The following is a 56350-nucleotide window of genomic DNA, read 5'->3' as shown; positions in this document are numbered from 1 at the left end:
CAGCGCCTCCTACGCCACCACGACCCTGCCGGGCGGCGGTGCGGAGCAGGACCCGGAGGACTGGCTCCGCGCGGCCCGCACCGCGATCGGGCAGGCCACCACCGCCGGCATCGAGGTCGCAGCCCTGTGCCTCACAGGCCAGATGCAGGACCTCATCCTCGAGGGCGAGCACGGCGCCCTGCGCCCCGCCGTGCTCTACACGGACCAGCGCGCCGCCCGCCATGCCCAGCAGCTCCGCGCCGCCCTCGCCCAGGAGGGCACGTACTGGGACGCCGCCACCGGGAATCGTCAGGACCCCAGCAGCTGCGCGGCCATGTTCCGCCGCCTCGCCCACGCGGAGCCGGAGGCCACCGCCCGCGCGCACGGGCTGACCTTCGGGCCCGCCGGCCACCTCGCTGCTCGCCTCGGCGCGGGCTTCTGGTGCGACCTGACGACCGCGTCGACCACGGGCCTGCTCGATGCGACCACGAGGGACTGGCATCCCGGCGTGGCGCGCGCGGCAGGCCTGGACCCGGCACTGCTGCCGCGCCTCACGCGCGGGCACGGCCAGGTGGTGGGCCGCACCGATGCCCGTGCCGGTGACCTGCTGGGGCTCGAGGCGGGCGTGCCGATCGTGCTCGCCCCCGGGGACGCGGGCGCCGCCGCCCTCGGCGTCACCGGAACCGCCACGGGCAAGGACCACGCGTCGCTCGGCACGAGCGGCTGGATCGCGAGCATCCGCCCGCGCGACACCGCCTCGGACCCCGCGCAGTTCACCCCTGCCTCGCACCGCCTCGCCCTCGGGGAGGACGAGCTGCTGATCTCCGCCGTGCTCGCCGGCGGGGCGGCCGCCGCCTGGGCGCGGGACGCGTACCTGGCCGGCATGGACGCACACGCCGCCGACGCACTCCTCGCCGAGCGCGAGCGGATCCACGGCCGCGGGCCGACGGGCCTGCTGGTCCTGCCCTCCCTCGGCGGGGAGCGGTTCCCGGTACGGGACGACGCCCTGCGCGGCGCCGTGCTGGGCCTCCACGCCGGCACCGGACCCGCGGAGCTCTACGCAGGCACGCTCGAGGGCGTCACCCTCGCCCTGTCCCATGCGCTGGATCCCGCGAGCGGGGGCGAGGAGCTCACGGTCGTCGGCGGGGGAGCGGCCTCCGCGCCGTGGAGACGGATCCTCGCGGACGTCACCGGCCGCCCCGTCCGCTCGCTCTCCGCCCCGGGGGCCGACGCGACGCTGCTGGGCACCGCGATCGCGGGCGCCGAGGCGCTGGGACTGGATCACGACATCGCCCCGCTCGCAGAGCGCGACGGCGAGCTCACCGTCCCGGATCCGGCCGCGGCGCAGGCCTACGCGGCGCTGCGACCCGCGCACCGGGCGCTGTACGACGCGGCCGCGCGGATCGGGGATCTCGCCGCCCGATCCTGACGGCGGCGATCAGCCGTCCCGGCATGCGCAGACCCTGCGCGTCATCCCCGCGGCAGGGTCCACGTCGGGGAGGCCCCTCGTTCAGCCGCTCCCCAGACTCGGTCGCTACCTTCGCTCCCGCAGAGGGAGTACTTCACCTCGGCGCGCTCGTCAGTACGGCCTGCTCCTGCGGGCCCGGGCCGTCGGCCCCGGGATCTCGGGGCGAAGGAGACTTTGGCACCCGTCCTTCGACCCCCGGTCCCTGGAGGCCCCTGTGGAGATCACTCCTCTCGTCTGGGCGATCACGATCGCCGTCACCGTCGCGTTCTTCGCGTTCGAGTTCCTCGTGCACGTGCGCACGCCCCATGAGCCCAGCATCGGCGAATCGGCCCGCTGGTCCGCGTTCTACATCGGCCTCGCGCTGCTGTTCGGCGTGGGCATCGGCCTCGTCTCCGGCTGGCAGTTCGGCGGCGAGTACTTCGCCGGCTACCTCACGGAGAAGGCGCTCAGCGTCGACAACCTCTTCGTCTTCCTCATCCTCATGACCGGCTTCGCCGTGCCCCGCATCTATCAGCAGAAGGTGCTGATGATCGGCATCGTCATCGCGCTGGTCATGCGCGGCGCGTTCATCGCCGTGGGTGCGACCCTCATCAGCAACTTCTCGTGGATCTTCTACCTCTTCGGCGCGCTGCTGCTCGTCCTCGCCTGGCGGCAGGCCTTCGGTGACCACGACGGGGATCCGGCCGACGGCCGCTTCATGCGCCTGGTCAAGCGGGTCCTGCCCGTCACGGACGAGTACCACGGCGACCGCCTGAGCGTCCGCAAGGACGGCCGGCGCTTCGCGACCCCGATGCTGCTCGCGATCATCGCGATCGGCTTCATCGACCTGGTCTTCGCGGTCGACTCGATCCCCGCGATCTACGGCCTCACCGACCAGGCCTACATCGTCTTCACCGCGAACGCCTTCGCGCTCATGGGCCTGCGCCAGCTGTACTTCCTGCTCGGCGGGCTGCTGCAGCGCCTGGTCTACCTCGCCCAGGGCCTCGCCGTGATCCTCGCGTTCATCGGCGTGAAGCTTGTGTTCCACGCCCTGCACGTCAACGAGCTGCCCTTCGTCAACGGCGGCGAGCCGCTGCTGTGGGTGCCGGAGATCCCGATCTGGTTCTCGCTGCTGTTCATCGGCGCCACGATCGCGGTCGCGACGGTCGCGAGCCTGCGGGCCACGCGGAAGCGACCGGAGGAGGTCACGGCCGACGCGCCCTGACCCGCCGCCGCCCGCCCGAGGTCAGGCGGCCGGCGGGCCGTCTGTGCGCAGCACCGTCACCGGTCCCTCGTCCGGCCCGGGCGGCTCGAAGTTCTCGTGGTACTGCTCGGCGAGGCCGGGCGGGAGCGCGAAGTCGTCCGCATGGGCGCCCGCGCGCTCGCGGAGCCGGGCGAGCGCCGTGCAGCGGTCGGTGACGACGTGGAGGATCTCGACCGTGGCGCCGGTGGGGGCGAGCAGCGCCCGCCACTCCTCCCGCATCGCCCGCGACCAGAAGGAGAGGTCCACGACCACGTCGCGCCCCGCCGCGACCGCCTCGAGCAGACGTCGCTGCAGGTCCGCGACGATCTCCTGGCTCACGTCATCGGGCAGCGGCATGCGGCGCAGTCCCCGCCCCCAGGCCTCCACGTCCACGGACAGCCGCAGCATGCCGCGGGCCTCGAGGTCCCGGGCCGCGGTGGACTTCCCGGCGCCCGCCGCGCCGCACATCAGCACCACATGGCTCATCGGGCCAGGATAGGAGCCGGGGACCTGGGACACTGGGTGTCCCGATGGGACGGTCCCGTCGCGAGGACGCTCCCCGTCGGGGACGCCCTCGCAGATTCCCAGGAGCTCTCGATGACGATGGTCCGCTGGACCGAGCACGGCACGGAGCGCACCGCGCGCTGGCACTCCGAGAACGGTGCGCCCGCCCCGAAGCGCCTCACCGTCGTGGACGACGCGATCACCGCGAACGCGGCCCTGCGCCGGCTGCGCGCGGGGGAGGGGCTGCTGTGGCGGGGCGACTTCCCTGGTGCCCGGCAGCTGCTGAAGGCCGTGGGCCGGCGCATGGACCACGGCACGGTCCCCGCGCACATCGACCTCGCGAGCCGGTTCCGCGCCCACCGCGAGGACCGGGCGCAGCGCTCGCTCGTGCTCTCCGGGCTCGTGGTGCTCCTGGACGAGGAGCTGCGACTGGACCTGCGCCGCGCCCCGGACACCGCGGAGGCCTGCCGCGAGGCCTACGGGGACCTCGGCGAGCCGAGCCTCGTCGCGCTCAACGAGCTGCAGGGGGTGCTGAGCGCCTGGCAGTGGCATGTCCAGGGCGTGCCGGTCCCCGCGCTGGGCGCCCGCGTGCACCCCCGGCACGGCGTGTTCTCCCCCTCCCGCTCGGAGTACGTGGACCTCGTGGCCCGCGCCCCGCTGCCGCGGGAGGGGGACCTGACCGCCTTCGACCTCGGCACCGGGACCGGCGTGCTCGCCGCGGTGCTCGCCCGCCGGGGCGCCGTCCGCGTGGTCGCGACGGACATCAACCCGCGCGCCGTGGAGTGCGCGAAGGAGAACGTCGAGCACCTCGAGCTCACGGACCGGGTCGAGGTGCTCGAGGCGGATCTCTTCCCCGAGGGGCGGGCGGATCTCGTGGTCTGCAACCCGCCGTGGCTGCCGGGGGAGCCGACCTCCCCGCTCGAGCTGGGCATCTACGACGCCGACTCCGCGATGCTGGGGCGCTTCCTCTCCGGGCTCGGCGACCACCTGAGCCCCGGCGGCGAGGGCTGGCTCGTGCTCTCCGACCTCGCCGAGCACCTGCACCTGCGCGGCCGCGGCGCGCTCGAGCAGATGATCGCCCGGGCGGGTCTGCAGGTCGTGGGCCGGGAGGAGACGGCGCCGCGGCACCCGCGCTCGCAGGACGAGCTGGACCCGCTGCACGCCGCCCGCTCGCGCGAGGTCACCTCGCTGTGGAGGCTCCGCCCCGCCGCCTGATCCGCGGGCCCATGCTCAGCCGCGGTGCCGGTGCCACCACAGCGCCGCCTGCACCCGCGAGTCGAGGCCCAGCTTCCGCATCGCGTGGGTGAGGTGGGACTTCACCGTCGTGATCTCGACGAACAGCTCCTCCGCGATCTGCTGGTTGCTGAGCCCGCGGGCGACGGCCCCGAGCACCTCCTCCTCGCGCGGCGTGAACTGCGGCGGCGGTCCTGCGAGCGCGGGGGCGCCGACGGCGGCCTGCGCGGGGCCCGCGGTCGGCTCGCGCAGCGCGGCGACGACGGCGCGGGTCGCGGCGGGGGAGAGCACCGCGTCGCCCCGGTGCACGGCGCGCACGGCGGCGAGGATCGCGGCGGGCTCCTCCGACTTCACGAGGTAGCCATCGGCCCCGGCGGCGAGCGCGCCGAGCACGAACTCGTCGAGGTCGAACCCGGAGATCACCAGCACGCTCGCCCCGGTCTCCCGCAGCTGCGGGGTCACCTCGATGCCCGTCGCGCCCGGCATCCGCACGTCGGTGAGCACCACGTCGGGCCGCTGCGCGCGGGCGGCCGCGAGGGCGGCGGGACCGTCGGCCGCCTCCGCCACGACCGTGATGTCCGGGGCGCTCGAGAGCAGCGCGACGAGGCCGGAGCGCACGGCCGGATGGTCCTCCGCGACGACGACGCGGATCGGGCCGGCCGCATCGGACACAGGGCGGGGATCGGGCGGGGGGACGGTGCTCATGCGGGGATCCTTCCGGTCGCGGGGAGCCGGGCGCGGACGCTCCAGCGGGTGGGGGCCGACGGGTCCGGCGCGCTGTGGGCCTCGCCGCCCACGGCCCCGGCGCGCGCGGTGATCGCGCCGCGGCCCACGCCATCGGCCCGGGGCGGGGGCGCTCCCGGCGGGATCGCGTTGTCGAGGGCGAGCAGCAGGTCGTCCCCGTCGAGGGTGACGGTGAGGGAGGCCGGTGCGGCCCCGTGCCGCACCGCGTTCGTGACCGCCTCCGCGCCGATCCGCAGCAGCGCGGCCTGCGCGGCGGGCTCGATCCCCGAGGACCCGGGCCCGGCAGGGGCCCCCGGTGCGGCGGCGTCGAGCGCCGGGTCGATCCGGACCTCTGCCCCGGGCAGCCCGCCGCGCAGGCGCTCGCCGAGGGAGCCCCAGGAGAGGGTCGCGGTGGGGGCGGCGCCCTCCTCCGCGGTGAGCACGCCGATCATCGAGCGCAGGTCCCGCAGGGCCGCGCGGGAGGAGTCCCGGGCGGTGCGCAGCGAGCGCTCGCGCGAGGCCGCGTCCGGGAGGTCCGCGGCGAGGGAGGTGTGCAGGGAGACGGCGCTGAGGTGACCGGCGATGACGTCGTGCAGGTCGTGGGCGATGCGACGGCGCTCGGACTCCACGGCGAGGGAGGCGCGCTCGGCGGCGAGCTCGCGCTCGAGGGAGGCGACGGACTCCGCGGTGGCGCGCGCCTCGCGGTGATGGCGCACCTCCCACCCCCACAGCAGCGGCACGAGCACCACCATGGAGAGCACGATCGCGACCCCCAGCAGCGCCTCGAGGTCCCGCACGAGCAGCCCCGCCGCGAGGATCAGCACCCCGCCCACGGCGGCCGCGGCGAGCGTCGTGAGGTGGGCGAGGCGCAGCCGGCCGTGGACGACGGGGCACCACAGCGCCTCGAAGAGCAGCACGTACGCGGACATCTGCCCGCCGCCCAGGAGCTCGGCGACCACGAGCGGCGCGCCCACGGCGAGCGTCACCGCCGGCGTACGCCGCCGCCACAGGGTGCTCGCGGCCGCGACGAGCATGAGCGGCAGCGAGACGCCGAGCGACCAGGGATCGTCGGGCCGCAGGAACGGCTGGTTGACCAGGCCCATCGCCGCGAGCGCGAGCACGGCGACGGTGTAGCCGGCCGCCGCGCGCACGTCGAGCGGCGCGCGCGGTGCCGGGACCGGGTCGCGATCCGCGTCGGGGGAGGAGGGCACGTGTCAAGCCTACGGTCGCGGGGCCGTCGTGAGCAGGGCCACGGCGCTCATCGGCACCTTCGGAGGAGGACCGTCCGCCTCGGCCCGCGCGAGCATCGGGGCATGGACCTCACCTCGGAGACGCTCACCCCGCTGGCCCTCGTGGGGCTCGCGCTGCTGGACGGCACCTCGATCGGCACGCTCGTCGTCCCGCTGATCCTGCTGGTCTCCGGGACCGGCGGTGCTCGGCGCGTGGTGCGCGGGACCCTGCTCTACCTCGGCGTCATCGGCGTCTTCTACCTCGTGCTCGGCGTGGCCCTGCTCGCGGGTCTGCTCCCGCTCGCCCAGGCGCTGCGCGGCCTGCTCGCGGGGACCGTGGGCACGGTGCTGATCGCCGTGGTCGGCGCGGCGCTGCTGTGGGCGTCCTTCCGCACGGACCCCAAGGCTGTGCGCCGCCGCGGCGGGGACCCGGAGGCCTCGGCCCGGAGGTGGACCGAGCGGGCGGGGCGCGCGCTCGGCAGCCCGCGGGCGCTTGTGGGCCTCGCCCTGCTCGCGGGGACGATCGAGGCCGCGTCGATGCTCCCGTACCTCGCGGCGATGGGGATCCTCGCGGAGCAGGAGGTGGGCCTCGGCGTGGGCGCCCTCGTGCTCACCGGGTACTGCCTGCTGATGATCGCCCCGGCGCTCGTGCTGTGCGGGATCCGCCTGCTGCTCGGCTCCCGCGCGGATCGCACCCTGGACCGCGTGCACACGTGGGCGGTGGGCAGCTCCGCGAGCGCGCTCTCCTGGGCGCTCGGCATCATCGGCGTGATCCTGCTGCTGCAGACGGTGGGTCCGATCATCGGGGCCCTCGCCCGGTGATCCCAGCATCGGAGGTCACGATGCGGAGAAGGCCCGGGGCAGGAGCGTGGGGCGCCGTTAGCATCGAGGGTGGGCGCCGGCTGCGGCGGCTTCGGGGGCGACGCCGGGGGTGGGCGAGCATGAGCACGGGGACAGGCTCCGGACGATCGGCGCGGGGGCGCGGCCGCACGACCACCTTGGCGGATGTCGCCCGACGGGCGGGGGTCTCGATCGCCACGGCGTCGTTCGTGCTGTCCGGGCGCGGGGGACTGCGCTCCGCCGGCTCCCCGCGCACGAAGGAGCGGGTGCGCGCCGCCGCGGAGGAGCTCGGCTACGTCCCCAACCGCCACGCGCAGGCGATGCGCACGGGCCGCGGCGGCGGGATCGTGCTCGCGCTGAGCGCCCTCGGGGACCCGTGGGGCGTGAGCCTCACCCGGCAGGTGCGGGCCACCGCGCTCCCGCACGACCTCTCCACCCTCGTCCTCGCGGACGAGCGCTGGTTCGAGTACCTCCAGGGCGCCTCCGCGGACGCCGCGCTCATCACGAGCATCGACCTCACGCCGGACGGCCCCTCGCTCACGCGCCGCCTCGCGGCGGGGACGCAGACCGGCATCGTCGCCTTCACCGCGCAGATGGAGCCGGAGGGGTTCGACGTCATCGCCTCGACCCCCTTCGCGGCGATGCGGGAGGCCTATGCCCTCCTGCGGTCCCGGCACCCGGTGGTGCACCTGCTCGCGCCGCACCCGGTGCCGGTGGGGGACGAGCCGCCCCGACCGCGCCTGGGCTCCTTCCTCGACGCGGCGCGCGAGCACGGCGACGGGCCGCCCGAGCGGCTCGTGCGCACCACGGAGGCGGGCGACCGCGCCACGTACCTCTCCGCGCTCGACTGGCTCGCCGGCCCGGACCGGCCCGCGGCGGTGATCTGCTACACCGGCTACCAGGCGATCGCCCTGCAGCGCGCGGCGGACAGGGTCGGCCTGCGCACCCCCGAGGACCTCGAGATCATCTCGATCGGGGACGTGCCGGAGGAGTCGCTGTACTTCGGCGCGATCAGCTACTTCGGCGTCCAGGACGTCTTCTCCCGGATCGCGGAGGTCGTCGTGGACCGCGCCCGCGACCGCACGGACCGCCCGGGGACCCTCCACACCTTCGACTGGGAGCTCTTCCCCGGGAGCACCAGCCGCGACGGCGCCGGCATCGCCGACGGGGACGCCGACGCCGCGGCCCCCTCCTGACCTGCGGCCTAGGCTGAGGCCATGAGCGCCACCACCTGGTCCCTGCCCGGACTCCACCTGACCGACCTCACCCTCCCCGTCCCGCTGGACCATGCGGACCCGGCCTCGCCGCGCATCGAGCTCTTCGCCCGCATCGTCACCGCCCCCGGCGGGGAGGACCTGCCCTACCTCGTCTACCTCCAGGGCGGCCCCGGCTCGGAGGCCCCGCGCCCGCTCGACGCCTCGACCCCGCCCTGGCTGCCCCGCGCGCTGCGCGAGTTCCGCGTGGTGATGCTGGACCAGCGCGGCACCGGCCGCTCCACCCCGGTGGGCCTCGACTCGCCGCTGCCGGAGGGGGCGGCCGACGGCGCCGCGACCCTGCGCGAGGCGAGCCCGCAGCAGCAGGCGGAGTACCTCACCCACTTCCGGGCCGACGCGATCGCCCGGGACGCGGAGCTTCTGCGCGAGCACCTGGGCGCGGAGCGCTGGAGCCTGCTCGGGCAGTCCTTCGGCGGTTTCACGGCGCTGCGCTACCTGAGCGCGCACGCGAGCTCCGTGGAGACGGCGCTGTTCACGGGCGGGCTGCCGAGCGTGGGCCCGGACATGGAGGCCGCCTACCGCCTCACCTGGGAGGGCATGGCGGTGCGCTCCGAGCGCTACTGGGACCGCTTCCCGGGGGACCGGGACCGCTTCCGCGCGCTCGCGGACCGCGCCGCCGCGGGCACCCTGCGGATCCCCGGCGGGACCGTGGGCGTGGAGCGGCTGCGCCGGCTCGGGCACCTGCTGGGCGCCTCCTCCGGCCAGGAGAGGCTGCACCTGCTGCTGGACCTGGACCCGGACTCGCCGGCCTTCGCGCACGACCTCGCCGCGGCGCTGCCCTTCGGCGGGCGGAACCCGCTGTACGCCGTGATCCACGAGTCCTGCTGGGCCGACGGCACCGCGACCGCGTGGACGGCGGAGCGCACCATGCCCGCGCCGGTGCGGGAGGACCCGACGCTGCTCGCGGGGGAGCACATGCACCACGAGGCGATCACCGAGGATCCCGAGCTCGCGCCCTTCGCGGAGGCGGCCGAGATCCTCGCCGCGCACGCGTGGCCGCGGCTGTACGACGAGCAGGCCCTGCGCGCGGCCGAGGTCCCGGCCGCCGCGGCCGTCTACTTCGAGGACGCCTACGTGCCGCGCGATCTCTCGCTCGCGACGGCGGCCCTGCTGCCGCGGATGCGGACCTGGGTGACCAGCGAGTTCGAGCACAACGGCCTGCGCGCGAGCGGCGAGGGCGTGCTCGACCATCTCCTCGACCTCGCGGCAGGACGCCGCGCCGCCTGACTCGGGCCCCTCCCGCCGCCGCACGGCGTCGCCCCTCCCGGGGCGGCGCCGTGTCTCGTCGACCCCTCGGGGCGCCGTGAGCTCCGTCACTCCGCACTGCGCCGTCGCAGGTCATGGAGGGTTCGTCGGGAGCCCTGCGACAGAAAACCAACCACTGGTCGGTTCGGGATCGACAAATTAGTGATGCGGCACTAATAATCTCCTCCAGGTCGCAGTGAGCGGCTTGCAACGACGCATGTGCGCCACGTGACGAAGGAGTCCTCTCGTGACCTCTCATGACCCCGGCATCGGGTTCGCCCCTGATCCGACGATCGACCTCCAGGGCAGCCCCAACCGCATCGGTCCCAAGCTCCCGATCCCGCACCTCGGCATCGAGCCCGACAAGGTCAAGCCCTGGTGGTTCGTGCTCGGCATCGTGCTGGGGCAGATGGGCATCTTCGTCGGGCTCATGGGACCGGCGACGGTCTCCATCGCCTACAAGGCGCAGACCCTCACCGATGATCCCGCCCAGCAGGCGACGATCACCGCCTTCGCGATCGCACCGGGCGCACTCGCCGCCGTCATCTTCAATGCCGTCGGCGGGCGCATCTCCGACCGCACCACGGGCCGCTTCGGTCGTCGCCGTCCCTGGATCATCGCCGGCATCCTCGGCATGACGCTGAGCCTCCTGCTGATCGCCGTCGCTCCGGGCGCGCCGCTCATGGCGATCGGCTGGTTCCTCGCCCAGGCCACGGCGAACATGGCCTTCGCGGCCTTCACCGCGTCCCTCTCGGATCAGCTGCCCAAGCGGCAGTACGGCAAGGTCTCGGGCTTCGTGAACATCGCCGCGAACGTCGCCGTCATGGTGGCGACGTGGATGGTCCCCGTGTTCAAGGACAACATGGTCATGCTGTTCATGGTGCCGGCGCTGCTCGGCCTCGTGATGGTCGCGGTCTACGCCTTCATGCTCCCGGAACCGGTGCTCACGCAGAACCGGCATCCCTTCAACCTCGTGCAGCTGATCACCACCTTCTGGCGCAACCCGATCCGCTACCCGGACTTCGCCCTCGCCTGGGGTGGTCGGTTCATGATCATCCTGGCCAGCTATATGTTCACGACGTTCCGTCTGCAGTACATGACGAACCATCTGGGGCTCGAGGCCGGCTCGGCCACGACCGCCGTGGCCACAGGCGTCACGATCTACACGGTCGCCGCGATGGTGGCGAGCCTTGGTGGCGGTTGGCTCTCGGACAAGATCGGTCGACGCAAGTCCCTCGTGGCCGTCTCGATCCTCGTGTTCGGCATCGGCACGTACATGCTCCTGCATGCCGATACCGTCTCTGCCTTCTACGTGGTCGAGGCGATCATGGGTCTCGCCTACGGTGTCTACGGCGCGGTGGACCTCGCGCTCGTGCTCGAGGTGCTCCCGAATCGCGAGGAGGTCGGCAAGGATCTCGGCGTCTTCAACATCGCCAACGCCCTGCCGCAGTCTCTCGCTCCTGCCTTCGGCGGCTTCCTGCTCGCGAACCTGGGCAACGGCACGAACTTCACCGCGCTCTTGGTCGCCGCATTGATCGCCTCCGTGATCGGCGCCGTGCTCACGATGTTCATCCGCTCCGTGAAATAGTGAGCCCGTACCAATGAACCGGTGCCGGAGCGGCCTCGCCGCTCCGGCACCGGCGTCCCCGGGGGGTCGATGGCGATCCCTCCCGTGCCGAAGGGTCTCCCATGACTGCTGTCCCGCAACGAGGCAGGACCGCCCGCCGTCGCCCCGGTCGTCCCCGGGGCCAGGACTCCGCCGTGATCAGGGAGAGCGCGCTGCGCGCCGCCGTCGATCTGATCGCGCGCCAGGGCTTCGCGGCGACCTCCATGTCCCAGGTCGCGGAGGCCGCAGGGATCTCCCCCTCGGGCCTCGCCCACCACTTCCCCTCGAAGAAGGCGCTCCTCGGCGCCGTGCTCGCCTACCGCGACGTCATGGACAACGAGGGCGGCCTGCGGCTCGACGACGAAGCGTGGACGTGCTTCGACCAGCTGGTCGACGTTGCCGCCGTGAACTCCACGAGGCACCAGCTCGTTCTCCTCTACACGACGATGGTGGGGGAGGCCGTCACCGAGGACCACCCCGCGCACCCCTGGATGGCGGGCCACTTCCGGGACGTGCTCGCCTCCCTCTCCGCGTGCCTGATCCGGGACCAGGAGCTCGGCCGTGTACGTGCCGACGCCCCCGTCGGCACGATCGCGCGTCAGATGGTCGCGCTGATGGACGGTCTCCAGGTGCAGTGGCTGCTCGACGACTCCGTCGACATGGTCGCGATCCTCCGGCAGTACGTGGACGACCTCAAGGCGACCTGGGGCACCACCCCGAGCGCCTGACGTCCGGAAGGAACTTCCACAGCGACGGCCGGCGGCCGGAACGCGGCGCGCGCCTGCGGTGTCACGGTGACCCTTGTCCGTCGGCGCCGCGCTTGCTAGCGTGACCATCCATCCCGCACATGATCGGCGATGGCGCCGGTCATGCAGGGTTCCCGGTGGTCGGGCAGGCGAGACGGCCGTCGGGGTTCCCGTTCCCCGAGGTTCTCCAGGAGTCCCCGTGGCATCACGCAGTATGGAAGAAAGTTCCGCATCCACCGCGTCCCGCCCCGGTCGTCGCCGGGTCCTCACAAGCCTCTCCGCGCTGCCGGCCGGCGCCGTGCTCGCGACCGCAGGAGGGGCCGCCGCCGCGCCCGCGAAGGGGAAGGGCAAGCGCCGGTTCCGGCTCGGCGTCGAGAACCTCCTCGAGAGCGATCAGCTCTCTCTGCTGAAGGGCGCGAAGGTCGGCCTGGTCACGAACCCCACCGGCACGGACTCCACGCTCACCTCCACGATCGACCTGCTCGTGGACGCGCAGGATGAGGGTGGCTTCGAGCTTGTCGCGCTCTTCGGCCCCGAGCACGGCGTGCGCGGGGCCGAGCCCGCCGGCGGCAGCGTCGAGGACTACGTCGACGAGCGCACAGGCCTGCCCGTGCGCTCCCTCTACGGCGCCACGCAGAAGCCCACACCGGAGATGCTCGCCGATCTCGACGTGCTCGTCTTCGACATCCAGGACATCGGCGCCCGCTTCTACACCTACATCTGGACCCTCTACTACCTGCTCGAGGCCGCCGGCGAGAACGACAGGCGGGTGGTGGTGCTGGACCGGCCGAACCCGCTCGGCACCGACGTCGAGGGCTTCCTGCTGGACCCCGCCCTCTCGAGCTTCGTGGGGCTGAAGGAGATCCCGCAGCGCCACGGTCTCACCGTCGGCGAGCTCGCCACCTACTTCGCGCAGGAGTTCCTGGACGGCGCCGTGCAGCTCGACGTGGTCCCCATGGCCGGCTACGACCCGGTGGATCCCGCCGCCGCGGCGGCGCGGCTGCCCTGGGTGCTGCCCTCGCCGAACGTGCCCACCCGGGAGACGGCGATCGTCTACGCCGGCACCGGCCTCATCGAGGCGATCAACGTCTCCGAGGGCCGCGGCACGACGACCCCCTTCCTCTGGTTCGGCGCGCCGTTCCTCACCGAGGAGCTCGTGGACGCGGTGATCGCCGCGCTCGACGCGGCGGAGCTCCCGGGGGTGCGCTTCCGGCCCATGTTCGCGACGCCGACGACCTCGAAGCACGCCGGCGAGTTCTGCGGCGGCGTGCAGATCCACCTCGTGGACGAGGAGGCCTACGAGCCGGTGCGCACCGGCATCCATGTGCTCTCCGCCCTGCTGCGCGAGGTCGAGGAAGTCGACTGGCGCGAGGGCGAGAAGTGCCGCACCGAGGCGGACGTCTGCTGGATCGACAAGCTCTCCGGCACCACCCGCACCCGGCTCATGCTCGACGCGGGCGAGGACCCGGAGTCGATCGTCCGCGCCTGGCGCGAGGACGTGCGCTCCTTCGAGCGCGCCTCCCGCCGTCACCGCCTCTACTGAGCAGCCCTGTCCCCGCATCTCCCTCCCCACCCCAGGAGTCCCCATGACCAGCTCCCCTCAGCTCACCCGTCGCGGCCTCGGCGCCGCGGCCGTGCTCGGCGCCGCCGCCGTGCCCCTCGCCTCCGTCGCGCCCGCCGTCGCCGCGCCCGCGAAGGGCGGCCACCACGGAGGCGACCTCGACACCCAGGTCGAGGAGCGGCTCGCCGCGATGAGCACCGAGCAGAAGATCGGCCAGCTCTTCATCGCCGTCGGCTACGGCGCGACGGTGGACGAGGCGCGCGAGGAGAACACGACGAGCGCGGGCGTCGCCACCACGGCGGAGATCATCTCCACCCACCACGTCGGCGGGCTCATCGCCTTCGCGTGGTCCGGGAACGTCGACTCGATCGAGGCGGCCGCGGGGTGGACCGCCGGGGCGCAGCGCGCCGCGGCGGAGGCCGGGGAGGTGCCGCTCATGATCGGCATCGACGAGGAGCGCGGCGTGGTCAAGCGCCTGCCCGCCCCCGCGACCGCCCTGCCCGGCGCGATGGCGCTCGGCGCGAGCCGTTCCGAGGTGCATGCCCGCAAGGCCGCCCGCATCACGGCCGACGAGCTCGCCGCCGTCGGCTTCACCCAGAACTACGCCCCCCTCTGCGACGTCAACGTCAACGCGCAGAATCCCGTGATCGGCGTGCGCTCCGTGGGCGCGGATCCGGGGCTCGTCGCGGATCTCGCGAGCGCCCAGCTGCGCGAGGCGCAGAAGCGCGGCATCTCCGCGACCGTGAAGCACTTCCCCGGCCACGGGGACACCGCGACCGACTCGCACGTGGGTCTGCCCGTCATCGACCACAGCCGCGAGGAGCTCGACGAGATCGACCTCCCGCCCTTCCGCCGCGCGGTCGAGGACGGCGTCGACGCGATCATGACCGCGCACATCGTGGTCCCCGCGCTCGACGACTCCGGTGTCCCCGCGACCCTCTCCCATCCGATCCTCACGGGCGTGCTGCGCGAGGAGATCGGCTTCGAGGGCGTCATCGTCACCGACTCCCTCGCCATGGAGGGCGTGCGCACGATGTTCGGCGACGACCGCGTGCCCGTCGAGGCGATCCTCGCGGGTGCGGACCAGATGCTCATGCCGCCGGATCTCGCCGTCGCGATCGGCGGGGTGCGCGCCGCGGTCGAGTCGGGGGAGATCACCGCGGAGCGTCTGGACGACTCCGTGCGCCGCATCCTGCGCCAGAAGGCCCGGCGCGGTCTGCTCGACGGCGCCCCCGAGGTGGACCCGGGGCGGGCGGAGCGGAAGCTCGGCGGCCGCGACGCGCTGCGCGCCGCGGAGAGGATCGCCGGGGACGCCGCGACCCTGCTCGTGGAGGGCTCGGCGCTCCCGCTGCGTCGCGGCGCGCGCGTCGTCGTGCTCGGCGCGGGCAGCGCGGCCGTGCAGGACGCCCTCGTCGCCGCGCTCGAGGACCGGGGGCTCGAGGCCTCCCGCGGCGCCGCGGCCGACGCCGCCGGGGCGGACCTCGCCGTGGCGCTGACCTCCTCGAGCTCCTTCGTCACGCCGGCCGCGCAGGTCACGACCGTGAAGGAGGCCGCGGCGACCGGCACACCGGTGCTCCACGCCGCCCTGCGGAACCCCTACGACGTGGTGCACGTGGGGGAGGTGGACACCTCGATCGCCCTGTACTCCGACGCCCTGTGCTCCCTGCGCGCGCTCGCGGGGATCGTCGTCGGCCGGGTGAGCCCGGCGGGTCGCCTCCCCGTCGCGATCCCGACGGCGGACGGCACGGGGGAGGCCTTCGCGTACGGGGCCGGTCTGGGCTGACCGGTCCCGCGAGGAGCGGGTGGGGGGACCATCGCGCCGAGCGGGTCGGGGGACCTGCCCGGCGCGGCGGCGGCGCGCACCCGCCCGTGCCGCGGCAGGTTCTCGCCCTGCGCTGCCGAGGGCGGCGCGACGACGCCGCTGCGGCCCCGGCTCATCGAGCGGGAGTCCACGGCAGGGCCCCGTCGGTGACGAGCCGCATGCCCGTGTCCCCGCGGGTCGCGGAGGCCTCCCGGGTGGCCCGCGCGGCGATGCCGCAGCCGGTCTCGGAGTCCTCCCGGCCCAGGTAGGAGCCCCCGCGCACCACGCGCGCCCCCGTCGCGGCATCCGCTGCGCACCACTCCCAGACGTTCCCGGTCACCTCGTACAGGCCCAGGTCGTTCGGCGGGAAGGAGCGCACGGGAGCGGTGCCGCGGTAGCCGTCCTCCGCGGTGTCCCGCAGCGGGAAGGAGCCCTGCCACAGGTTCGCCATGTGCTCCCCGTCGGGCACGAGCTCGTCGCCCCAGGGGTAGCGGGTCCCCTCGAGGCCGCCGCGTGCGGCGCGCTCCCACTCCTCCTCAGTGGGCAGGCGCATCCCGCACCAGGCGGCGAAGGCCTCGGCGTCCGCCGCGGCGAGGTGGACGACGGGATGATCCGCGCGGTCGCTGCGGCCGGCGTCGGCGTGCGTCCCGGCGGCGACGTCGGACCCGGGGCCCTCCGGGTGCGCCCAGTCCGCCCCCTCGACGAGCCGCCACCACGGGGCGCCGGGCACGGTGGGGGAGGCGCGGCGCAGGTCGGGGCGCAGCAGCCCGGAGAAGACGGCGGAGGCGCCGGCCCGCTCCGCGACGCTCACGTAGCCGGTCTCCCGGGCGAAGGTCGCGAACTCGGCGACGCTCACGCAGGCCTCGTCGACCCGCAGCCCCTCGAGCTGCTCGGGGTCCACGGGCACGGCGGCGAGGCCGCGGGAGCTGACCTGCCCCACGGGCAGGATCAGGGGAGGGGCGGCGAGCGTCATGACCTCACGGTAGGTCGCTCCGAGAAACCTCCCGGGGGTCTCGCAGGGACGAGACCGTTGGTCACGAACAGGTCACGGCGCTCCTGGGTGGGGGGCCAGGACCCCGCTCCTCCCTACGTTCCAGGAGTCCCCGGCGGAGGTCTGCCCTCCGTCCACCCCCGTGAGGAGCCGTCATGAGTCTCGACACCCGGGCCCCGTCCCCGCAGAGCACACCCTCCGCCTCCTCCGCCACGGCGGACGCCTCCGCCGCGACCGCGGAGAGCCTCGAGGACTACACCCTCCGCTTCGCCCCGCGCTCCTACCGGCGCTGGAGGCCCGCCGTCGTCGCGACGAGCGCGCTGGGCGGCATCGCCTACCTCGCGGACTTCTCCATCGGCGCGAACATCGGCCTCACCCACGGCACGGTCAACGGACTGCTCGGCATCCTCGTCGCCGCGCTCATCATCTTCCTCAGCGGCTTCCCGCTCGCCTACTACGCGGCCCGCTACAACCTCGACCTCGACCTCATCACCCGCGGCAGCGGCTTCGGCTACTACGGCTCGGTGATCACGAACGTCATCTTCGCGTCGTTCACCTTCATCTTCTTCGCGCTCGAGGGCTCGATCATGGCGCAGGGCCTCTACCTGGGCCTCGGGATCCCCCGCTGGATCGGCTACCTGATCTCGACGCTGCTGATCTTCCCGCTGGTCATCTACGGCATGAAGGTGCTCGCGAAGCTCCAGGTCGCGACCACCCCGGTGTGGCTGATCCTCATGGTCATCCCCGTCGCCTACCTCGTCATCTCCCACCCGGACTCCGTGCAGACCTTCCTGACCTGGACCGGCGAGTCCGGCGAGGGCGTGAACTTCGCGTCCGCGATGCTCGCCGCGGGCGTGTGCCTCTCGCTCATCGCGCAGATCGCCGAGCAGATCGACTACCTGCGCTTCATGCCGCCCCGCACCGCGCAGAACCGCCGCTCGTGGTGGGCGGCGACGATCCTGGGCGGCCCGGGCTGGGTGCTCTTCGGCGCGACCAAGCAGATCCTCGGCATGTTCCTCGCCGTCTACCTCGTGGCGAACGTGCCCGGTGCGCGCGAGTTCGCCAACGAGCCGGTCCAGCAGTTCCTCGCGACCTACGAGCAGCTCATGCCGGCCTGGCTCGCGATGACCCTCGCCGTGGTGCTCGTGGTCATCTCGCAGGTGAAGATCAACGTCACCAACGCCTACTCCGGCTCGCTCGCCTGGACGAACTCCTTCACGCGGCTCACCAAGCGCTACCCGGGCCGCCTCGTGTTCCTCGGCGTGAACCTCGCGATCGCGCTCGTGCTCATGGAGGCGAACATGTTCGACTTCCTCAACGGCATCCTGTCCTTCTACGCGAACCTCGCCATGAGCTGGATCTGCGTCGTCGCGGCGGACATCGTCCTGAACAAGCACGTGCTGCGCCTGTCCCCGAAGGTGCCGGAGTTCCGTCGCGGCATGCTCTACGACTGGAACCCGGTGGGCATCGTGTCCCTCGTGCTCTCCGGCGGCATCTCGATCGCGATCTTCTTCGGGGCCTTCGGCGCCGCGGTCCAGCCCTTCTCCCCGCTCTTCGCGGTGGGCATCGCCGTGGTCGCCACGCCGCTCATGGCGATCGCGACCCGGGGCCGCTTCTACCTGCGCCGCACGGACGACGGCATCGACCTGCCGATGTTCGACGCCGACGGCAACCCCTCCGGCGAGACGCTCACCTGCGCCGTCACCGGCCTCGACTTCGAGCGCCCGGACATGATCGCCTCCGCCGTGCCCGGCCCCGAAGGTGAGAAGCTCTACCTCAGCTCGCTCGCCCTCACGACGGACCGCACCGGCGAGCACGTCCTGCCGAAGGAGTGAGTCCGTGCGCTTCACCCCCGCCGATTCCGAGAAGCTGCTGCTGGCGACGGCGGGGATGGTCGCGCGCGACCGCCTCGCCCGCGGCGTGCTGCTGAACCACCCCGAGGCGGTGGCGCTGCTGTCGACCTGGGTGATCGAACGGGCCCGCGAGGGCGCGGCGGTGGAGGAGCTCATGGTCTCCGGCCGCGAGGTGCTCTCCCGCGACCAGGTCATGGACGGCGTCGCGGAGATGCTCGCGGACGTCCAGGTCGAGGCGACCTTCCCCGACGGCCGCAAGCTCGTCACCCTCCACCACCCGATCGCCTGAGGAGCGCCATGAGCGAGAGCGAACTCGTCGGGCCGACGGGCCCGGGCGCGATCCGGGTGCGGCCCGGCACGCGCGAGCTGAACCGTCGCGCGGACCCGTCGGACGTCTGCGAGATCGTCCTGGAGAACACGGGGGACCGGCCCGTCCAGATCGGCTCCCACCTCCACCTGGCGGACGTCAACGGCGCCGTGGCCATGGACCGCGAGGCCGCGCGCGGCTTCCGCCTCGACGTGCCCGCGGGCACCTCGCTGCGCCTCGAGCCCGGCGCCTCCCGGCAGGTGGCGATCGTGCGCCTCGGCGGCCGCGGCCACGTGCCCGGCATCCAGATCCGTGACGGCGGGGCCGACGGTCAGGAGGAGCGCCGATGAGCCGCATCGACGCGGAGCGCTACGCCGCCCTCTACGGCCCCACCACCGGCGACCAGGTGCGGCTCGGGGACACGGACCTCTGGATCGAGATCGAGGAGGACCGCACCGTCGGCGGCGAGGAGGCCGTGTTCGGCGGCGGCAAGTCGATCCGCGAGTCCATGGCCCAGGGCACGACCACCCGCGCCGAGGGCGCCCTGGACACCGTCATCACCAACGCGATCGTGCTCGACCACTGGGGTGTGGTGCGGGCGGACGTCGGCCTCCGCGACGGACGGATCGTCGCGCTCGGCAAGGCGGGGAACCCGGACGTGCAGGACGGGATCCACCCGTCCCTGCACATCGGCCCCTCGACCGACGTCATCGCCGGCGAGGACCGGATCCTCACCGCGGGCGCCTTCGACACGCACGTGCACCTGCTCTCGCCGTCCCAGATCCACGAGGCGCTCGCGACCGGCATCACGACGATCGGCGGCGGCGGCACGGGCCCCTCGGAGGGCTCCCGCGCCACCACGGTCACCCCGGGCGCCTGGCACCTGGGCCGCATGCACCTGGCCCTCGACCAGCTCCCCGTGAACGTGCTGCTGCTCGGCAAGGGCAACACCGTCTCCGCCGAGGGCCTCGCGGAGCAGGCGCTCGCCGGGGCCGCCGGCTACAAGGTCCACGAGGACTGGGGAGCGACGCCCGCGGCGATCGACGCCTCCCTGCGCGCCGCGGAGGAGCACGGCCTGCAGGTGGCGCTGCACTCGGACTCGCTGAACGAGTCGGGGTTCGTGGAGTCGACGATCCGCGCGATCGGCGGCCGCACGATCCATGCCTTCCACATCGAGGGCGCGGGCGGCGGCCATGCCCCGGACATCCTCGAGATCGCCTCGCTGCCGCACGTGCTGCCCGGCTCGACGAACCCGACGCTCCCGCACACGGTGAACACGGTCGCCGAGCACCTGGACATGCTCATGGTGTGCCATCACCTCAAGCCCTCCGTCCCCGAGGACCTCGCCTTCGCCGAGTCCCGCATCCGGGCGACGACGATCGCCGCGGAGGATCTGCTCCACGACATGGGCGCCCTCTCGATCACCTCCTCCGACGCCCAGGCCATGGGCCGGATCGGCGAGGTCATCACGCGCACCTGGCAGGTCGCCCACGTGATGAAGCACCGGGTGGGGGCGCTCGGCGGCGGCCTCCCGGCGGACAACGAGCGCGCCCGCCGCTACGTCGCGAAGTACACGATCAACCCCGCGATCGCGCACGGCGTGGACGCGCACATCGGCTCCGTCGAGCCGGGGAAGCTCGCGGATCTCGTGCTCTGGGACCCGCGCTTCTTCGGCGTGCGGCCGGACCTGGTGATCAAGGGCGGGATGATCGCGTGGGCGGGCCTCGGCGACCCGAACGCCTCGATCCCCACGCCGCAGCCGGTGCTGCAGCGCCCCGCCTTCGGCGACGCGATCGGCGGGCACCTCTCCGTCTCGTTCGCGGCGCCCGCCGCGGTGGAGGACGGCCTGCGCGAGCGCCTGGGCCTCACCCGCGAGCTGCTGCCCGTCGCCTCCACGCGCGAGGTGACGAAGGCGGATCTCGTGAACAACACGGCCCTGCCCCGCATCGACGTGCGGCCGGACACCTTCGAGATCAGCATCGACGGCGAGCGGGTCGTGCCGGCCCCGGCGAGCTCCCTGCCGCTCGCGCAGCTGTACCAGATGTTCTGATGCCTGCCCCTTCCCTCGCTCCGGTGCCGGCTGCTGCGCCCGCGACGATCGCGATGCTGCTCGCGGACTCCCGCCTGCCCGCGGGCGCGCACGTCTCCTCGAACGCCCTCGAGGCGGCGCTGCGCGACGGGCTGCGCCGGGACGAGGTGGGCGCCTACCTCGCGTCCCGCCAGGTGACGGTGACCCGGGTCGAGGCGGGCACCGCCGTGCTCGCCCGCCACCTGGCCCTCACCTGCGCCCCGGAGGAGCTCGCGCCCGCGCTCGCCGCCCTCGAGGCGGAGTGGGCGGCCCGCACGCCCGGCCGCGCCCAGCGGGAGATCACGCGCGTGCTCGGCGACGGGCTGCGCCGCCTGGCCGACGTCCTCTGGCCCGGCGCGATCCCGCCCGTCGCTGCGGGAGCGCCCCCGCGGCCCCGCCCCGTCGTGCTCGGCCTCGTCGCCGCGGCCGCCGGGCTGCCCGCTCCGGAGCTCGTGCGGCTCGTCGCCTACGACGACGCGCAGACCGTCGTCGCCGCCCTCCTCAAGCTCGAGCCCGGCGACCCCCGTGCGGGCGCCGCGCTCGTGCTCGAGGCCTGCGCCGCGATGGAGCCGCTCGTCGGCCCGCTCGCGGCGCTGCAGGACCCGGTGCTCCTCCCGAGCGCCGGCGCACCCCAGACCGAGGACTGGGCAGAGGCCCAGTCCGCACTGCCCAGGAGGCTGTTCCGTGCCTGATCCCGTCACCCCCACCCGCTCGCTGCGGCTCGGCGTCGCCGGTCCCGTCGGCACCGGCAAGAGCTCGCTCATCGCGACCGTGTGCCGCGCTCTCGCCGGCGAGCTGCGCCTGGGCGTCATCACCAACGACATCTACACCGACGAGGACGCCCGCTTCCTGCGCTCCGCCGGCGTGCTCGACCCGGAGCGGATCCGCGCGGTCGAGACCGGCGCCTGCCCGCACACCGCGATCCGGGACGACGTCACCGCGAACCTCGCGGCCGTCGAGCAGCTCGAGGCGGACTTCGACCCGCTCGACGTGGTGCTCGTCGAGTCCGGCGGCGACAACCTCACCGCGACCTTCTCCCCGGCGCTCGTGGACGCGCAGCTTTTTGTGCTCGACGTCGCGGGCGGCGGCGACGTGGCCCGCAAGGGCGGCCCCGGCATCGGCCGCGCGGATCTGCTCGTCGTCAACAAGATCGACCTCGCCCCCTACGTGGGGGTCGACGTCGAGCAGATGGTCGCCGACGCCCTCGAGGCGCGCGAGGGCCGCCCCGTGCTCGCCCTCTCCCGCAGCGACGAGGCCTCGGTCCAGGAGCTGCGCGCCTGGGTGCTGTCGATGCTCGCCGCGCACCGCGGGGGCACCCACGAGCCGCAGGACCCGGGCCCGATGGCGCCGCACTTCCACGCCGACGGCGAGGAGCACACGCACGACCACGACCACGGGCACCCACACGAGCACTCCCACGCCTGATGACCCGGATCGCCGTCGAGCGGGCCGCGGGGCCGGTGCGCCTGCACCTCGCCCCGGGCCTGCTGCAGCCGCGCCTCGTCTCCCGCGGCGGGACGTCCGCCCAGGTGGCGCTCGTCGCGAGCGGGGCGACGCTGCTGGGCGGGGACGAGGTCGCCGTGGACGTCGAGGTGGGGGACGGCTGCACGCTCGGCATCGAGGACGTGGGCGGCACCGTCGCCTACGAGAGCACGGGTGCGCCCAGCCGCTTCGACGTGCGCATCCGCCTCGGGGTGGGCGCACGGCTGATCTGGCGCGCGCACCCCTTCGTCGTGACCGACGGGGCCGACGTCCGTCGGCGCACCGCGATCACCCTCGGTGAGGGCGCCGCGCTGCTGCTGCGCGAGACCCTCGTGCTGGGCCGCACGGGGGAGCGGGGCGGCCGCCTCGCGACGGCCCTCGAGGCCCGAAGCACGAGCGGCACCCCGCTGCTGATCGAGCACCTCGATCTGGACGGCGCGTCCCCGCGACCGGGTGTGCTGGGCGGGCACCGGGTGCTCGACACGGCCCTGCTGCTCGGCCGCCGCCCGCCGGAGGCGCCCGTCGACCCCGCCGACCCCGTCGGACCCCGCGTCCTGCACCTCGAGCAGCCGGGGGCGATCGGCCGCGCGCTCGGCGCGAGCGCGCACGCGACCGACGTGGCGGCGATGATGGAGTCCTGGGCGCCCGCGGTGGGCGCCGGGGAGGGCGGGGCATGACCCACGAGCACGCGCACCATCACGCGCACGAGCACGCTCCCGTCGGCCCCTCGACCCTCGAGGGCGAGCACCCGGTGCGCGCGACCGCCGCGCTGCTCTCGGGCGGGCAGGACCTCGACCGTCTCGCCGAGCGCCTCTCGGTGCTCGCCGATCCCCGTCGCCTGCGGATCCTCTTCGCCGTGCACGCGCACCCGGGGATCCGCAGCTCGGACATCGCCCGCGTGACCGACGCGCACGACTCGACGACCTCCCACGCCCTCGCCCTGCTCCGCGAGGCGGGCTGGCTGCGCACCGAGCGCCAGGGCCGGGAGGTGCGCTACCACCTCGCCGATCCGCTGGGCCATCGCATCCTCCACGAGATCGGCTCCGAGCACCTGCCCGGCGTGGAGCACCGCAGCACCTGACCCCGTCACTGCACCCCCGGGTGCCAAGGCGTGGCAACCCGTCGCAGTCCGTCCCGATACTTGCAAGGATCCACAACCATGACACGACTAGAGGCGCCACCCGCGCCTGCGGCCTCCTCGATCCTCCCGGGGGCGCGGGACCCGCTCGGCACCCGCGCCCGGGACCGCCGCGCCGCCGCCTGGATCCTCGGCCTCGGCGTCGCCACGGCCGTGAGCGTCCTCGTGTGCGCGGGCATCGGCCCCGTGCCCGTGCCGCCCCTGCGCGCCGCCGCGATCATCGCCGCGCACCTCGGGCTGCCCGTCGACCCGCAGGCCACCCTCGCGGAGGACGCGATCATCTGGGGCGTGCGCGCCCCGCGCGTGGTGCTCGGCGCGGCCGTCGGCGCGTGCCTCGCCCTGTGCGGCGCGGCCCTGCAGGCCATGGTGCGGAACCTGCTCGCCGATCCCTACGTGCTCGGCATCTCCGGCGGCGCCTCGACCGGCGCCGCGGCCGCGGTGCTGCTCGGCGCGGGGGCCGGCCTCGGCGCCGCCGCCCAGCCCGCACTCGCCTTCGCGGGCGCCCTCGCCGCCGCCCTGCTCGTGCTCGTCCTCGCCCGCTCCCACGGCGCGGTCACCTCCCTGCGGCTGCTGCTGGCCGGGGTCGCCGTCGGCTACGTGCTCACCGCGATCACGAACCTGCTCGTCTTCACGGCGGACACCGCCGAGGGCTCCCGCTCCGTCATGTTCTGGATGCTCGGCTCGCTCGCGCTGGGCCACTGGGACCTGTTCCTCGGCCTCGCCGTGCTCGCTGCCGTCGCGGGGCTGCTGATCCTCACGGCCGCGGGCCCCGTGCTCGACGCGCTCGCCGCGGGGGACGAGACGGCCTGGTCGCTCGGGATCCGCCCGGACCGCGCCCGCGTGGCCCTGCTCGTCGTCGTCTCCCTGTGCACGGGAGCCGCGGTCGCCGCCGCCGGCGCGATCGGCTTCGTGGGGCTCGTGGTCCCGCACCTCGCCCGGCGCCTCGTGGGCGGCCCGCACCGCCGCGTCGTCCCCGCCGCCGCGTTCCTCGGCGCGCTGTTCCTGCTCTCGGCGGACGCCCTCGCCCGCGTCGTCCTCGCCCCGCGCGAGCTGCCGATCGGGGTGATCACGGCGCTCGTGGGCGCCCCCTTCCTCGTGGTGCTCGTGCGCCGACTCCGGGGGGTGGCTTCGTGATGCGACGCCGCGCTGCCCTTCTCGCCCCGATCGCCGCCTGGGGCCTCGCCGCCTGCACCGCCGCGCCGGCCCCCACCTCGGGGGCCACCGCCGCCGCGAACGGCGAGGGCGGGACCGCCTACCCGCTCACCCTCGAGAACTGCAGCTCCTCCGTGACCCTGCCCGCCGCCCCCACGCGGATCGTGCTGCTCGAGACCGCCCCGGTCACCGTGCTCGACGGCCTCGGCGTGCTCGACCGCGTGATCGCGAAGGCCGGCGTGTTCCCGCCCGCCTCCTACCCCGAGACGATCCACGGGGACCTCGCGCAGCGGGTCGACGCGATCCCCGTGCTCTCCGACGACATCGACGGCGCCGGCCATCTCCAGATCAATCAGGAGAGCGTCATCGCGCAGTCCCCGGACCTCGTGCTGGGCCTCCCCGACGGCGTGACCCGCGAGGGCCTCGCCTCCGCGGGCGCGCAGGTGCTCGTCCAGACCGTCTACTGCGGCGACGCCCCCGCCGCGAGCTGGGACGATCTCGACGCCGAGATCCGCCTCCATGCCGAGGTCCTCGACCGGAAGGACGCGGGGGAGGAGCTCATCGCGACCCTCGCCTCCCGCCTCGACGCGGTGCGCGAGAAGGCCGCCGCACGTCGCGGCGGCACCTGCGCGGTGCTCTACCCGACCGTGGGCGGCGGGCCGCTGTACGCCTACGGCGCCGCCTCCATGGCCTCCCCGCAGCTCGAGGCCGTGGGCCTCGAGAACGTCTTCGCGGGCACGGCGGAGCGGGTCTTCGAGGCGAGCACCGAGGCGCTCATCGACGCGGACCCGGACCACCTCGTGATCCTCTACCAGGGCGAGGGTGACGGCTCCGACGTGATCGCCGAGGTCACGGGCACCGCCGCCCTCGGTGCGCTGCGCGCCGTGCGCGAGGGGCGGGTGCTCGCGCAGCTGTTCAACCTCACCGAGCCCGCGACCCCGCTCGTCGTCGACGGCGCCGAGCGGCTCGGCGACTGGCTCGACGGGGGCGCCTCGTGAGCGCATCCTCCACCGCACCGCCGTTGCTCGAGGCGCGCGGTGTGCATCGCTCCGTCGGCGAGCACCCCGTGCTGCGCGGGGTGGATCTGGCCGTCGGCCCCGGGGAGGTCCTCGGCCTCGTCGGCCCCAACGGGAGCGGCAAGACGACCCTGCTGCGCCTGCTCACCGCGGCGCTCCGGCCGGAGCGCGGGGAGGTGCTGCTGGGCGGGCGGCCGCTCTCCCGGATCGGCGGCCGGGAGCGGGCGCGGCGGCTCGCGATCGTGGTCCAGGAGAGCGCGGGGGAGCTGCCGATGACCGTCGCGGACCTCGTGCTCCTCGGCCGGACACCCCATCGGGGCGCCGGCCGCGGCCGGGAGGTCGCCGCCCGCGCCCTCGAGCGTGTGGGCGCCCTGCACCTCGCGGGCCGCGAGGTCGCGCAGCTCTCCGGCGGCGAGCGGCAGCGGGTGCTCATCGCCCGCGCGCTCGCCCAGGAGCCCGAGGTGCTGCTGCTCGACGAGCCCACCAACCACCTCGACGTCGGCTACCAGCACGAGGTCCTGCACGTGGTGCGCGGCCTCGGGCTCGCGACGATCGTCGTCCTCCACGACCTCAACCTCGCCGCCCGCTACTGCGACCGCGTCGCCCTCCTCCACGAGGGGCGCGTGCTCGCGAGCGGGCCGCCGTCGGCCGTCCTGCAGGGCCCGCAGCTCGAGCAGGTCTACGCCGTGGGCGCCGAGCCGCTCGCCGCCGCCGACGGCACCGTCCAGTTCCTCTTCCACCACCCGCGACCCGCCGAGGGGGCCCGATGAGCATCCAGGACCCGATCACCGCCTACTGGTCCCGCTGGGCGGGGGAGTACGACGCCCAGCAGACGGCCCGCGCCCGCGCCGAGGGCGCCGAGGACGTGTGGCGCACCGTCTGGGCGGAGGGGCTGCGCGCGGAACCGGGCGGCGCCCCGCTCGAGGTGCTCGACGTCGGCACCGGCAGCGGCAATGCCGCGATCACGATCGCCGGGCTCGGCCACCGCGTGATCGGGATCGACCTCGCCCCCGGCATGCTCGACGCGGCCCGCGCGAAGGGCTCGCCCGTGCGCTTCCTGCCCGGCGACGCCGTGGACCCGCCGCTGCCCGCGGGGAGCCTCGACGCGATCGTCTCCCGCTACGTGCTGTGGACCCTGCGCGACGCGCCCGCCGCCCTCGCCGCCTGGCACCGCCTGCTGCGCCCGGGCGGGATCGTCGTCGCGGTGGACTCCGCCTGGTTCCCCGACGGGGCCGACGTCGGCGACGGTCTCGAGGGCGCTCGCCGGGAGGACTTCCGCAGCGCCTACGCAGGCGGGGCCCTTCCCGAGCTCGCCCTCGCCCCGGGGGACCCCGAGCAGGTGATGGCCGCCTTCCGCGCCGCCGGCTTCACCGAGGTCATGGCGGATCCGCTGCCCGCGGTGCTCGAGCTCGACTGGCGCAACGGCGTCTCCCCGGGCCATCGACCGCAAATGCAGATGCGGTATCGCGCAGTGAAGGGCTGAGCAGTGAAGAGCGGAGCAGCGAAGGGCTGACGCCCGTCGGCCCTCCGGCATAGGCTTTCCCGCATGACTGCCCCCACCCGCCGCATCGGCTCACTCACCGTCTCCGCGATCGGCCTCGGCGCCATGCCGCTGTCCTTCGCCCGCACCCCCGCGGTGCCCCGCGACCAGGCGATCCGCACGGTCCACGCGGCCCTCGAGGCCGGCGTGACCCTCATCGACACGGCGGACATCTACGCCCCCAGCTGGGACACGATGGGCCACAACGAGCAGCTCGTCGCGGAGGCCCTCGCGGCCTGGGACGGCGACCGCTCCGCCCTCACCGTCGCGACGAAGGGCGGCATCACCCGCTCCGAGGGCGAGTCCTGGGGCCGCGACGGCTCCCTCGACTACCTCCGCCGGGCCGTGGAGACCTCGCTGACGAACCTCCGGGTCGACGCGATCGACCTCTACTACTGGCACCGCCCGGACCGCTCGATCCGCTACGCCGAGGGCGTCGAGACCCTCGCGACGCTCCAGCAGGAGGGGCTGATCCGCGAGATCGGCGTGTCCAACGCGAACGTCGAGGAGATCGACGTGGCGCTCGAGGTGCTCGGCGAGGGCGGTCTCGCCGCGGTCCAGAACCAGTTCTCGCCCTCCTACTTCCACACGAGCATCGAGGAGCTGCGCCACTGCGGCCAGCACGGCGCGGCCTTCGTGCCGTGGTCGCCGCTGGGCGGGATCGGCGGCGGCGCGAGCGGCGTGGGGGAGCGGTTCCCGCAGGTCGCGCGGGTCGCCGAGGCGCACGGTGTGAGCCCGCAGCAGGTCGTCATCGCCTGGGAGCTCTCGCTCGGCGACCACGTGATCCCGATCCCCGGCGCGGGCCGGCCCGAGTCGATCGTCGACTCCGCCGCCGCGATGACGCTCGAGCTCACCGAGGCCGAGCGGGAGGACCTCGGGACGATCCTCGGCTGAGGGGCCCGCGCGGGCGACGTGACCGGCAGGGCATTTCCGTTGCCGGTCCCCGGGTGCGGGCGTACCCTGGCGGGCGTCCGTGACCGGAGAGGAGTCGGCATGCATTCCGTGCCAGCAGGGAGCGAGGCGGCCCGACGGGCCTGCTCGTCGTAGCGTGGCGCGCCCCGAGCGCGCCGCCGTCGACCCCACCCTGATGCTCCTGCATGCCCAATTCCCGGCCGCCCGGAAGCGGCCTGCGAGGCATGCCCTCCGAGAGGACCCCTCATGCTGACCCTCACCGACGCCCTGATCCGCGACTCCTTCGTGAACGCCTCGAAGGGCGACGCGAAGCGCGCCACCCTGCCCGACCTCGACGCCCTCGACTTCGAGCGGCTCGACTACCTGGGGTGGCAGGACGCCAAGCGCCCCCGCCTCCACTACGTGTCCCTCGAGCTGGACGGCCAGGTCGCGACCCTGATGCTGCGCGGCGCGGAGAACGCCCCCACGAAGAAGATGCTCTGCGCCTGGTGCGAGGACATCGTCGACGGCGTGCATGCCGCGAGCTTCGTCGCCCCGCTCGGCGGCGCCTCCGGCCGGCGCGGCAACAGCGTCGGCACGTCGGTCTGCGCGGACTTCCGCTGCTCCCGCAACGTGCGCCGCGCGCCGAGCTCCTTCGAGCTGCGCACGGAGGACCCGGCGCTGCTCGCCTACCACCAGGAGCAGAAGATCGCCGGCCTGCGCGAGCGGTCCGCCGCCTTCGTGCGGGCCGTCGCGAACGGCTGATCGGCCGATCGGCCGACGGGGGGGGCCGGTGGGCAGGCTCCCGAGCGTGCCGTCCGGCACTGCCCTGACAGCCGGCGTCGCCTAACCCTCGGCACCGCTGACATCGCCGGCCTCGAGCGCCCGGCCGGGACCCGTCACGGGTTCCGCGCCGGGCGCTCGTGCGTCGTGGTCGAGCCGCGGGCAGCGGCGCCGCCCGCCGCCTCCTGCCACCCGCCACTGGCCTCCCGTCGCCTGCTGTTCGCGCGCGACCCGCTGCCGCCCGCCGTCGCTTGTCGCCGATCCCGCCGCCCCTCCGCCCAGAGTTGATCGTCCCTCCCCACGCCGAGTTATCCACAATTTCCACGGATCGGCGGTAGGTGCTGGTTTTGGGGGAGGGAGGGCGTAGAATGAAGGAGTGGCGTCGGGGGTGTCGCTGGTGGATGGTGGCGGGGATTTATCTGCTCGCCGATCCGCCGCCGATCAGTCATTCCGGTGCAGTGATGACGAGGGGAGGCGAGCGATGTCGGTGATCGATGGCGGGGTGCCCGCGCCCCTTCCCCTGCCCGGCCTGGAGAGCGTCGCAGACCCTGCCGCGGCTCTCGATCCTCACGCTGTCGACATCCCCGCCGATGCGGACGCCTCTGCGTCTGCCTCAGTCACTGCCTCGGTCGCGGCGGGCGCCTCGACTCCCGTCCTCCCACCGAAGCCGCGCGCCCTCTGCCGCGCCGTGCGCGGCCGCAGCGAGGTGACCGAGGAGAACGTCGCCATCCGCGCCGACCTCTCGGAGGATGCCGTCCGCGCGGAGGCGCTGCGACGCATCCATCGCCGGCGCCGCGGCGCCGCCGCCATGCTCTACGTCGAGGAGATGAAGGACGTCGCCCTGCTGTGGGACGAGAAGGCGGGTGACGAGGGGGACTACCTCGCCCTCGCCGCCGGGGTCGCGCTGCGCGCCCGGCTCGGCCAGGCGACCTACCAGCTCCGCCGCGCCCACATGGGCGTCACCGACCTGCCGCTCTCGCTCGAGAAGGTCGCCACCGGGGACCTCCCCACGAGGTGGTTCGACGATCTGCTCCGCGCGGTCGAGCGTCTCTCCTCTGCTCAGCGCCACCGGGTGGACGCCGAGGTCGCCGGCTGGGAGCTCGCGACGCTGTCCCCGGACCGCTTCCGCACGCTCGTGCGCCTCCTCGTGACCTGGGTGGACGAGGTCGCCGCCCTCGGCCCCACCGCGGAGGAGACGCGCGACGTCAGCCTTGACCACTCCCACGTCGACGACGGCACCACCACGCTCACCGTGACCGGCCCCGCCCCGGAGATCCTCGACCTCGCCAAGCGGCTCGACGCCGCCGCCCACGCGGTCCAGGACCAGCAGCGCCACGCGCTCGCCCGCATCGCCGCCGGCGAGACCGGCGTGGAGATCCCCTGGGACCTCCACGGCCAGGCCGCCCGCACCGGGAAGCGGCTCCCGCTCGGAGCGATCCGCTACCTGCTGCTCACGCGAGGCGAGATCGACACCCAGGGCGTGCCGGTCCACGCGGCGGGGGTGCGGCTGAACCTCGTCGTCCCCGTGCTGTCCCTGCTGGGCCGGAGCGACGCACCTGCGACGCTCGAAGGCACCATCCCGATCCCCGCCGGCATGGCCCGCGAGCTCGCGGCACAGGCACCCTCGTTCCAGCGGGTACTCACCGATCCGATCACCGGCGAGTTCCTCCCCGTCGCGTCGACCACCTACCGCCCCACCGCCGCGATGCGCGAGCACGTGCTGCTCATCGACCCCGTCTGCGCCGTGCCCGGCTGCGAGCGGCACATCGCGGAGAACGGCGAGGTCGACCATATCGAGGAATTCGATCATCTTCGTCCCGAGAATGGCGGGCCCACGATGCCGCATAATCTCCACGGATTGTGCTGGTCTCATCATGACGCGAAAACCGACAGGTATATCGACCCCGAGAGATCGGGGGACGGTAAGCGCACACGATGGAATATCGGTGGCCTCACCGCCACCGAGGTCACCACCAACCGGGACCTCGTCACGCAATCCCTCGCGGAGAGCTACTCCCGCTACTGGGACGACTACGTCCAGCGCCGTCGGGCCGCGGAGCAGCGAGCCCGCGCCCGAGCGGAGGCGAGGGCCGCAGCGGCGGCAGCAGGAACGGGAGCCGACCCGGGGACCGACGCGCCACCGGGCGACGGGGACCCGGATCACGCCCCGCCCTTCTGAACCTGTTCAGCCCAGCCGCACCCGCGCGTCCGCACGGTGCCCGGTCGCGGTGACGAGGCGGGCGTTCGCCTCGTCCGGCCCGAGCGCCCAGTCCCGCGCCGCGGCCGGCGGCTTCCCGAAGCGCTCATGGCGGGCGATCAGCCGCTCATGGCGGAGGTCCTCCGGGGTCTCCACGAACCAGCACGCATCCAGCAGCGCCCGCACCCCGGCGAACGGCCCCTCGTCGAGGAGCAGGTAGTTGCCCTCCGTGATGACGAGCGGCACCTCGGCCTCCACCGCGATCGCACCGGCGAGCGGCTGCTCGAGATCCCGCTCGAACATGGGCGCCCACACCACGTCGTCCCCGGGCATCTGGGCCCGGATCCGCTGCAGCAGCGCCGCATAGCCGCCCGCGTCGAAGGTGTCCGGCGCGCCCTTGCGGTCACGCCGGCCCAGCGCGTCGAGGGCGACGTCCGCGAGATGGAAGCCGTCCATCGGGACCACGGTGCACGAGCCCTCCGGCAGTTCCCGCGCGAGCAGCTCCGTGAGCGTCGACTTCCCCGCCCCGGGCGCCCCGGCGACCCCGAGCAGCCGCCGGCCCCCGGCGCGGCGGGCCTCGTCGAGCAGCGTCAGTGCGGCACGGAGCACCGCCTCCTGTCCCTCCTGCACGACCGGCTCAGGCATCGACGTCCACCTCGAGCACCTCACCACGCAGCGGCAGATGGAGGAGGATCCGCGAGGGCTCCGCCCCGGCCGCTGCGAGCGCCCGCGAGTACGTCGCCAACTGCCCCAGGTAGTGCCGCTCCACGTGCCCCACCGGGTCGTCGCCCGGATAGGACTTGTGGTCCACGAGCACGATGCCGCCGCCCGGCAGCTCGAGCAGCGTGTCGATCCACCCCTCCATGACCTGCGAGTCCTCGTTCCACCAGGAGATCGGCTGCTCCGTCAGCTCCCGTGCGCCCGGGAACTCCGCCGCGAGGAACCCCGCCCACGCCTCTCCCGCCTCGACGAGAAGGTCCGGGGAGATCGCCCGGGCCACGGCCCAGCGCTCCACGAGCCGTCCCGCCGCGGCCTGCTTCTGCGCCGCGTCGAGGTGGGCGAGGGGCAGGGCGAGGTAGGCGTGGACCGCCTCGCCCACGCGCTCCCAGCGCTCCCCGCCGCCCTCGACGAGCCGGCGGCCGATGCTGCGGGGCGCGTGGACGGTGCCCGTGCCGGAGGCGACCCCGGAGGCCTGGAAGCGGGCGCCGGCCCGGGCCCGGTGTCCCGGCTCCGGCCGCAGCGGTACGTCCGTCGCCGCGAGCGTGCTGCGCCGTGCCCGGTAGGTGGGGGCATCCTCGGCGAGCACGCCCGCCGGCGTGCGGATCGTTGCGGGCAGGTCGCCCGCGCCGCGCACGCTGATCGTCTCGCCGCCCGCCTCCCAGCTCAGGAGCGGTCCGGCGCCCTCGTGCCCGGGGACCAGCGCATCGAGCACCGGGGCGTGGCCGGCGCCGCTCAGCACGGTGACGTCGGCCGAGCGCGTGAGCGCCACGTACTGCAGGCGCCCGGACTCCTCCTGCTCCGTCCGGGCCCGGCGCCGTCCATGCTCCGAGGCGGAGAGCCCCTCCTGCAGCTGCGCGTACCGGGGCAGCACGCCCGGCCAGTAGCGCGGGGAGCGGCCGTCGAGCGGGGCGGTGACCTGCAGCTGCGGCGCCGGGACGACGAAGCCGCCGTCGTGGCGGGAGCGGTCGCCCGGCGCATGGTCGAGCATGACCACCACGCGCGACCACTCGAGGCCCTTCGCGCCGTGGATCGTCCCCACCCACACGGTGTCCGGGATGCTCGAGAGGTCCGGGCCGGCGTCCGCGGCGTCGAGCGCGATCCGCAGGCCGGTGAGGGTGATCGGGGCGGAGTCCGCACGGGCCCGGTCCGCGTACTGCACGGCGACGGCGCGCAGCGCGTCGAGCGTGCGCAGCCGTTGATCGGGCGCGGACCACGACCGGATCCGCTCCGGCAGGTCGAGCGCGTCGACGACGGCGGTGATCATCTCCACCGGCGTCAGGGAGATGCAGTCCTCCCGCAGGTCGCGCAGCCCCGCGAGCACCGGGTCCTGCCACCAGCGGGCGAACACCGCGCGCCGCCCCTCGCGGTCCGGTGCGGCGGCGAGCTCCGCGAACCATCCGTCGTGCGCGGCATGGTCCGGGAGAAGGTCCACGAGCTCGGTGAGGGCGAGCGTGTCGGCGAGGTCGAGGGTCACCGCGAGCGCCGCCCGCACCAGACGGCCCTCGCGCGCGGCGAGGATCGGGGCGCCCTCGCCGGAGGCGGGCACGCCGCGCGCCGCGAGCGCCTCCGCGACCTCGGCGGCGCGCTGGTTCGAGCGCACGAGCACGGCGACGTCGCCGGGGGAGACGCCGGGCTCGGCGAGCAGGTCGAGCACGCCGTCGGCCACGGCCGTCGCATGCTGGGGGTAGGTGAGCTTCCGCGGCACCTCGGGCAGCCATGCCTCGAGCCGGCCCGGAGGGCGGCCCGCGGCGGCGCGGCGGCGCGCGGCCTCCGGCGCCGCGTCCATGACCACGCGATGCCGGGGGAGGTCCGGGAAGACCTGCGGGAACACGGCGTTCACGAGGTCCAGCACGGGCGCCTGCGAGCGCCACGAGTGCTCGAGGTCCCGCACGGTCGCCGCGCCGAGGTCCGTGCGGCCGCTCTCGATCTCCGCGATGATCCCGGTCATGAGGGCAGGGTCCGCGTCGCGGAAGCCGTAGATCGCCTGCTTGGGGTCGCCCACCCAGATCTTGTCCTCGACGAGCTCGCTCAGCGCGAGGAACAGGGCGAGCTGCACGGGGGACGTGTCCTGGAACTCGTCGACCGCGAGCAGACGGAACCGCGAGCGGATCGCCTCGCGGGCCCGCGGGGACTCACGCACGAGCGCGAGGGTGCGCACCTCCTGGTCCACGAAGTCGATGAGGCCCAGGGCGTCCTTGTGGTCGCGGTACGCCTCGAGGGACTCCGCGGCGGTCTCCATGACCAGGGCGATCACCGCCCGAACGTCCGCCTGGAGCACGGGGTTCGCGAGCAGCTCCTCATCGATCATCGTCGCCGTGCCCAGCAGGGCGAGGTCCACGTCCTTGCTGTAGACGTAACCCTTCGCCCCGGGATCCCCGGCCTTGCCGGAGCCGACGGCGGCGAGCTTCGCCCAGCGCGACCAGGGAGCCCGCGCCGGGTCCCGCAGGTCCCGGCGCATCGCCTCGAGGGTGTCGAGGTGCTTGCGCACGGTCGCCGCGGCCTTGTCGTCGCCGGCCGCCTGCGCGCGCAGGTCGGTCAGCGCGGTGTCGAGCTGCGCGGTCCATGCGGGGCGGCGGTCCTCGGGCGTGGCCGTCGGGAGGGCCGCCTCCCGGTAGTCCTGCCAGGAGGCCTCGACGCCGTCCCGCAGCGCCTGCGCGTCGATGAGGTTCGTGCGGGCGCGGGAGGCGAGGTCCCGCACGTGCGCCCGCCACGAGGGGGAGGCGGCGAAGGGCAGCTCCGGGTCCTCCTCCCCGTCGTGCTCGGTGCGCGCGAGCAGGTCGCTCGCCCGGGCCCCGGCCTGGGCGGCGGTCTCGTCGATCGCGGCGCGGAAGGCGGCCCGCTGCCGGTCCTCGTCGAGCACCTGCACGTCGGGCGAGATGCCGGCGTCGAGGGCGAACTCGCGCAGCAGCTCCCCGGAGACCGCGTTGACGGTGCTGATGAGGGCGCTGTCGATGCCGCGCGCGGCGTCGAGCTGGCCGCGCTCGAGCAGCGTGCGCCGCACACGGTCGCGCAGCTCCGCCGCGGCGCGCTTCGTGAAGGTCGTCGCGATGAGCTGCGAGGGGTCCAGCCCCTCCTCGATCCGGCTCGCGATCTCGTGGGTGAGCGTGTGGGTCTTCCCGGAGCCCGCCGAGGCGTTGATCAGGGTGAAGGAGGGGCCAGGGGTGCTCATCGTCGGTCTCCCGTCAGTCCGCAGAGCTGCGCGTACTCGCTGCCCGCGCAGTGGTCCTCGACGAGCAGACCGCCCGCCGCTCGCGCCGTCGTCCGGGCGGCCGTGACCGCCTTCGCGTGCTGCGCCCAGGTCGCGCCCGCGCCGAGACCGGCCTCCTCGATCAGCGCACGGCAGCCCGCGCGCACGGTGCCGGAGGCGACCTCGTCGAGCACCGTCGTGATGCCGGCGAGCATGCGTGACCAGGCGTCCTCGACGTCCATCGGCGTGCGGCGGCGCGGGTCGAGCGCCGGATCGGCGGAGACGAACTCGCCGCTGCGCAGCAGGAAGTAGCCGACGCCCGCGGGCTCCGTGAGCGACTGCTCCTGGGCGACCGTCCACGCGTAGGCGGCGAGCTGGATCGCCTCGCCGGTGTCGAAGAGGTCCCCGTAGCGGGTGCGGCTGCGGGACCACTTGAGGTCCAGGACGCTCGGCCGGCCCTGCGCGTCCACGGCGTCCACGTCGCGGCTGCCGACGAAGGTCACCGTGTGCGGGCCGACGGCGAGCGGGAGCATGAGCGGCAGCGAGAAGCGGGACTCGGTGCCGGTGATCCGCAGGCCCGCGTCGGCGAGACCGCGGAACAGCGCCCCGAGGGAGCGGACGGCCCGCTCGCGCACCTCGGAGCGCTCGGCGGCGCGGCCCGGGAGGTCGAGCTCGGAAGCGAGCTGCGGGACGAGCGCGTCGAAGGTCGCCCCGATCTGCTCGGGGGTCGGGTGGGTGTGCTCGTGCACGAGCGTCTCGACGACGGCGTGGACGAGCGTGCCGATCATGCGAGCACCCGTGGGCAGCGCGGCGACCTCGGCGGGGCGCACGTCGAGCGCGTACTCGAGCGCCCAGTGCTGCGGGCAGGCGAGCAGCGACGTGGCCTGCGTGTAGGACAGCCGCTCGGGCAGCAGGTGCGGGGCGGGCGCGATGCGGCGCTCGAGCGGCGGCACCGGATCGCCGAGCTCCTCGACGGGGGTGGTGACGGGGAGCGTGCGACCGGCGAGGCTCCAGGTGCGCCCGTCGATCAGCGACTCGGGGGAGAGACGCTCCGCCCCCGCGGCCGCCTCGAGGTGGGCGAGCAGGCCGCTCGGCCCCGGTGCCTCCTCCGCGAACGGCCCGGGCAGCACCGCGATCACGCGCCGGGCGCCGCGCAGCCCCGCGAGGGCGGCATCGACCTGCAGGGAAGCGACGGCGGCGGGATCGAGCACCCGCCCGCCGCCCGCCTCGAGCGCGGCCGCCTCCGCCGCGTCCCAGCGCTCCGCCGCCGGCAGCTCCTCGGCCGACGGCCCCCACCACAGCACCGTCCCGCCCGCGGCGCGCAGCTGTGCCGGACGGGTGGTCACGGCCCAGTCGGCGACCTCGCGCACCGCGCGGGGAGATGGCCCGGAGCTGCCGCAGGAGTCGATGACCTGCTGCAGGGTGCGCCGGGCGAGCGGGACCGACGGGTCGAGCATGCCGAGCACCTGCTGCAGGGTCCGCGCCTGGGTGAGCGTCGCGAGCAGCTCACCCTCACCGCGGGCCACCGCCCGCAGCCGCTCCACGAGCCAGTCCAGGCGCGAGGAGAGCAGGCCCGGGCGCAGACCCTCCGCGGGCAGCGGATCCGTGACCATGCGGTCCACGGCCCGCGCGGCCTCGACCGCCGGGGCGGGGCCGTCGGCGGCGATCTGCCCGAGCGCCTCCCGCCAGGCGGGACCGCCCACGCCGGGCTCCCGGCCCAGCGCCCGCAACAGCCGGCGGCGCGCGGCCGCGGGCACGAGGCCCACGGGCTCGGCGTCGCCGTCCGCGCCCGGCAGCACCCGCAGGTCCAGCAGCGCCGCGAGCTGGTGGACGTCGACCGGGGCCGTCGCGACGTCGAGGAAGAGGCCCAGCACCTGGTGGTGGGCGCGGTCCGTGGACGGCTCCACGTGGCCGACCGCGGGCAGGCCGCGCCGGTGCAGGGCCCGGTCGAGCACGTCGGTGCCGCGGGCGGCGAGCACCGTGAGCGGGCCGTCCTCCGGGGCGGCCGGGGCGGCGAGGTACCGCGCGGCGACGTCGGCCGCGGACCACTCGTCGAGCGCCTCGACGACCGTGAGCGCGGGCGCGCCCGCCTCCGGGGCGGGCAGCACCGGGCAGTCCACGCCGGCAGCGGTGAGCAGGGAGAACAGGTGCGGCCATCGGCCCGGAAGTCGCTCCGCCGGCTCGTGCAGCGCCACCTCCTCGATGCCGAGCGGCCAGGTCGCCGCGTCCCCCTCGAGCAGGGCGATCAGCTCGGCGAGATCATCGGCGGGGGAGGGGGCGAGGGTGCCGGCCGTGCCGACGACGACCGTCTGCTCGAGATCGCGCAGCGCCGCGAGCCGCTCCGGGAGAGGGCCCTCGACGCCCGAGGGCCGCCACCCCGTCGCGACCGCCTCGTCGCGCCAGCGCAGCAGCTGCCGCCCCGTGCTCCACGGGTCCACCGCGAAGGAGCGCGCGGGCCAGAACACGGTGGGATCGGGCAGGGAGGCGAGATGCTCCTCGACGAGCCGCACGTACTGCGCGACCCGCACCGCCGGTTCGACGGCCGGGCGGGTCAGGCCCAGACGGTTCTGCAGCAGCTGCACGAGGGACCGCGGTCCCATCCGCGCCGCGCCCCGGGCGCCCGTGCCGTCCGCCCAGGCCGTGCCGTCCAGGGACCAGCCGAACTCGATCCGCATCCCACCTGCTCCTCCGCCGTCTCCGTGCGGCGTGACCTGCCGCGGGACCCACAGTAGGGGAGGGGGCCGACGCTCAGCGGTTGAACGGGTCGTCGGGCCGGACCGACCAGCTGAAGCCGCGCTCGTACAGCGTGGATCCGGAGGGGTCCGGGGCGAGCACGAGGTCCACGTCCCCGCCGTCCACCCCGTCGCCCGTGACGTGCAGGGTGCCGCCGGGCTGCTCCTCGATCGTGAGCGTCAGCTCCTGGGGCAGGACGTCGAGGTACTCCCTCACCGGCTGCCCCTCCTCCCGCAGGTCCTGGAGCGCGAGCTCGACCGTGCCCTCACCGCTGCGACGGTAGGTGCCGGTGAGGAGCGTGCCGTCCGCGAGGCGGAGCTGCACGGGGGAGTCCTCGCCGTAGACCGTGTCGCCGAAGGCGATGCGCGCCCAGCGACGGTCCTCACCGAGCTGCGCGGCGGGCTGCGCGGTGTCCTCCTGCACGGCCCACACGCCTGCGGGCACGGAGTCGTCGCTGCTGCGCGGCGGGTACAGCTGGGTCGACCCCCAGATCACGAGCGCCGCGATCGCCACGGCGGCGATCGGACCGAGCACGTCCGTGACCCGGGCGACCGGCCGCCACGGGATGAGCGTGGGCAGCGGGCCCCGCGGGATCTCCCCGCGCCGGAAGAACGCGCTGAACAGGCGCGGCATCCACGGGACGAGCACCACGAGCGACATCACCAGGTAGATCAGCGAGGGTGTCTTCACCATGACGTCGTAGCCCAGGTTCAGGACGAGCACGAGCGCCATCGACCCCGCCCCGACCACCGCGCCGAAGGGTACCGAGCGGCGCCACAGCAGCGCGAGCCCCGCCCCGCACTCCGCGACCCCCGCGAGGAGCTGGAACAGCGGGGAGAACGCGACCATCCGCCACAGCAGGCCCATGGGGCTCATCTCGCCCTGGCTGATGAGCGCGTCCCCCGAGTCGGAGAGCCCGAACTGGCCCAGCACGAGCTTCGTGCCGCCGTAGTAGAGCAGCACGAGCGCGAGCAGCAGCCGCACGGCGCCGTGCGCCCACCAGCCCAGGGTCGCGGCGACGGTGCGCGCGACCCGCTTCTCGACGGCGTAGCCGTCCTCGGGTGCTGGTGCTGGTGCTGGTGCGGGCGCGGGGGAGGGGGAGGTGTCAGCGTCGGAGGAGGTCATGGACCCATTCCACGTCGGCGGGCCGCGCCAGGCGTCCGTCCGGGGGTGGGAGCGGACCCGACCTCCGTCGGGGCCGACGGGCCCCCGGATCCGCTATGAGTCGAGCGTGCTCCTCCGCGTGCTCGGGCCGGGCGGCGAGGTCGTGCCCGCCCAGTGCGCACCCGCCCCGCCCCAGGCGTCACCGCGCATCTGGCCCACGCAGACCAGGACGATGTGGGGGCGGGGCGGGGCGCTGACGGTCGGATCAGCCCTGCGGGTCCGCGCTGCCCGGGCGGGCCCACGGCGGGACCTGCCCGTCGGCCGCCTGCTGCGCGGCCTGCTGGGCACGGCGCTCGGCCTCGGCCTGCGCGTCGCGGGCCTGCTGGGCGCTGATGCGGCGCTGGCGCTCGGCGCGCTGGGCGTCCGCGGTGCGGCGCTGCTGGGCATCAGCCTGCTCGCCGTCCTCGTTCGCCTGGTGCGCGGCCTGCGCCTGCAGCATGGCGGAGCGGATCTCGTCGCCCATGGAGCCCACGGCGCCCGGGTTCGAGGGCAGGTACAGCACGTTCGAGCGGCCGTTGCGGGCCACGTCCTGCATGGTGTCGAAGTACTGGGTCATGAGCAGCAGCTGCTCCGCGGAGGACTCGATGCCCACCTTGCGCAGCATCTCGTACTGCTCCGCGATGCCGAGCGCGATCGCCTTGCGCTGGGCGGCGACGCCCTCACCCTGCAGGCGCTTGGACTCGGCCTCGGCCTCCGCCTGGGTGACGCGCTTGATCTTGTCCGCCTCCGCGAGGGACTGCGCGGCCACGCGGTCGCGCTGGGCGGCGTTGATCGAGTTCATCGAGTCGCGCACGCGGGCGTCCGGGGAGATGTCCTGGACGAGCGTGTTGACGATGTTGAAGCCGAACTCCTGCATGCGCACCGAGAGCGTGTTCTCGACGCTGCGGGCGATGTCGTCCTTGGACTCGAAGGCCTCGTCGAGCTCGAGGCCGGACAGCGCCGAGCGCACCGTGTCGAACACGTAGGAGCGGATCTGGTTCTCCGGGTTGGAGAGGCGGTAGTACGCGTCGACGACCTGCTCCTCCTTGATCACGTACTGCACGGCCACCGGCACGGTGACGAACACGTTGTCCTTGGTCTTGGACTCGATGTTCACCTCGAGCTGCTGGATGCGCAGGGAGATCGGCCGGGTGGTGCTGTCCACGAACGGGGCCTTGAAGTTCAGGCCCGGTCGCGCGACACGACGGAACTTGCCGAAGCGCTCGACGATGACGTTCTCTTGCGTGTGCACGGTGAACATGATCGAGGTGCGCAACCCGCCGAAGAGCAGCGCTCCGAGGATCGCAAGCACCACGACGACGACGACGAGGACGATGAGGACGGCGACGACGCCTTCCATGGGGTTCCCCTTTCCAGGAGGTGGTCGATGTGAGCCACGCTACCGAATGGTCCCTGTTCCAGGGGGCCGACGAAGGGAGGGGATCCGGGGAACGGTGAGAGTCCGCGTCAGCGGCCGAGCCGCTGCAGCTCCACCTCGATGCGGCGCGCGATCCGCGCCGGCGGCACCGGCGGGGCGTAGCGGCGCAGCACGTGACCGTCGGCGCCCACGAGGAACTTGGTGAAGTTCCAGGCGATGCGGCCGCCCAGCACGCCGGCCTTCTGAGCGCGCAGCCAGGCCCACATCTCCGGGGCGCCCGGCCCGTTGACGTCGGTCTTCGCGAACAGCGGGAAGGTCGTCTCGTAGCTCGAGGTGCACACCTGCTCGGTGTCCTCGTCGGTCCCCGGGTCCTGGTGGAACTGGTCCGACGGGAAGCCGAGCACCGTGAAGCCGCGGTCGCCGAACTGGCGCTGGAGGGACTGCAGGCCCTCGAGCTGGGGCGTGAAGGTGCACTGGGTCGCGGTGTTGACGACGAGCAGCACCTGGCCCTCGTAGTCGGAGAGGTCCTGCACGTCCCCGCGGATCGTTCGGGCGGAGAAGTCGTGGAGGGTGCGGTCCCCGCCGGGGAGGGGTGCGGAAGCGTCCGATGCGTCGAGCTTCGTCATCGACGGGCCTCCTGCCTGCTGTGGTCGCGACCACCCATCCTAGGGGCGCGGGACGCCCGGCGGGGTGGTCAGTCGTCCAGGAAGGCGTCGACCTCGGCCCGGGTGGGGGCGGACTGCGGCCCCCAGCGGGTCACCGCGATCGCCGCCGCCGCGTTCGCCCGGGTCGCCGCGGACTCCCAGTCCGCGCCGAGCGCGCGCTCGGCGAGCATCGTGCCGGTGTGCGTGTCCCCGGCGCCGTTGGTGTCCACCGCCTTCTGCGGGAAGGCGGGGATGAACGTGCCCCGGCCGTGGTGGAAGACCGTGCAGCCGCGGTCGCCGTCCCGCACCACGACGACGGTGCCCGGACCGATCCGGCGCCGCAGCGCCTCCGGGGTGTCCTCGAGGTCGTCGAGGCCCGTGATCGCCCGGGCCTCCGCCGCGTTCGAGGTCCACACGGTGGTGCGCGCGAGCACCCGGTCCTGCAGCTCCATGGGGAAGGAGGCGAAGGGCTCGCCCGGGTCCAGCACCACCTCGACCCCCTCGGGCAGGGACTCCAGGAGCGCGAGCAGCGGATCGCGCGTGGGCTCGAACAGCGAGTAGCCGGAGATGCACAGCAGGTCCCCGGGCCGCGGGTCGAGCCTCGCGAAGGACTCGGCGGTGACCTGCCGCTCCGCCCCGTAGACGGTGACGAAGGAGCGCTCCGCGGTGGGCTCGACGAGCACCACGCAATAGCCGGAGTCGTCGTCCCCCCGCGGGGAGTCCGCGAGCGTCACCCCCGCCTCGGTGAGCACCTCGCGGATGAGGTCGCCGTTGGGGCCGGTGCCGTGGGCGCCGCCGTGCACGGCCTCCGCCCCGGTGCGCGCGGCGGCCACGAGGATCGTCGCGGCCCCTCCTGCGTAGCGCTCCTCCGAGCGGGCGTTGACGTTGTCGCCGCGCACGGGCAGCGAGGGCACCTCGACCACCATGTCGACGAGCGCCTGGGAGGTGTGGAGCACGCGGGGCATGGGGCGAGTCTAGGGGCGGGGATGGTGGACGATGGAGGCATGGCCACCTCAGCTCGCCGCTCCCGCCCTCGTGCTTCCTGGATCGTCGGCGTCGCCGCCCTCGCGGTGATCGCCCTCGTCGTGGGCGGGCTGCTTGTGTGGCGGGCCCGGGCGGACGGCGGCCGGGCGGAGGCGGAGGCCTTCGCGGAGGCGCTGGACAGCGGGGACTTCTCCGGGGTCCCGCTCACCGGGAGCACCGCCGGGGAGGCGGCCGCGATCCGGGAGCACGTGACCGCGTCCGTCGTCGCCGCGACCGGCGTCGAGCCCACCGTCGCGCTCACCGATGCCGGCGAGGTGGAGGACGGCGACCGCACCGCGACGTACACCTGGACCTGGGACCTGCCCGAGCCGATGGGCACCTGGACGTACGAGACCACGGCGACCTTCTCCGGCGACGACGGCACGTGGTCCGCGACGATGCTCCCGAACGTCGTGTACCCGGGGCTCGACGACGACTCCGGCTCCCTCGACGTCGAGATCACCCGCGGCACCTCCGGCTCCGTCACCGACCGGGAGGGGAACGCCCTGGTCGCGCCCACGGACGTCATCGACGTGGGGCTCGACCTGTCCCGGATCGCCGGGAACGAGGACGCCGCCGGGACCGCGCGGGAGCTCGCGGGCCTGCTCGGCATCGACGCGGACTCCTACGAGCAGAAGGTCAAGGACGCGCAGGACGCCGGGGAGACGGCGAGCATCGTCCCCGCGCTCACGATCCGTGCCTCCGCGAAGGGCCAGTACCCGCTCGACAAGGCCGCCGCCCTCCCCGGCTACAGCGCGGTCGAGGGCACGCTCCCGCTCGCCGCGGACCGCAGCTACGCCCCCGGGGTGCTCGGCACCTTCCGCGAGGCGACCGCGACGGACGCGGAGGAGTCGGGCGGCGAGATCGTCGAGGGCGAGCTCATCTCCTCCGGTGGGGTGACGGCCGCCCGCCGCGACCAGATCGTCGGGACCGAGGGGCTGCAGATCATCGCCCGCGGGGTCAACGGCTCGAGCGAGGTCGTCGAGGAGAGCGAGCCGACCGACGGCACCGATGTCCAGATCACCCTGGATCCGGACCTCCAGGAGGCGGCGACCGCGGCCGTCGCCGGACAGGACTCGCCGAGCGCCGTCATCGCCATGAGCGCCTCGACCGGGCAGGTCCTCGCCACGGGCCTCGGCCCGAGCGGACAGTCCTACCCCGTCGGCCTCGTCGGGCAGTACGCCCCCGGCTCGACCTTCAAGATGGCGACCGCCCTCGCCCTGCTCCGCACCGGCGACACCCCGGACACGCAGGTCGACTGCCCCGCCACGGCGAGCGTCGACGGCCGCTCCTACAAGAACGCGGACTCCTTCGAGAGCTCCCTGGTGGGCTCGATGAGCCTCGCCGAGGCGATCGCCCACTCGTGCAACACGGCGATGGTGCTGCAGTCCGGGAACGTCTCCCAGGACGCCCTCGTCGACGCCGCGACCACCCTCGGCATCGGCCAGGACGCCCCCGAGGGCCTCGACGCGTTCATGGGCTCCGTGGACCCGGAGGACACCGGCTCCGAGCACACCGCGGACCTCATCGGCCAGGGCAGGGTGCTCGCCTCCCCGCTCGCCATGGCGACCGCGCTCGCGAGCATCAGCTCCGGCAGCACCGTCCACCCGCGCATCCTCATGGACGACGACGCCACGACCGACGTCCCCACCCCGCTCACCGAGCAGGAGACGAGCGACATGAGCACCATGCTCGCGCGGACCGTCACCGACGGCACGCTCACGAGCCAGCTCGGGGACCTCTCGGGCGGCGAGGTCATCGGCAAGACCGGCACCGCCGAGTGGACCGACGAGAACGGAGAGGCGAAGCTCCACTCGTGGGTCGTCGCCGCCCAGGGCGACGTCGTGGTCTGCGCCTTCGTCGAGGACGGCGGCTACGGCGCGACGACCGCCGGGCCGCTCGTGCGCCAGGTGCTCGAGGCCGCGCAGTCCGCGGGCCTCGAGTGAGCGCTCAGAGCGCCGCGGCGACCTCGACGGCCTGACGGATCGCCCGCTGCGCGTCGAGCTCGGCGGCGACGTCGGCCCCGCCGATCACGTGCACGCGCGGCAGGCGGCCGCTGCGCGCCTCGAGCAGCTCGGCGGCGAGACCGGTGACGCTCTCCTGGCCCGTGCACAGCACGACCGTGTCCACGTCGAGCACCCGCTCCTCGCCGTCCTCGAACAGGTGCAGGCCCTGCTCGTCGATCCGCTCGTAGGCGACGCCCGTGTGCTGGACGACGCCGGCGCGGCGCAGCTCGGCGCGGTGCACCCAGCCGGTCGTGCGGCCCAGGCCCGCGCCGATCTTCGTCTCCTTGCGCTGCAGCAGGTGCACCTCGCGGGCGCGGCGGCCGTCCGTCGGCGGATCCGCCGGGGCCTCGGGCGGCGTCCGACGCGCGGCGACCCCGCCGCGGTGCGCCGAGGGGTCCAGCACGCCCCAGTGCTCGCGCCAGGTCGCGGCGTCGAGCGTCGCCGAGGGGATGGGACTCGTGAGGTACTCGGCGACGTCCACGCCGATCCCGCCCGCGCCGATGATCGCGACCCGCTCCCCGGCGACCGCGCGCTCCTCGAGCAGGTCCTGGTAGGTGACGACCTGCGGTCCCGCCGCGGGCGCCTCGGCCTGCGGGGCGAAGCCGGGCAGGTCCACGAGCCGCGGCGTCACGCCCGTCGCGACGATGACGTCGTGGAACTCCTGGAGGTCCTCCGCGGAGGGCCGGGTGCCGAGGCGTATCCCCACCCCGGCCGCCGCGAGCCGCATCCGCCACGAGCGCAGCGCGAGGGCGTAGTCCTCCTTGCCGGGGATGCGGGCGGCGAGCCGCAGCTGCCCGCCGATCTCCTGCGAGGCCTCGAAGAGGGTGACGACGTGCCCGCGCTCGGCGGCCGCGAGGGCCGCCTCGAGGCCGGCCGGACCGGCGCCGACGACGGCGACCCTCCGGGCGCGGCGCTGGACCACCGGGGTGAGCACGAGCTCCGTCTCGTGGGCGGCCCGGGGGTTCACCAGGCAGCTCGCCCGCTGGTGGTCGAACACCTTGTCCAGGCAGGACTGGTTGCACGCGATGCACGCGACGATCTGCCCCGAGCGGCCCTCGGCGAGCTTGCGGGGGAGGTGCGGGTCCGCGAGCAGCGGCCGCGCCATCGAGACGAGGTCCGCGTCGCCGCGGGCGACCACGGACTCCGCGAGGTCCGGGTCGTGCAGCCGGTTCGAGGCGATGACCGGCAGGTCCACCTCACGCCGCAGCTGCGCGGTGAGCGGCACGAAGGCGCCCCGCGGCACGGAGGTGACGATCGTGGGCACGCGCGCCTCGTGCCAGCCGATCCCGCTCGAGAGCACGTCCACGCCGCGCTCCTGCAGGCCGCGGGCCAGCACGATCGTCTCGTCCCAGGTCTGCCCGCCGGGCACGAGGTCCACGAGCGAGAGGCGATAGGTGAGCAGGGCGTCCGGCCCGATCGCCTCGCGCACGGCGGCGGCGACCGCGAGCGGCAGCGCCCGCCGGCCCTCCGCGCCGCGGCCCCAGCGGTCCCGGCGGCGGTTCGTCGCCGGGGCGAGGAACTGGTTCAGCAGGTAGCCCTCGGAGCCCATGATCTCGACGCCGTCGTAGCCGGCCTCGACGGCCCGCCGGGCGGAGGTCGCGAACTGCTCGATCGTGCGGGACACGCCGCGGCGCGTGAGACGGCGCGAGCGGAAGGGGGAGAGCGGGGAGCGGCCCGCGGTCGCGGAGGCCGCGAGCGGCTGGGCGGCGTAGCGGCCCGCGTGCAGGAGCTGCAGCACGATGCGGCCGTCGGCCTCGTGGACCTCCTGCGTGATGCGGGTGTGGCGGCGCAGCAGGTGCTCGCTCGCCTGCGCGCCGTCCAGGCTCAGACGGCCCGAGCGGTTGGGGGAGAAGCCGCCGGTGACGATGAGGCCCGCGCCGCCGCGGGCGCGCTCGCCGAGGAAGGCGGCGAGGCGGCCGGCGTCCCCGGGATGATCCTCGAGCCCCGTGTGCATGGACCCCATGACGATCCTGTTGCGCAGGGTCAGGGGACCGAGGTCGAGCGGGGAGAGCAGGGTCCGGTACCGCGACGCTGCGGCAGAGGGGTGCGGGCTGGCCATGTGGAGCATTGTCGCAGGCCCGCCCGCCCCCTCGTGTCAGCCGACGCGCGCGAGGGCCAGCGCGAGGTTGTCCGGCGCCCCCGCCTCGAGGGTCTCCTCGACGATCCGCGCGGCGAGGACCTCCGGCGCATCGGCGCCGGTCAGCAGGCTCGCGAGCCGCGCCGGGTCGAGCACCGCATGGACCCCGTCGGAGAGCAGCGCCACCAGGTCCCCGGGCTCGATGCGGCGGATGAGCAGGTCGGGCGCGGTGGTCGCGCCCGCGGCGAGGGCACGGTTGAGCACCGCCCGCTGGGGGTGGCCCTCGGCCTCCTCCGCGGTGAGGCGCCCGGCGGCGACGAGCGAGCGCACCTGCGTGTGGTCCTGGGTCACCGGGTCGACCCGGTCGCCGTGCACGAGCAGCGCCCGCCCGTCGCCCGCATGGGCCACGTGCAGGCGGCCGCCCGTGAGGAGGGCCGCCGTGAGGGTCGAGCCGGACTCGTCGCCCGGGGGGACGAGCGCCTCGGCCGCCGTCCACGCCTCCTCGAGCGCGGCCGTCGGATCCGCCCCGGCGGCGAGCGCGTCGCCGACGGCGGCCTCGAGCGCCGCGAGGATCCGGGCGGAGAGCGCGTCCTCCGCGCCGAAGCCGTCGGCCACGGCGAGCAGCAGGGTGCCGGGGCCGAGCTCGGTGTGCAGGACGGCGTCCTGCTGGGCGGGCCGCACGTGCCCGCGGTGCAGGGTGGAGGCGGCGATCAGGGTGGGGTCGTCGGTCATGGCGGTCTCCTCGGGGAGCTCCCAGAGATCGCGGACGAGGAGGCCGACGGCGGCGGCGCGGGAGAGGGAGTCGGCCTGCTCCTGCCGCCACCAGGAGCGCAGCTCCCAGGCGGCGGCCGCCGGCTCGAGGTCCAGCAGCACCCCGATCCGGGCCAGGCCCATGCCCACGCCGCGCAGGGCGGCGATGCGGCGGGCCCGCGGCACCTGGTCGGCGCCGTAGGAGCGGTACCCCGAGAAGGGGTCCACCCGCCGCGGGGGCAGCAGTCCGGACTCGTCGTACAGCCGCAGCGCCTTCGCGCTCAGCCCGCTCGCGGCGGACAGCTCGCCGATGCTCAGCAGGGGCTCCTGGTCCACGCCGTCTCCTGTCGGTCGTCCTCGCCCGATCCCTCGGGCACCGGGGCGATCCCGGCACCCACGACGCTCGGGACTGCCCCCGGGGCAGAGTCAAGCAGGTCGCGGAAAATCCGTCGACGCCGCCGGTCAGGCCGTGGTCGACTGCCGTCATGCACGTGACGATCCGCCCCCTGGACCTCTCCTCCGACGCCGAGCTCATCCAGTACAACGCCCTCGACGAGGCGCTCGACCTCGACGCCTTCGGCGGCGTGCAGCCCTTCACGCTCGCGCAGCGCCGCAGCACCCTCGAGGACACCCCCTACCACCGCTCGCGCCGCTGGGTCGCGATCGCGGAGACGATCGAGGGCGGCGAGCAGCTCGTGGGCCGCGCCGGCACCTTCGAGCCGCTCCAGGACAACCTCGAGATGATCTCCGTGGGCTGCGCCGTGCACCCCGCCTTCCGCGGCCGGGGGATCGGCACCGCCCTCGTCGAGGAGGCGCTCCTGCCGGCGATCCGTGAGTCCGGCCGACCGCTCGTCGACGCCTGGGGCGAGATCGGGGCCGACGGCGACCCGGACGAGCCGTCCCTGCCCGCGAACCGCATCGCCGCCCGGCTCGGGGTGTCGCGCAGGAACATCGGCGTGTGCCGTGCGCTCACGCTGCCGCTGGATGCGGGGATGCTCGACGAGCTCCGGGCGCTGGCGGAGGAGAAGCTCGCCGACTACCGCATCGAGATCTGGGAGGACCCGGTGCCCGAGGAGCACCTCGTCTCCTACGGGGCGCTGCTGCGCCAGCTCGACCTCGACGACCCCGACGAGGACCTCGAGTACGAGGCCCCGGAGTACACGCCCGAGCGGATCCGCACGTCGGAGCGCCGCCGCGCGGAGCAGGGCATCCTCCAGTACCAGTCCGTCGCGATCGCCCCGGACGGCACCGTCGCCGGGAACTCCGTCATCCACCTCAAGCAGGGGGAGGAGGCGACCCTCGGCTGGCAGGAGAACACTCTGGTCATGCCCGATCATCGCGGGCACCGCCTGGGACTCGCGCTGAAGGTCGCCACGCACCGCGAGCTCGCCGCCCGCGCCCCGCACGTGCGGCGCCTGATCACCTTCAACTCGCACGTGAACCCGTGGATGATCGCGATCAACGAGCAGCTCGGCTACGAGGTCGCCCTCCGCGAGGTCGGGTATCAGGGGCGGGTGGAAGGATGAGGCCATGACCGACCAGCCCCGCATCGTCACCGCCTCCGCCGAGGTCGCCGCGCCCGCCGCGGTGATCTTCGAGCTCATCGCCGATCCTGCCCAGCAGCCCCGCTGGGACGGCAACGACAACCTCGGTTCCGCCGCGGAGGGCCAGCGGGTCCGCGCGGCGGGCGAGGTGTTCCGCATGACCCTCACCAAGGGCTCCGTGCGCGAGAACCATGTGACCGTCTTCGAGGAGGGCCGCTCGATCGCCTGGAGGCCCGCCCCGGAGGGCGAGCCCACCCCGGGCCACGAGTGGCGCTGGGACCTGGTGGACCTCGGCGACGGCCGCACCCGCGTCACCCACACCTACGACTGGACCGCGCTCGAGGACGAGGCGCGGATCGTCAAGGCCCGCGCCACCACGAGCGCGAACCTGCAGGCCTCCGTGGACCGCCTCGCCGCCCTCGTCGAGGGACGGTGACCCGCTGAGCGGTCTCCGGCGGGCGCTGCTCGTCACCGCCGCGACCGCCGCGGGGCTGCTCGCGCTCTCCGGCGCCGCGGCCCTGCAGGCGACCCGCGCCGTCCGCGCTGCGGCGTCGCCCGGCCCGGCGGCGCCGCGACGGGAGGTCGTCGTCGTACTCGGCTACGGCAACGCGCCCGGTGAGCTCAACGGCGTGAACCGGCGCCGGCTCGAGCGGGGGCTCCGCTCCCGCCACCCCCGCGCCGCCTCCTCGTTGCTCGTGCTCAGCGGCGGCGCCGTGCGCTCCACCGTCCCCGAGGCCGAGCTCATGGCCGCGCACCTGCGCGGACCGCTCGGCTACCGGGGCGCCCTCGCCCTCGAGACCGAGAGCCGCTCCACCGAGGACAACGTGCGCCTGTCCGTGCCCTTCTTCGAAGGCGCGGACCGCATCGTCCTCGCCTCGGACCCGCTGCACGAGCTGCGCGCTCAGGAGTTCCTGCGCCGCCTGCGCCCCGACCTTGCCGCGCACCTCGCCCCCGCGGACCGCTCCCGCCCGCTCGAGGGCTGGTGGCTGCGCCCCGCGGAGGCCGTGATCGGCATCGAGGGCTTGCGCCGCGCACGCATGCTGGGATCCTGGAGGGCATGAACCGCGAGGAGGCCAGGGCCCAGGGCGAGATCGAGCAGGCGATCGCCCGCGGCGACTTCGACGACCTCCCCGGTGCCGGCAAGCCGCTGAAGCTGCCGAGCACGCATGATCCGGACTGGTGGATCAAGCAGCGCCTCGACGAGGAGGACGTCGACCGCGACGCGCTCCTGCCCGTTGTCGTCCTGCTGCGCCGCGAGCACGAGCAGCGCGACGACACCCTCCGCGAGCTGCCCGACGAGCAGTCCGTGCGCGAGTACGCGGACGACTTCACGCGGCGTGTGCGCGAGGATCGCGCCGCGAGCCCGATGGCCCGCATGCTCGCCCCCGAGATGCCGGCCGACGCCGCCGTCGAGCGCTGGCGCGAGCTGCGCGCGGAGCGGGAGGAGCCGGTGGTTCCGGCGCCGGTCGCAGAGCCCACGGGACGGCGTCGACCGTGGTGGCGCCGCCTGCTCGGCGGGAGCTCAGGCGATCGGGCGTGACCGCTCCGCGTCGATGATCTCCCAGGTTCCCAGCCGCCGGAACCCGGCGGACTCCGCGAGGGCGATCGAGGACGTGTTCTCGACCTGGCACCGGTACTGCGGCTCGTCGCCGCGATCGAGGGCCGCGATGCTGACGCCCCGCACCGTGACGCGGCCCAGCCCCCGGCCCCGCTGCTCCGGCAGCGTGATGACGCCGAGGTCCGCGAAGCGGGTCTCCCCCCAGGGGTACATGCTCGAGGCGCTCGCGAGCCGCCCCTCCACGAGGGTGCCGACGACGAGCCAGTGATCGAGCTCGACGAACGCCTCGTCGAGATCGTCCTCCGGGGCCGCGCGGGTGAACTCCTCGAACAGCGGGGCGTCCGCGGCGGTCAGCTCGCGGGTGCGGGGATCGGGCCCTTCGGCGCGCAGCGCCGCCTGCTCCTCGAGGGGCAGGAAGAACAGCACGTCCGGGTCGTTGAGGGTGATCCCGTGCCCCTGGAGCCGGGTCCGGAGCTCCCGGGGCTCGACGTCCTCGCCGCTCTCGAGGCCGAGCTGGTCCGATCGCGCGGAGGAGAGCGAGAGCAGCGACGGGCCGTCCTCGGGATGCAGCAGCGACACCGACCTCCGCTCCGAGAGGGTGGGGTCGACGGTGACCGCCACCCGGTCCGACGCCGCGCCGCGGGAGTCCTCCGGGATCCACTGCGCGTGGACGAGGGGCGAGAACATCGCCCCCTCAGTCCATGCCCTGGGCGAGCACGTCGATGACGTGGGGCACGGCGTCCTCGTCCCCGGAGAGGTCCACCTGCTGGGCGCCGCCGGGCAGGCGGTCCAGGGCCGGCGAGCGGCCCCACAGCCACAGGTAGATCGCGAGCGCGGTGCCCTCCGCCTGCGCGAAGGGGAGGGCGTCGGGGTCGGCGTCCTCCGGGAGCGGCCGCGCGACGAGCTGGTCGAACTCCTGCCCGTCGCGGGGACGGGTCCCGGTCCAGTGCGCGATCTCGACGTCCAGCGCCTCCCCGCCCTCGGGCAGCAGGCGCAGCAGGGCGAGCGGGGAGAGCTCCGCCCACTCGGGGATCCAGTCGTGGCCCGCCGCGAACATCACCGCCACGGCGTGGTCGAGACCGTCGGTCGCGACCTCCTCCGAGATCGGGGAGAGGGTCTCGGCGCCGGCCGTCAGCTCGGCGTCGACGCGGTGCATGGTCGCCTCGTGCACCTGCATCCGCCGGGTGAAGCCCACGCTCTGATCGGCGGGGAACCACGACCATGCGGCCTGGTCGTCGGGACGCTTCTCGAGCTGGGCGAGCAGCGAGGCGGTGGCCCGGGCGCGCCGATCGACGAGGTGCTCGCGGGCGTCCTCGCCCTCGGGCCGGGGGTCCTTCATGCCGTCGGCCTTCTCGGCGTCCTCGTCGGTGCGGGCCTCTGTGGCGAGCACGGACGCCCAGAACTCGTGGACCTCGGTGACGTGCCACAGCAGGTCCAGGGCGGTCCAGTCCGGGCAGGTGGGGACGGGGGCGGCGGGGTCGGTCGCCGCGAGGACGGAGGAGGAGCGGCCGGCCTCCGCGTCGATGAGGGCGAGAGGATCGGGGAGGGCGGCGGGGGACGGTGAGGGTGTCATGGGCTGAGCCAAGCACGACAGGGAGGGCCCCACAACCGAAATGGGACGACAGGGCGGAGCGGGGCGTCGAGACTGGGGCCATGCATCTGGAGAACGTGGTCATCGACGCCGTGGAGCCGCTCGTCACCGGGCCGGCATGGGAGGAGCGGCTGGGCACCGAGCGGCTCACCACGCTGCCCGAGGGTGTCGAGACCCGGATCCATCTGCCCGGGGAGGCCTTCCTGGACCTGTGCGTGATCGCCGTGCCGGAGGCGGAGGAGGAGCCCGAGCGGCTGCACCTGGTGCTGGGCCCGGGGGAGCAGGGGCGGGAGCGGCTCGAGGAGATCCGTCTCGAGAGCGCGGACGTCCCCCGTGACCTCGCCTTCTGGACCTGGCTCTCGGCCTGGGAGCCGGAGGCTGGCGGGCTCCGCCACCCCTCCGGCGAGGGCCCGCTGCTGCGGCTCGTGCCGGAGTCCGCGCCCGCGGGGCCGCTCAAGAACCGGGCGCACCTCGACATGCGGCTCGCGCCGGGGGAGGAGCCGGACGCGGCCGCCGCGGAGCTGGTGCGCCGCGGCGGCCGCGAGGTGACGGAGGATCCCACGCTGCCGTGGCGGGTCTTCGAGGACCCCTCCGGCAACGTGCTGTGCCTGCTGCCCGCCCCCGCGCCGGGGAGCTGAGGCTCAGGCCCGGGGGCGGAGCGTGAGCAGCACGATCCCGGCGGCGGCGAGCATGAGCACGAGGCCCACGCTCGCCGTGATCGTCACGCCCGAGTCGAAGGCGTGGCGGGCGGAGTCGAGCAGCGCTTCGCCGACGCCCGCGGGGAGCTGGGCGGCGACGGAGGTCGCCCCGCCCAGGGTCTCCCCGGCGGCGGCGGACTGCGCGGCGGTGAGGCCCTCCGGCAGCTCGACGTGGGCGCGGTAGGCGGCGTTGAGGATGCTGCCGAGCACCGCGGTGCCGAGCACGGCGCCGGTCTCGTAGGCGGTCTCCGAGATCGCCGAGGCCGCGCCGGCCTTCTGCGCGGGGACCGCGGAGAGGATGAGGTCGTTGGAGATCGTCTCCGCCATGCCCACGCCCGCGCCGAGGATCATGAACGCGGCGACGAGGGCGGCGTCGGATCCGGCGCGGCCGCCGGTGAGGATCACCGCGTAGCCGACGGCGTTCAGCACGAGGCCCACCGCCATGGCGTGGGCGGGCCGCACCCGCCGCACGAGGCGCACCACGAGCAGGCCCATGAGCACGGTGAGCACGAGCCCGGGCAGGAGCAGCAGGCCGGCCTGCACCGGGGAACGGCCGGAGACCAGCTGCAGGTGCTGGGCGACGAAGTACAGGAACCCCACGAGCGAGAACACGCTGAGCAGGTTCGCGGCGATCGAGGCGCTGAAGGCGGGGACCGCGAACAGGCGCACGTCGAGCATCGGGTCGCGGCGCACCAGCTGGCGGCGCACGAAGGCGAGACCGCTCAGCAGGCCGAGGCCCGCGGCGAGCACCACGCCCACCGTCACGCCGTCGTGGGCGAAGGTCTTGATCGCCCACACGAGCGGGATCATCGTGGCCATGACCAGCACGATCGAGGCGGGATCCACGGGGCCCGGTCGCGGGTCGCGGGACTCGGGCACGAGCCTCGGGGCGAGCACGAGGAGCGGGACGAGCATCGGCAGGGCGAGCAGGAACACGGAGCCCCACCAGAAGTGCTCGAGCAGGAGGCCGCCGATGATCGGTCCCAGCGCGGAGCCGCCGGAGAAGCCGGCCGCCCAGATCGCGATCGCGAGCCGGCGCTCCTCGGCGTCCGTGAAGATGTTGCGGATCAGCGAGAGCGTCGCCGGCATGAGCATCGCGCCGAAGACGCCCATCCCGGCCCGCAGGGCGATGAGCACGCCGGCGCTCGGGGCGAAGGCCGCGACGGCGGAGACGAGCGCGAAGCCGGCCGCTCCGATGAGCAGCAGGCGGCGCCGCCCCAGGCGGTCGCCGAGGGAGCCCATGGGGACCAGCAGGCCGGCGAGCAGCAGCGGGTAGATGTCCACGATCCACAGCAGCTGCGCGCCGCTGGGCTGCAGGGCGGTGGAGAGCGCGGGCAGCGCGAAGGAGAGCACGGTGTTGTCCACCGAGATCAGCAGCACCGGGAGCACGAGCACCACGAGGGCGGCCCAGCGGCTCCGCGCGGTGGTCACGGCGGTGGTGGGGACGTGGGTCGACATGGTCTCGCCTCCTCGGAGCGGATCGGGGGTGCCGCCACGGCCGGCGACCCGCTCACGCTAAACCGTCCAGACGGTACAGTAAAGCGTGAGCGCCTATGGTGCTCGTCATGTCCGCCCGTGAAGATCTGCTCGACGCCCTCGAGGGGCTGCTCATCGACGACGGCGAGCGCGCCGCGACCCTCGACGCCGTCGCCGCCCGCGCCGGCGTCTCCAAGGGCGGCCTGCTCTACCACTTCCCGTCGAAGACCGCGCTCTTCGACGGCCTCGCCGGCCGCCTGCGCGACCTCGCCGCCGCGGACCTCGAGCTCATGGCCAGCGCGCCCGACGGCCCCTCCGCCTACTACGTGCGCTCCTCCGTCTGGGAGGACACCGCCTTCGACCGCACGCTCGTCGCGGCCTCCCGGCTCTCCTGGACCGAGGACGCCCCCGTCCGCCGCGCCTTCGCCGACGTCCGCGCGAGCTGGCTCGCCCTGATCCTCGAGGAGGTGGGCGACCCCGCCGCCGCCGAGGCGATCATGCTCATCGGTGACGGGCTGTACTACAACGCCGTGCTCGGCGGATCGAGCGTCCCCGACGGCACCGCCGCGGGCTCCCGTGATCTCGACGGCCTGCTCTCGGTCGTCGCGCGGCTGCGGGAGGGCCGCGCATGAACGACCGGTGATGCTTCGATGATCTCTCGGTGACCTGCCGGGATCGTCGGACCTGCCGACGGTCGCGGCCGCAGGATGGGGCGCATGGCCCCCTCCTCGACCACCTCCCCGCGCCGGGTCGCGATGCTCGCGGCCCTGCTCCCCGCCCTCCTCCTGCCCTCCGCCGCGCTCGCCGATCCGACTCCGCGCCCCCATGCGCTCCACGGCGAGGTGAGCATCCTTGCCCGGGGAGTGACCCACGAGCGGATCACCCTCGGCGACCCCGGGGCCCGCTACGACTGGACCCTCCAGGTGACCCTCCCCTCGGGGGAGGAGGGGGTCGCCGATTCCCCGGTCTCGAGCGCGGCGATCGCCGCCGAGGCCACCGACCGACTGCGCGGGGCCGGGCTCGACGCCCGCAGCGAGGAGGTCGGCGCCGACGAGCTCGAGGACGCCGGCGGTCCCCTCGGCGAGCGCGTCCGCGTCGGCTCCTACGCGACCGAGGCGGAGGCCTCCCGCGCCCGCGGGGCCGTGATCGAGGCCGGGTACCCGGCCTCCGTCTGGTACGAGGGCTGGGACGGCGACGCCCCGGCGCCGGAGGAGGGCGGCGGGCTCGTCGCCGTGAACGTCCTCACGGTCGACCCCGCGCGGTTCCGCGGCGAGGTCGATGCCACCTTCGGGGCGGACCTCGAGCGCACGGAGACCTGCGCGGTCTCGATCTCGACGGCATCGATCGGGTCCCCGGGCTGATCCGCAACTGCGGGGGCACCGACGACCTCCCCACGAGCGCCCCGCAGCACGACGTGACCTGCACGGACGCCGACGAGTTCGTGGCCTTCACCGAGGAGTTCGGGGCGAGCACCCCGGAGGGCGAGGGGCTCGAGGTGGTCCTCGACACCCACGGCCGCGTGCGCGACGTGCTCGAGCGCCGCGGCACCGCGCTCGGCCGCGGCGAGCGCTCCGTCCAGGCGACCGGCGCCGAGGTCGCGCGGCTGCGCGAGCTCGCCGAGGGCGCCCGCCGCCTGCACCTCACGAGCGAGCTCGCCGACCCCTCCGGGCGGCGGCTGCCGATGACGCCGAGCACGCAGGTGATCAGCGGCGGGCCGAACCTCGTCACCGACGGCTCACGCGAGGTCACCGCCGCGCGCGACGGCATGGTGCTGCCCGCGAACCCCGGCCAGTTCTACGGGTGGGTCCACCAGCGCAACCCGCGCACGATCGCGGGCGTCGACGCCCGGGGGCGGCTCGTGCTCGTCACCGTCGACGGCCGACAGACGGAGTCGGTGGGCATGAGCATCTCCGAGGCCGCGGATCTCGCGCTCGACCTCGGCCTCGTCGACGCCGTGAACCTCGACGGCGGCGGCTCCACGACGATGGTCGTGGGCGACGAGCTCGTGAGCACACCGTCCGGCGGGCAGGAGCGTGCGGTGGGCGACGCGCTCGTGATCCGCGGGCGCTGACCCGGCTCAGCGGGCCCGCGGCAGCGCCGCGGTGACCCACTCCTCGGCGTCCACGAGGCGCGGATCCGCCCCGTGGGCGCCGAGCCAGGTGCACACGTTGCGGCAGTCCCGGCGTAGGAACTCCTCGCCGTGCGGGTTCGCCACGAGGTCCAGCACCTGTGGCACGTCGATCACCACGAGGTCCTGCCCGCCGCTGCGGGGGTCCACGAGCACGTTGTAGGGGGAGAGGTCCCCGTGGACGAGGCCCAGCTCCTCGCCGAGCGTGACGACGACGCGCCGCAGCTGCGCCGCCCAGCGGTCCGCGAGGTCCGGCTCGGGTCGGGCCTCGTGCAGGCGCGCCCCGGCGGTGGGCGTGCCCGGTGTCCCTTCCGTCGCGTGCTCGGTGCCCACGAACTCCATGAGCAGCTCCGTGCCCTGCACCTGCACCGGGTACGGAACGGGCAGGCCCGCGGCGCTCAGGCGGGTGAGGACGTCGAACTCGGCGCGCGCCCAGCGGTCCGCGGCCGCCTCCCGGCCGAAGGTGGTGCCCTTGGCGATCGCGCGCGCCTCCCGCGAGTCCTTCACCCGCCGGCCCTCCGTGTACTGCGCCGTGCGATGGAAGGAGGAGTGCTTCTCGGAGCGGTAGCGCTTGGCGACGTAGAGCGCGCGCTCGCCGGGGGCGCCGGTGCGCCGGTGCTCGGGCAGGGCGCGCTCGAGCAGGAAGGCGTCGGCCTCCTTGCCGGTCTTGAGCACGCCGAGCTCGGTGTCGATCGCGCCGTCGTGCTGCACGACCCAGTCGGGGAAGGGCTGCGGGCCGCGATCCATCGTGTGGGCGGTCTGCGGCCACGTGGACCAGCGCTGGTCGGGGCCGGGCTCGTCGGGCACGGAGGGGAACTCGTCGGGATCGGCGAGGCCGGAGGAGA

At 74.5% G+C, this 56350-nt stretch carries 51 protein-coding genes (2 of these 51 only partly in view); 34 read left to right on the top strand and 17 right to left on the bottom strand.

The features are described from left to right. Both C1N80_RS00470 and C1N80_RS00465 read left to right on the top strand, forming a co-directional pair. A protein-coding gene (locus C1N80_RS00470; RefSeq protein ID WP_137768963.1) for an FGGY family carbohydrate kinase crosses the window boundary here: on the top strand, nucleotides 1-1408 show its 3' portion. The gene continues 86 nt to the left of window position 1, outside the view; only the last 1408 of its 1494 coding nucleotides appear in the window; its start codon lies off the left edge, out of view; it ends in the stop codon at nucleotides 1406-1408. A 253-nt stretch (nucleotides 1409-1661) separates the two neighbouring features. Next, nucleotides 1662-2651 (top strand): TerC family protein, encoded by a 990-nt coding sequence (locus tag C1N80_RS00465; protein ID WP_137768962.1) that lies wholly within the window; start codon nucleotides 1662-1664, stop codon nucleotides 2649-2651. Nucleotides 2652-2672: 21 nt separating this feature from the next. Here the strand turns inward: C1N80_RS00465 and C1N80_RS00460 are convergent, their stop codons facing one another. Further along, nucleotides 2673-3155 (bottom strand): ATP-binding protein, encoded by a 483-nt coding sequence (locus C1N80_RS00460; protein ID WP_205750655.1) that lies wholly within the window; start codon nucleotides 3153-3155, stop codon nucleotides 2673-2675. 36 nt (nucleotides 3156-3191) lie between these two features. On the opposite strand from C1N80_RS00460, the gene C1N80_RS00455 reads away from it, so the two are divergent. Next, nucleotides 3192-4388: a methyltransferase gene (locus C1N80_RS00455; RefSeq protein ID WP_240811177.1), complete on the top strand. Its 1197-nt coding sequence runs from the start codon at nucleotides 3192-3194 to the stop codon at nucleotides 4386-4388. A 15-nt stretch (nucleotides 4389-4403) separates the two neighbouring features. On the opposite strand, the gene C1N80_RS00450 is transcribed toward C1N80_RS00455, so the two are convergent. Continuing rightward, the gene (locus C1N80_RS00450) at nucleotides 4404-5111 is read right to left on the bottom strand and encodes a response regulator transcription factor (protein ID WP_137768961.1); all 708 of its coding nucleotides are present in this window, start codon (nucleotides 5109-5111) and stop codon (nucleotides 4404-4406) included. After that, nucleotides 5108-6340 (bottom strand): sensor histidine kinase, encoded by a 1233-nt coding sequence (locus tag C1N80_RS00445; protein ID WP_240811176.1) that lies wholly within the window; start codon nucleotides 6338-6340, stop codon nucleotides 5108-5110. The genes C1N80_RS00450 and C1N80_RS00445 overlap by 4 nt, the downstream gene beginning before the upstream one ends. A gap of 102 nt (nucleotides 6341-6442) precedes the next feature. On the opposite strand from C1N80_RS00445, the gene C1N80_RS00440 reads away from it, so the two are divergent. The 7 genes from C1N80_RS00440 (at nucleotide 6443) to C1N80_RS00410 (ending at nucleotide 15413) form a co-directional block, all read left to right on the top strand. Further along, entirely contained in the window at nucleotides 6443-7180 is a 738-nt protein-coding gene (locus C1N80_RS00440) for a GAP family protein (RefSeq protein ID WP_137768960.1), read from the top strand. Nucleotides 7181-7407: 227 nt separating this feature from the next. After that, entirely contained in the window at nucleotides 7408-8394 is a 987-nt protein-coding gene (locus C1N80_RS00435; protein WP_240811175.1) for a substrate-binding domain-containing protein, read from the top strand. Nucleotides 8395-8415: 21 nt separating this feature from the next. Beyond that, nucleotides 8416-9699, top strand: a complete 1284-nt coding sequence (locus tag C1N80_RS00430; protein WP_137768958.1) for an alpha/beta fold hydrolase — start codon at nucleotides 8416-8418, stop codon at nucleotides 9697-9699. Nucleotides 9700-9964: 265 nt separating this feature from the next. Beyond that, nucleotides 9965-11305 carry an MFS transporter gene (locus tag C1N80_RS00425; RefSeq protein WP_137768957.1) on the top strand — a complete coding sequence of 447 codons (1341 nt, stop codon included), beginning with the start codon at nucleotides 9965-9967 and terminating at the stop codon, nucleotides 11303-11305. Between the two features lie 173 nt (nucleotides 11306-11478). Further along, nucleotides 11479-12051, top strand: a complete 573-nt coding sequence (locus C1N80_RS00420; protein ID WP_240811174.1) for a TetR/AcrR family transcriptional regulator — start codon at nucleotides 11479-11481, stop codon at nucleotides 12049-12051. Between the two features lie 232 nt (nucleotides 12052-12283). Beyond that, on the top strand, nucleotides 12284-13612 hold the full coding sequence (locus C1N80_RS00415) for an exo-beta-N-acetylmuramidase NamZ domain-containing protein (protein WP_137768955.1): 1329 nt from the start codon (nucleotides 12284-12286) through the stop codon (nucleotides 13610-13612). 43 nt (nucleotides 13613-13655) lie between these two features. Next, entirely contained in the window at nucleotides 13656-15413 is a 1758-nt protein-coding gene (locus C1N80_RS00410; RefSeq protein ID WP_137768954.1) for a glycoside hydrolase family 3 protein, read from the top strand. A 151-nt stretch (nucleotides 15414-15564) separates the two neighbouring features. On the opposite strand, the gene C1N80_RS00405 is transcribed toward C1N80_RS00410, so the two are convergent. After that, nucleotides 15565-16404, bottom strand: a complete 840-nt coding sequence (locus C1N80_RS00405) for an SUMF1/EgtB/PvdO family nonheme iron enzyme (protein ID WP_137768953.1) — start codon at nucleotides 16402-16404, stop codon at nucleotides 15565-15567. A 173-nt stretch (nucleotides 16405-16577) separates the two neighbouring features. On the opposite strand from C1N80_RS00405, the gene C1N80_RS00400 reads away from it, so the two are divergent. From C1N80_RS00400 to C1N80_RS00330, 15 genes are all read left to right on the top strand, one after another. Next, complete coding sequence (locus tag C1N80_RS00400; protein ID WP_137768952.1) at nucleotides 16578-18257, top strand: cytosine permease; 1680 nt, start codon at nucleotides 16578-16580, stop codon at nucleotides 18255-18257. A gap of 55 nt (nucleotides 18258-18312) precedes the next feature. Beyond that, entirely contained in the window at nucleotides 18313-18564 is a 252-nt protein-coding gene (locus tag C1N80_RS00395; RefSeq protein WP_370297272.1) for an urease subunit gamma, read from the top strand. Between the two features lie 8 nt (nucleotides 18565-18572). Next, nucleotides 18573-18932, top strand: a complete 360-nt coding sequence (gene ureB / locus C1N80_RS00390; protein WP_137768950.1) for an urease subunit beta — start codon at nucleotides 18573-18575, stop codon at nucleotides 18930-18932. Further along, nucleotides 18929-20632 carry an urease subunit alpha gene (locus C1N80_RS00385; protein ID WP_137768949.1) on the top strand — a complete coding sequence of 568 codons (1704 nt, stop codon included), beginning with the start codon at nucleotides 18929-18931 and terminating at the stop codon, nucleotides 20630-20632. The genes ureB and C1N80_RS00385 overlap by 4 nt, the downstream gene beginning before the upstream one ends. Then, nucleotides 20632-21342: an urease accessory protein UreF gene (locus C1N80_RS00380; protein WP_137768948.1), complete on the top strand. Its 711-nt coding sequence runs from the start codon at nucleotides 20632-20634 to the stop codon at nucleotides 21340-21342. Before C1N80_RS00385 ends, C1N80_RS00380 begins: the two co-directional genes overlap by 1 nt. Continuing rightward, entirely contained in the window at nucleotides 21335-22075 is a 741-nt protein-coding gene (ureG, locus tag C1N80_RS00375) for an urease accessory protein UreG (protein ID WP_137768947.1), read from the top strand. Before C1N80_RS00380 ends, ureG begins: the two co-directional genes overlap by 8 nt. After that, entirely contained in the window at nucleotides 22075-22809 is a 735-nt protein-coding gene (locus tag C1N80_RS00370; RefSeq protein ID WP_137768946.1) for an urease accessory protein UreD, read from the top strand. Before ureG ends, C1N80_RS00370 begins: the two co-directional genes overlap by 1 nt. Continuing rightward, nucleotides 22806-23213, top strand: coding sequence for a helix-turn-helix transcriptional regulator (locus tag C1N80_RS00365; protein WP_137768945.1), 408 nt, complete (start codon nucleotides 22806-22808; stop codon nucleotides 23211-23213). Before C1N80_RS00370 ends, C1N80_RS00365 begins: the two co-directional genes overlap by 4 nt. A 78-nt stretch (nucleotides 23214-23291) precedes the next feature. Further along, nucleotides 23292-24404: an iron ABC transporter permease gene (locus C1N80_RS00360; protein ID WP_137768944.1), complete on the top strand. Its 1113-nt coding sequence runs from the start codon at nucleotides 23292-23294 to the stop codon at nucleotides 24402-24404. Then, on the top strand, nucleotides 24404-25420 hold the full coding sequence (locus C1N80_RS00355; RefSeq protein WP_137768943.1) for an ABC transporter substrate-binding protein: 1017 nt from the start codon (nucleotides 24404-24406) through the stop codon (nucleotides 25418-25420). The genes C1N80_RS00360 and C1N80_RS00355 overlap by 1 nt, the downstream gene beginning before the upstream one ends. Further along, entirely contained in the window at nucleotides 25417-26208 is a 792-nt protein-coding gene (locus C1N80_RS00350; RefSeq protein ID WP_240811173.1) for an ABC transporter ATP-binding protein, read from the top strand. Before C1N80_RS00355 ends, C1N80_RS00350 begins: the two co-directional genes overlap by 4 nt. Continuing rightward, nucleotides 26205-26921, top strand: a complete 717-nt coding sequence (locus tag C1N80_RS00345) for a class I SAM-dependent methyltransferase (protein ID WP_137768942.1) — start codon at nucleotides 26205-26207, stop codon at nucleotides 26919-26921. The genes C1N80_RS00350 and C1N80_RS00345 overlap by 4 nt, the downstream gene beginning before the upstream one ends. 63 nt (nucleotides 26922-26984) lie before the next feature. After that, nucleotides 26985-27872, top strand: a complete 888-nt coding sequence (locus tag C1N80_RS00340; protein ID WP_137768941.1) for an aldo/keto reductase — start codon at nucleotides 26985-26987, stop codon at nucleotides 27870-27872. 264 nt (nucleotides 27873-28136) lie between these two features. Next, nucleotides 28137-28634, top strand: a complete 498-nt coding sequence (locus C1N80_RS00335; protein ID WP_137768940.1) for an FBP domain-containing protein — start codon at nucleotides 28137-28139, stop codon at nucleotides 28632-28634. Between the two features lie 706 nt (nucleotides 28635-29340). Next, the gene (locus C1N80_RS00330; protein WP_137768939.1) at nucleotides 29341-30831 is read left to right on the top strand and encodes an HNH endonuclease signature motif containing protein; all 1491 of its coding nucleotides are present in this window, start codon (nucleotides 29341-29343) and stop codon (nucleotides 30829-30831) included. A gap of 6 nt (nucleotides 30832-30837) precedes the next feature. Here the strand turns inward: C1N80_RS00330 and C1N80_RS00325 are convergent, their stop codons facing one another. From C1N80_RS00325 to C1N80_RS00295, 7 genes are all read right to left on the bottom strand, one after another. After that, nucleotides 30838-31494 (bottom strand): nucleoside/nucleotide kinase family protein, encoded by a 657-nt coding sequence (locus C1N80_RS00325; protein WP_137768938.1) that lies wholly within the window; start codon nucleotides 31492-31494, stop codon nucleotides 30838-30840. After that, complete coding sequence (locus tag C1N80_RS00320) at nucleotides 31487-34738, bottom strand: exodeoxyribonuclease V subunit beta (protein ID WP_137768937.1); 3252 nt, start codon at nucleotides 34736-34738, stop codon at nucleotides 31487-31489. Before C1N80_RS00320 ends, C1N80_RS00325 begins: the two co-directional genes overlap by 8 nt. Further along, nucleotides 34735-37431, bottom strand: a complete 2697-nt coding sequence (locus C1N80_RS00315) for a PD-(D/E)XK nuclease family protein (protein WP_137768936.1) — start codon at nucleotides 37429-37431, stop codon at nucleotides 34735-34737. The genes C1N80_RS00320 and C1N80_RS00315 overlap by 4 nt, the downstream gene beginning before the upstream one ends. 73 nt (nucleotides 37432-37504) lie before the next feature. After that, nucleotides 37505-38614, bottom strand: a complete 1110-nt coding sequence (locus tag C1N80_RS00310) for a hypothetical protein (protein ID WP_137768935.1) — start codon at nucleotides 38612-38614, stop codon at nucleotides 37505-37507. Nucleotides 38615-38858: 244 nt separating this feature from the next. Continuing rightward, nucleotides 38859-39992 carry an SPFH domain-containing protein gene (locus C1N80_RS00305; protein ID WP_137768934.1) on the bottom strand — a complete coding sequence of 378 codons (1134 nt, stop codon included), beginning with the start codon at nucleotides 39990-39992 and terminating at the stop codon, nucleotides 38859-38861. 107 nt (nucleotides 39993-40099) lie between these two features. Beyond that, a complete protein-coding gene (locus C1N80_RS00300; protein ID WP_137768933.1) occupies nucleotides 40100-40636 on the bottom strand; it encodes a glutathione peroxidase in 537 nt (178 codons plus the stop codon). Nucleotides 40637-40704: 68 nt separating this feature from the next. After that, on the bottom strand, nucleotides 40705-41619 hold the full coding sequence (locus C1N80_RS00295) for a PfkB family carbohydrate kinase (protein WP_137768932.1): 915 nt from the start codon (nucleotides 41617-41619) through the stop codon (nucleotides 40705-40707). A gap of 39 nt (nucleotides 41620-41658) precedes the next feature. Between C1N80_RS00295 and C1N80_RS00290 the strand changes: the two genes are divergently transcribed. Continuing rightward, complete coding sequence (locus C1N80_RS00290; protein ID WP_137768931.1) at nucleotides 41659-43623, top strand: penicillin-binding transpeptidase domain-containing protein; 1965 nt, start codon at nucleotides 41659-41661, stop codon at nucleotides 43621-43623. A gap of 4 nt (nucleotides 43624-43627) precedes the next feature. Here C1N80_RS00290 and C1N80_RS00285 read toward each other — a convergent pair whose 3' ends face one another. Beyond that, nucleotides 43628-45742, bottom strand: a complete 2115-nt coding sequence (locus tag C1N80_RS00285; protein ID WP_137768930.1) for an NADPH-dependent 2,4-dienoyl-CoA reductase — start codon at nucleotides 45740-45742, stop codon at nucleotides 43628-43630. 36 nt (nucleotides 45743-45778) lie between these two features. Beyond that, entirely contained in the window at nucleotides 45779-46846 is a 1068-nt protein-coding gene (locus C1N80_RS00280) for a MerR family transcriptional regulator (RefSeq protein WP_137768929.1), read from the bottom strand. A 149-nt stretch (nucleotides 46847-46995) separates the two neighbouring features. Between C1N80_RS00280 and C1N80_RS00275 the strand changes: the two genes are divergently transcribed. From C1N80_RS00275 to C1N80_RS00260, 4 genes are all read left to right on the top strand, one after another. Next, nucleotides 46996-48036, top strand: a complete 1041-nt coding sequence (locus tag C1N80_RS00275) for a GNAT family N-acetyltransferase (protein ID WP_137768928.1) — start codon at nucleotides 46996-46998, stop codon at nucleotides 48034-48036. 4 nt (nucleotides 48037-48040) lie between these two features. Next, nucleotides 48041-48490, top strand: coding sequence for an SRPBCC family protein (locus C1N80_RS00270; RefSeq protein ID WP_137768927.1), 450 nt, complete (start codon nucleotides 48041-48043; stop codon nucleotides 48488-48490). Between the two features lie 193 nt (nucleotides 48491-48683). Beyond that, complete coding sequence (locus C1N80_RS00265) at nucleotides 48684-49115, top strand: ElyC/SanA/YdcF family protein (protein WP_240811172.1); 432 nt, start codon at nucleotides 48684-48686, stop codon at nucleotides 49113-49115. Next, nucleotides 49112-49594: a DUF1992 domain-containing protein gene (locus C1N80_RS00260; protein ID WP_137768925.1), complete on the top strand. Its 483-nt coding sequence runs from the start codon at nucleotides 49112-49114 to the stop codon at nucleotides 49592-49594. Before C1N80_RS00265 ends, C1N80_RS00260 begins: the two co-directional genes overlap by 4 nt. On the opposite strand, the gene C1N80_RS00255 is transcribed toward C1N80_RS00260, so the two are convergent. Both C1N80_RS00255 and C1N80_RS00250 read right to left on the bottom strand, forming a co-directional pair. Next, nucleotides 49577-50299 carry a GNAT family N-acetyltransferase gene (locus C1N80_RS00255; RefSeq protein WP_137768924.1) on the bottom strand — a complete coding sequence of 241 codons (723 nt, stop codon included), beginning with the start codon at nucleotides 50297-50299 and terminating at the stop codon, nucleotides 49577-49579. The two genes, C1N80_RS00260 and C1N80_RS00255, sit on opposite strands and share 18 nt — an antisense overlap. Before the next feature lie 7 nt (nucleotides 50300-50306). After that, a complete protein-coding gene (locus C1N80_RS00250) occupies nucleotides 50307-51185 on the bottom strand; it encodes a maleylpyruvate isomerase N-terminal domain-containing protein (protein ID WP_137768923.1) in 879 nt (292 codons plus the stop codon). 80 nt (nucleotides 51186-51265) lie between these two features. Here C1N80_RS00250 and C1N80_RS00245 point away from each other — a divergent pair, with 80 nt between their 5' ends. Continuing rightward, the gene (locus C1N80_RS00245) at nucleotides 51266-51841 is read left to right on the top strand and encodes a VOC family protein (protein WP_137768922.1); all 576 of its coding nucleotides are present in this window, start codon (nucleotides 51266-51268) and stop codon (nucleotides 51839-51841) included. Between the two features lie 3 nt (nucleotides 51842-51844). On the opposite strand, the gene C1N80_RS00240 is transcribed toward C1N80_RS00245, so the two are convergent. Continuing rightward, nucleotides 51845-53359 (bottom strand): MFS transporter, encoded by a 1515-nt coding sequence (locus tag C1N80_RS00240; protein WP_137768921.1) that lies wholly within the window; start codon nucleotides 53357-53359, stop codon nucleotides 51845-51847. Nucleotides 53360-53466: 107 nt separating this feature from the next. Here C1N80_RS00240 and C1N80_RS00235 point away from each other — a divergent pair, with 107 nt between their 5' ends. The 3 genes from C1N80_RS00235 (at nucleotide 53467) to C1N80_RS15680 (ending at nucleotide 55448) form a co-directional block, all read left to right on the top strand. After that, nucleotides 53467-54009: a TetR/AcrR family transcriptional regulator gene (locus tag C1N80_RS00235; protein ID WP_240811171.1), complete on the top strand. Its 543-nt coding sequence runs from the start codon at nucleotides 53467-53469 to the stop codon at nucleotides 54007-54009. 84 nt (nucleotides 54010-54093) lie between these two features. Then, nucleotides 54094-54738, top strand: coding sequence for a hypothetical protein (locus C1N80_RS15685; RefSeq protein WP_240811170.1), 645 nt, complete (start codon nucleotides 54094-54096; stop codon nucleotides 54736-54738). A 53-nt stretch (nucleotides 54739-54791) separates the two neighbouring features. Further along, a complete protein-coding gene (locus C1N80_RS15680) occupies nucleotides 54792-55448 on the top strand; it encodes a phosphodiester glycosidase family protein (RefSeq protein WP_240811169.1) in 657 nt (218 codons plus the stop codon). A 6-nt stretch (nucleotides 55449-55454) separates the two neighbouring features. Here C1N80_RS15680 and C1N80_RS00225 read toward each other — a convergent pair whose 3' ends face one another. Further along, nucleotides 55455-56350, bottom strand: partial view of a serine protein kinase RIO gene (locus C1N80_RS00225; protein WP_137768919.1) — the 3' portion only. The gene runs 46 nt beyond the window's last position; the window shows 896 of its 942 coding nt (coding positions 47-942); its start codon lies beyond the right edge, outside the window — the gene reads right to left on this strand; it ends in the stop codon at nucleotides 55455-55457.

This window comes from Brachybacterium sp. SGAir0954 (assembly GCF_005490785.1).
GTDB lineage: Bacteria > Actinomycetota > Actinomycetes > Actinomycetales > Dermabacteraceae > Brachybacterium > Brachybacterium rhamnosum.
This window is presented reverse-complemented; position numbering and strand designations above follow the sequence as displayed.

What these genes read in the sequence shown, in the direction of transcription:
- C1N80_RS00460 (WP_205750655.1), bottom strand. Translation starts at nt 3,155, where the DNA reads ATGAGCCATGTGGTGCTGATGTGCGGCGCGGCGGGCGCCGGGAAGTCC.
- C1N80_RS00450 (WP_137768961.1), bottom strand. Translation starts at nt 5,111, where the DNA reads ATGAGCACCGTCCCCCCGCCCGATCCCCGCCCTGTGTCCGATGCGGCC.
- C1N80_RS00440 (WP_137768960.1), top strand. Translation starts at nt 6,443, where the DNA reads ATGGACCTCACCTCGGAGACGCTCACCCCGCTGGCCCTCGTGGGGCTC.
- C1N80_RS00430 (WP_137768958.1), top strand. Translation starts at nt 8,416, where the DNA reads ATGAGCGCCACCACCTGGTCCCTGCCCGGACTCCACCTGACCGACCTC.
- C1N80_RS00415 (WP_137768955.1), top strand. Translation starts at nt 12,284, where the DNA reads ATGGAAGAAAGTTCCGCATCCACCGCGTCCCGCCCCGGTCGTCGCCGG.
- C1N80_RS00410 (WP_137768954.1), top strand. Translation starts at nt 13,656, where the DNA reads ATGACCAGCTCCCCTCAGCTCACCCGTCGCGGCCTCGGCGCCGCGGCC.
- C1N80_RS00405 (WP_137768953.1), bottom strand. Translation starts at nt 16,404, where the DNA reads ATGACGCTCGCCGCCCCTCCCCTGATCCTGCCCGTGGGGCAGGTCAGC.
- C1N80_RS00400 (WP_137768952.1), top strand. Translation starts at nt 16,578, where the DNA reads ATGAGTCTCGACACCCGGGCCCCGTCCCCGCAGAGCACACCCTCCGCC.
- C1N80_RS00395 (WP_370297272.1), top strand. Translation starts at nt 18,313, where the DNA reads ATGGTCGCGCGCGACCGCCTCGCCCGCGGCGTGCTGCTGAACCACCCC.
- ureB (WP_137768950.1), top strand. Translation starts at nt 18,573, where the DNA reads ATGAGCGAGAGCGAACTCGTCGGGCCGACGGGCCCGGGCGCGATCCGG.
- C1N80_RS00385 (WP_137768949.1), top strand. Translation starts at nt 18,929, where the DNA reads ATGAGCCGCATCGACGCGGAGCGCTACGCCGCCCTCTACGGCCCCACC.
- C1N80_RS00380 (WP_137768948.1), top strand. Translation starts at nt 20,632, where the DNA reads ATGCCTGCCCCTTCCCTCGCTCCGGTGCCGGCTGCTGCGCCCGCGACG.
- C1N80_RS00370 (WP_137768946.1), top strand. Translation starts at nt 22,075, where the DNA reads ATGACCCGGATCGCCGTCGAGCGGGCCGCGGGGCCGGTGCGCCTGCAC.
- C1N80_RS00365 (WP_137768945.1), top strand. Translation starts at nt 22,806, where the DNA reads ATGACCCACGAGCACGCGCACCATCACGCGCACGAGCACGCTCCCGTC.
- C1N80_RS00360 (WP_137768944.1), top strand. Translation starts at nt 23,292, where the DNA reads ATGACACGACTAGAGGCGCCACCCGCGCCTGCGGCCTCCTCGATCCTC.
- C1N80_RS00355 (WP_137768943.1), top strand. Translation starts at nt 24,404, where the DNA reads ATGCGACGCCGCGCTGCCCTTCTCGCCCCGATCGCCGCCTGGGGCCTC.
- C1N80_RS00345 (WP_137768942.1), top strand. Translation starts at nt 26,205, where the DNA reads ATGAGCATCCAGGACCCGATCACCGCCTACTGGTCCCGCTGGGCGGGG.
- C1N80_RS00340 (WP_137768941.1), top strand. Translation starts at nt 26,985, where the DNA reads ATGACTGCCCCCACCCGCCGCATCGGCTCACTCACCGTCTCCGCGATC.
- C1N80_RS00335 (WP_137768940.1), top strand. Translation starts at nt 28,137, where the DNA reads ATGCTGACCCTCACCGACGCCCTGATCCGCGACTCCTTCGTGAACGCC.
- C1N80_RS00325 (WP_137768938.1), bottom strand. Translation starts at nt 31,494, where the DNA reads ATGCCTGAGCCGGTCGTGCAGGAGGGACAGGAGGCGGTGCTCCGTGCC.
- C1N80_RS00320 (WP_137768937.1), bottom strand. Translation starts at nt 34,738, where the DNA reads ATGAGCACCCCTGGCCCCTCCTTCACCCTGATCAACGCCTCGGCGGGC.
- C1N80_RS00315 (WP_137768936.1), bottom strand. Translation starts at nt 37,431, where the DNA reads ATGCGGATCGAGTTCGGCTGGTCCCTGGACGGCACGGCCTGGGCGGAC.
- C1N80_RS00310 (WP_137768935.1), bottom strand. Translation starts at nt 38,614, where the DNA reads ATGACCTCCTCCGACGCTGACACCTCCCCCTCCCCCGCGCCCGCACCA.
- C1N80_RS00305 (WP_137768934.1), bottom strand. Translation starts at nt 39,992, where the DNA reads ATGGAAGGCGTCGTCGCCGTCCTCATCGTCCTCGTCGTCGTCGTCGTG.
- C1N80_RS00300 (WP_137768933.1), bottom strand. Translation starts at nt 40,636, where the DNA reads ATGACGAAGCTCGACGCATCGGACGCTTCCGCACCCCTCCCCGGCGGG.
- C1N80_RS00295 (WP_137768932.1), bottom strand. Translation starts at nt 41,619, where the DNA reads ATGCCCCGCGTGCTCCACACCTCCCAGGCGCTCGTCGACATGGTGGTC.
- C1N80_RS00290 (WP_137768931.1), top strand. Translation starts at nt 41,659, where the DNA reads ATGGCCACCTCAGCTCGCCGCTCCCGCCCTCGTGCTTCCTGGATCGTC.
- C1N80_RS00285 (WP_137768930.1), bottom strand. Translation starts at nt 45,742, where the DNA reads ATGGCCAGCCCGCACCCCTCTGCCGCAGCGTCGCGGTACCGGACCCTG.
- C1N80_RS00275 (WP_137768928.1), top strand. Translation starts at nt 46,996, where the DNA reads ATGCACGTGACGATCCGCCCCCTGGACCTCTCCTCCGACGCCGAGCTC.
- C1N80_RS00270 (WP_137768927.1), top strand. Translation starts at nt 48,041, where the DNA reads ATGACCGACCAGCCCCGCATCGTCACCGCCTCCGCCGAGGTCGCCGCG.
- C1N80_RS00260 (WP_137768925.1), top strand. Translation starts at nt 49,112, where the DNA reads ATGAACCGCGAGGAGGCCAGGGCCCAGGGCGAGATCGAGCAGGCGATC.
- C1N80_RS00255 (WP_137768924.1), bottom strand. Translation starts at nt 50,299, where the DNA reads ATGTTCTCGCCCCTCGTCCACGCGCAGTGGATCCCGGAGGACTCCCGC.
- C1N80_RS00250 (WP_137768923.1), bottom strand. Translation starts at nt 51,185, where the DNA reads ATGACACCCTCACCGTCCCCCGCCGCCCTCCCCGATCCTCTCGCCCTC.
- C1N80_RS00245 (WP_137768922.1), top strand. Translation starts at nt 51,266, where the DNA reads ATGCATCTGGAGAACGTGGTCATCGACGCCGTGGAGCCGCTCGTCACC.
- C1N80_RS00240 (WP_137768921.1), bottom strand. Translation starts at nt 53,359, where the DNA reads ATGTCGACCCACGTCCCCACCACCGCCGTGACCACCGCGCGGAGCCGC.
- C1N80_RS00235 (WP_240811171.1), top strand. Translation starts at nt 53,467, where the DNA reads ATGTCCGCCCGTGAAGATCTGCTCGACGCCCTCGAGGGGCTGCTCATC.
- C1N80_RS15685 (WP_240811170.1), top strand. Translation starts at nt 54,094, where the DNA reads ATGGCCCCCTCCTCGACCACCTCCCCGCGCCGGGTCGCGATGCTCGCG.